The 57,671-nt window shown below is 55.2% G+C and carries 48 protein-coding genes, 1 pseudogene and 1 riboswitch (2 of these 50 running past the window's edge); of the genes and pseudogenes, 29 read left to right on the top strand and 20 right to left on the bottom strand.

Translation table 11 applies throughout. The features are described from left to right. From ACQE3Z_RS09190 to hldE, 3 genes are all read left to right on the top strand, one after another. Positions 1-1,300, top strand: the 3' portion of a protein-coding gene (locus ACQE3Z_RS09190) for an inorganic triphosphatase (RefSeq protein WP_426973477.1). The gene continues 5 nt to the left of window position 1, outside the view; only the last 1,300 of its 1,305 coding nucleotides appear in the window; the start codon falls outside the window, past its left edge; it ends in the stop codon at positions 1,298-1,300. A gap of 19 nt (positions 1,301-1,319) precedes the next feature. Continuing rightward, complete coding sequence (gene glnE, locus ACQE3Z_RS09195) at positions 1,320-4,178, top strand: bifunctional [glutamate--ammonia ligase]-adenylyl-L-tyrosine phosphorylase/[glutamate--ammonia-ligase] adenylyltransferase (protein WP_426973479.1); 2,859 nt, start codon at positions 1,320-1,322, stop codon at positions 4,176-4,178. A gap of 86 nt (positions 4,179-4,264) precedes the next feature. Beyond that, a complete protein-coding gene (gene hldE, locus ACQE3Z_RS09200) occupies positions 4,265-5,686 on the top strand; it encodes a bifunctional D-glycero-beta-D-manno-heptose-7-phosphate kinase/D-glycero-beta-D-manno-heptose 1-phosphate adenylyltransferase HldE (protein ID WP_426973480.1) in 1,422 nt (473 codons plus the stop codon). A 53-nt stretch (positions 5,687-5,739) separates the two neighbouring features. Here the strand turns inward: hldE and ubiK are convergent, their stop codons facing one another. Further along, positions 5,740-6,216: a ubiquinone biosynthesis accessory factor UbiK gene (gene ubiK, locus ACQE3Z_RS09205; protein WP_426973482.1), complete on the bottom strand. Its 477-nt coding sequence runs from the start codon at positions 6,214-6,216 to the stop codon at positions 5,740-5,742. A gap of 146 nt (positions 6,217-6,362) precedes the next feature. Next, positions 6,363-6,514, top strand: a riboswitch (FMN riboswitch). Positions 6,515-6,610: 96 nt separating this feature from the next. Between ubiK and ribB the strand changes: the two genes are divergently transcribed. Continuing rightward, positions 6,611-7,267: a 3,4-dihydroxy-2-butanone-4-phosphate synthase gene (ribB, locus tag ACQE3Z_RS09210; RefSeq protein ID WP_250650902.1), complete on the top strand. Its 657-nt coding sequence runs from the start codon at positions 6,611-6,613 to the stop codon at positions 7,265-7,267. A gap of 51 nt (positions 7,268-7,318) precedes the next feature. Here ribB and ACQE3Z_RS09215 read toward each other — a convergent pair whose 3' ends face one another. The 5 genes from ACQE3Z_RS09215 to tolC all read right to left on the bottom strand — a co-directional run bounded on the left by ACQE3Z_RS09215 (position 7,319) and on the right by tolC (position 12,327). Further along, positions 7,319-7,702 (bottom strand): cell wall hydrolase, encoded by a 384-nt coding sequence (locus ACQE3Z_RS09215; RefSeq protein WP_426973484.1) that lies wholly within the window; start codon positions 7,700-7,702, stop codon positions 7,319-7,321. A 142-nt stretch (positions 7,703-7,844) separates the two neighbouring features. Beyond that, on the bottom strand, positions 7,845-8,612 hold the full coding sequence (gene zupT, locus ACQE3Z_RS09220) for a zinc transporter ZupT (protein WP_426973485.1): 768 nt from the start codon (positions 8,610-8,612) through the stop codon (positions 7,845-7,847). Between the two features lie 210 nt (positions 8,613-8,822). After that, positions 8,823-9,983 (bottom strand): glutathionylspermidine synthase family protein, encoded by a 1,161-nt coding sequence (locus ACQE3Z_RS09225; protein WP_426973486.1) that lies wholly within the window; start codon positions 9,981-9,983, stop codon positions 8,823-8,825. 8 nt (positions 9,984-9,991) lie between these two features. Continuing rightward, positions 9,992-10,651 (bottom strand): DUF1190 family protein, encoded by a 660-nt coding sequence (locus ACQE3Z_RS09230; RefSeq protein ID WP_085070042.1) that lies wholly within the window; start codon positions 10,649-10,651, stop codon positions 9,992-9,994. A 197-nt stretch (positions 10,652-10,848) separates the two neighbouring features. Next, a complete protein-coding gene (tolC, locus tag ACQE3Z_RS09235) occupies positions 10,849-12,327 on the bottom strand; it encodes an outer membrane channel protein TolC (RefSeq protein ID WP_426973487.1) in 1,479 nt (492 codons plus the stop codon). Between the two features lie 214 nt (positions 12,328-12,541). On the opposite strand from tolC, the gene nudF reads away from it, so the two are divergent. Genes nudF through parE form a run of 5 tightly spaced genes read left to right on the top strand, consistent with a single transcriptional unit; the run spans position 12,542 to position 17,000 of the window. Next, positions 12,542-13,177, top strand: coding sequence for an ADP-ribose diphosphatase (gene nudF, locus ACQE3Z_RS09240; RefSeq protein ID WP_250650896.1), 636 nt, complete (start codon positions 12,542-12,544; stop codon positions 13,175-13,177). Next, entirely contained in the window at positions 13,174-13,599 is a 426-nt protein-coding gene (locus ACQE3Z_RS09245) for a DUF1249 family protein (protein WP_426973488.1), read from the top strand. Before nudF ends, ACQE3Z_RS09245 begins: the two co-directional genes overlap by 4 nt. A gap of 42 nt (positions 13,600-13,641) precedes the next feature. Next, a complete protein-coding gene (gene cpdA / locus ACQE3Z_RS09250) occupies positions 13,642-14,469 on the top strand; it encodes a 3',5'-cyclic-AMP phosphodiesterase (protein WP_426973489.1) in 828 nt (275 codons plus the stop codon). A 2-nt stretch (positions 14,470-14,471) separates the two neighbouring features. Next, on the top strand, positions 14,472-15,053 hold the full coding sequence (yqiA, locus tag ACQE3Z_RS09255) for an esterase YqiA (protein ID WP_250650893.1): 582 nt from the start codon (positions 14,472-14,474) through the stop codon (positions 15,051-15,053). Positions 15,054-15,104: 51 nt separating this feature from the next. After that, the gene (gene parE / locus ACQE3Z_RS09260) at positions 15,105-17,000 is read left to right on the top strand and encodes a DNA topoisomerase IV subunit B (RefSeq protein ID WP_250650892.1); all 1,896 of its coding nucleotides are present in this window, start codon (positions 15,105-15,107) and stop codon (positions 16,998-17,000) included. A gap of 101 nt (positions 17,001-17,101) precedes the next feature. Here parE and ACQE3Z_RS09265 read toward each other — a convergent pair whose 3' ends face one another. Together ACQE3Z_RS09265 and ACQE3Z_RS09270 are read right to left on the bottom strand one after the other, a co-directional pair. Next, on the bottom strand, positions 17,102-17,437 hold the full coding sequence (locus ACQE3Z_RS09265; protein WP_426973491.1) for a putative quinol monooxygenase: 336 nt from the start codon (positions 17,435-17,437) through the stop codon (positions 17,102-17,104). Positions 17,438-17,471: 34 nt separating this feature from the next. After that, on the bottom strand, positions 17,472-18,053 hold the full coding sequence (locus ACQE3Z_RS09270) for an NAD(P)H-dependent oxidoreductase (protein ID WP_426973492.1): 582 nt from the start codon (positions 18,051-18,053) through the stop codon (positions 17,472-17,474). Between the two features lie 275 nt (positions 18,054-18,328). On the opposite strand from ACQE3Z_RS09270, the gene parC reads away from it, so the two are divergent. The 3 genes from parC to ftsP all read left to right on the top strand — a co-directional run bounded on the left by parC (position 18,329) and on the right by ftsP (position 22,977). Further along, positions 18,329-20,602 (top strand): DNA topoisomerase IV subunit A, encoded by a 2,274-nt coding sequence (gene parC, locus ACQE3Z_RS09275; RefSeq protein ID WP_426973493.1) that lies wholly within the window; start codon positions 18,329-18,331, stop codon positions 20,600-20,602. Positions 20,603-20,715: 113 nt separating this feature from the next. Continuing rightward, positions 20,716-21,453, top strand: a complete 738-nt coding sequence (locus ACQE3Z_RS09280) for a 1-acylglycerol-3-phosphate O-acyltransferase (protein WP_426973495.1) — start codon at positions 20,716-20,718, stop codon at positions 21,451-21,453. Positions 21,454-21,552: 99 nt separating this feature from the next. Further along, positions 21,553-22,977: a cell division protein FtsP gene (ftsP, locus tag ACQE3Z_RS09285; RefSeq protein WP_426973496.1), complete on the top strand. Its 1,425-nt coding sequence runs from the start codon at positions 21,553-21,555 to the stop codon at positions 22,975-22,977. 307 nt (positions 22,978-23,284) lie between these two features. Here ftsP and dkgA read toward each other — a convergent pair whose 3' ends face one another. Further along, the gene (dkgA, locus tag ACQE3Z_RS09290; protein ID WP_426973497.1) at positions 23,285-24,109 is read right to left on the bottom strand and encodes a 2,5-didehydrogluconate reductase DkgA; all 825 of its coding nucleotides are present in this window, start codon (positions 24,107-24,109) and stop codon (positions 23,285-23,287) included. Positions 24,110-24,308: 199 nt separating this feature from the next. On the opposite strand from dkgA, the gene ACQE3Z_RS09295 reads away from it, so the two are divergent. After that, positions 24,309-25,202, top strand: coding sequence for an AraC family transcriptional regulator (locus tag ACQE3Z_RS09295; RefSeq protein WP_250650885.1), 894 nt, complete (start codon positions 24,309-24,311; stop codon positions 25,200-25,202). 22 nt (positions 25,203-25,224) lie between these two features. On the opposite strand, the gene ACQE3Z_RS09300 is transcribed toward ACQE3Z_RS09295, so the two are convergent. The 5 genes from ACQE3Z_RS09300 to ACQE3Z_RS09320 form a co-directional block, all read right to left on the bottom strand. Continuing rightward, the gene (locus ACQE3Z_RS09300; RefSeq protein WP_426973500.1) at positions 25,225-25,884 is read right to left on the bottom strand and encodes a DedA family protein; all 660 of its coding nucleotides are present in this window, start codon (positions 25,882-25,884) and stop codon (positions 25,225-25,227) included. Between the two features lie 124 nt (positions 25,885-26,008). Continuing rightward, on the bottom strand, positions 26,009-27,202 hold the full coding sequence (gene metC, locus ACQE3Z_RS09305) for a cystathionine beta-lyase (RefSeq protein ID WP_426973502.1): 1,194 nt from the start codon (positions 27,200-27,202) through the stop codon (positions 26,009-26,011). A gap of 192 nt (positions 27,203-27,394) precedes the next feature. Continuing rightward, positions 27,395-28,681 carry a TRAP transporter large permease gene (locus tag ACQE3Z_RS09310; protein WP_426973504.1) on the bottom strand — a complete coding sequence of 429 codons (1,287 nt, stop codon included), beginning with the start codon at positions 28,679-28,681 and terminating at the stop codon, positions 27,395-27,397. 13 nt (positions 28,682-28,694) lie between these two features. Continuing rightward, entirely contained in the window at positions 28,695-29,201 is a 507-nt protein-coding gene (locus tag ACQE3Z_RS09315; RefSeq protein ID WP_426973506.1) for a TRAP transporter small permease, read from the bottom strand. Between the two features lie 52 nt (positions 29,202-29,253). Beyond that, on the bottom strand, positions 29,254-30,231 hold the full coding sequence (locus ACQE3Z_RS09320; RefSeq protein WP_426973508.1) for a TRAP transporter substrate-binding protein: 978 nt from the start codon (positions 30,229-30,231) through the stop codon (positions 29,254-29,256). Positions 30,232-30,584: 353 nt separating this feature from the next. Between ACQE3Z_RS09320 and exbB the strand changes: the two genes are divergently transcribed. Both exbB and exbD read left to right on the top strand, forming a co-directional pair. Further along, entirely contained in the window at positions 30,585-31,322 is a 738-nt protein-coding gene (gene exbB, locus ACQE3Z_RS09325) for a tol-pal system-associated acyl-CoA thioesterase (RefSeq protein ID WP_426973744.1), read from the top strand. Between the two features lie 5 nt (positions 31,323-31,327). Continuing rightward, positions 31,328-31,750: a TonB system transport protein ExbD gene (gene exbD / locus ACQE3Z_RS09330; protein ID WP_426973510.1), complete on the top strand. Its 423-nt coding sequence runs from the start codon at positions 31,328-31,330 to the stop codon at positions 31,748-31,750. Positions 31,751-32,073: 323 nt separating this feature from the next. Here the strand turns inward: exbD and ACQE3Z_RS09335 are convergent, their stop codons facing one another. Then, the gene (locus ACQE3Z_RS09335; protein ID WP_426973511.1) at positions 32,074-32,967 is read right to left on the bottom strand and encodes an SDR family oxidoreductase; all 894 of its coding nucleotides are present in this window, start codon (positions 32,965-32,967) and stop codon (positions 32,074-32,076) included. 318 nt (positions 32,968-33,285) lie between these two features. On the opposite strand from ACQE3Z_RS09335, the pseudogene ACQE3Z_RS09340 reads away from it, so the two are divergent. From ACQE3Z_RS09340 to ACQE3Z_RS09355, 4 genes and pseudogenes are all read left to right on the top strand, one after another. After that, a pseudogene (locus tag ACQE3Z_RS09340) lies at positions 33,286-34,601 on the top strand (MFS transporter). Between the two features lie 544 nt (positions 34,602-35,145). Then, a complete protein-coding gene (locus ACQE3Z_RS09345) occupies positions 35,146-37,236 on the top strand; it encodes a putative bifunctional diguanylate cyclase/phosphodiesterase (protein ID WP_426973513.1) in 2,091 nt (696 codons plus the stop codon). Positions 37,237-37,323: 87 nt separating this feature from the next. After that, entirely contained in the window at positions 37,324-38,733 is a 1,410-nt protein-coding gene (locus ACQE3Z_RS09350) for a PLP-dependent aminotransferase family protein (protein WP_426973515.1), read from the top strand. 214 nt (positions 38,734-38,947) lie between these two features. After that, on the top strand, positions 38,948-39,553 hold the full coding sequence (locus tag ACQE3Z_RS09355) for a hypothetical protein (protein ID WP_426973516.1): 606 nt from the start codon (positions 38,948-38,950) through the stop codon (positions 39,551-39,553). Between the two features lie 107 nt (positions 39,554-39,660). Here the strand turns inward: ACQE3Z_RS09355 and ACQE3Z_RS09360 are convergent, their stop codons facing one another. Next, positions 39,661-40,281: a response regulator gene (locus tag ACQE3Z_RS09360; protein WP_426973517.1), complete on the bottom strand. Its 621-nt coding sequence runs from the start codon at positions 40,279-40,281 to the stop codon at positions 39,661-39,663. Positions 40,282-41,130: 849 nt separating this feature from the next. On the opposite strand from ACQE3Z_RS09360, the gene mdcA reads away from it, so the two are divergent. From mdcA to mdcH, 8 genes are all read left to right on the top strand, one after another. Then, complete coding sequence (gene mdcA, locus ACQE3Z_RS09365; protein WP_426973518.1) at positions 41,131-42,786, top strand: malonate decarboxylase subunit alpha; 1,656 nt, start codon at positions 41,131-41,133, stop codon at positions 42,784-42,786. Continuing rightward, complete coding sequence (locus ACQE3Z_RS09370; protein WP_426973520.1) at positions 42,786-43,646, top strand: triphosphoribosyl-dephospho-CoA synthase; 861 nt, start codon at positions 42,786-42,788, stop codon at positions 43,644-43,646. Before mdcA ends, ACQE3Z_RS09370 begins: the two co-directional genes overlap by 1 nt. 7 nt (positions 43,647-43,653) lie before the next feature. Further along, the gene (mdcC, locus tag ACQE3Z_RS09375) at positions 43,654-43,953 is read left to right on the top strand and encodes a malonate decarboxylase acyl carrier protein (protein WP_085070106.1); all 300 of its coding nucleotides are present in this window, start codon (positions 43,654-43,656) and stop codon (positions 43,951-43,953) included. Beyond that, entirely contained in the window at positions 43,946-44,779 is an 834-nt protein-coding gene (locus ACQE3Z_RS09380) for a biotin-independent malonate decarboxylase subunit beta (protein WP_250650875.1), read from the top strand. Before mdcC ends, ACQE3Z_RS09380 begins: the two co-directional genes overlap by 8 nt. Then, on the top strand, positions 44,776-45,576 hold the full coding sequence (gene mdcE, locus ACQE3Z_RS09385; RefSeq protein WP_426973522.1) for a biotin-independent malonate decarboxylase subunit gamma: 801 nt from the start codon (positions 44,776-44,778) through the stop codon (positions 45,574-45,576). Before ACQE3Z_RS09380 ends, mdcE begins: the two co-directional genes overlap by 4 nt. A 127-nt stretch (positions 45,577-45,703) precedes the next feature. Beyond that, on the top strand, positions 45,704-46,663 hold the full coding sequence (locus ACQE3Z_RS09390) for an AEC family transporter (protein WP_250650873.1): 960 nt from the start codon (positions 45,704-45,706) through the stop codon (positions 46,661-46,663). Positions 46,664-46,666: 3 nt separating this feature from the next. Beyond that, complete coding sequence (locus tag ACQE3Z_RS09395; protein WP_426973524.1) at positions 46,667-47,290, top strand: malonate decarboxylase holo-ACP synthase; 624 nt, start codon at positions 46,667-46,669, stop codon at positions 47,288-47,290. Continuing rightward, positions 47,290-48,192 carry a malonate decarboxylase subunit epsilon gene (gene mdcH / locus ACQE3Z_RS09400; protein WP_426973526.1) on the top strand — a complete coding sequence of 301 codons (903 nt, stop codon included), beginning with the start codon at positions 47,290-47,292 and terminating at the stop codon, positions 48,190-48,192. The genes ACQE3Z_RS09395 and mdcH overlap by 1 nt, the downstream gene beginning before the upstream one ends. Here the strand turns inward: mdcH and ACQE3Z_RS09405 are convergent. The 4 genes from ACQE3Z_RS09405 to ACQE3Z_RS09420 all read right to left on the bottom strand — a co-directional run bounded on the left by ACQE3Z_RS09405 (position 48,158) and on the right by ACQE3Z_RS09420 (position 53,252). Then, positions 48,158-49,108 carry a LysR family transcriptional regulator gene (locus tag ACQE3Z_RS09405; RefSeq protein WP_426973527.1) on the bottom strand — a complete coding sequence of 317 codons (951 nt, stop codon included), beginning with the start codon at positions 49,106-49,108 and terminating at the stop codon, positions 48,158-48,160. The two genes, mdcH and ACQE3Z_RS09405, sit on opposite strands and share 35 nt — an antisense overlap. A 155-nt stretch (positions 49,109-49,263) precedes the next feature. Then, a complete protein-coding gene (locus ACQE3Z_RS09410) occupies positions 49,264-50,514 on the bottom strand; it encodes an aromatic amino acid transport family protein (protein ID WP_426973528.1) in 1,251 nt (416 codons plus the stop codon). A gap of 18 nt (positions 50,515-50,532) precedes the next feature. After that, positions 50,533-51,987 (bottom strand): NAD-dependent succinate-semialdehyde dehydrogenase, encoded by a 1,455-nt coding sequence (locus tag ACQE3Z_RS09415; RefSeq protein WP_426973529.1) that lies wholly within the window; start codon positions 51,985-51,987, stop codon positions 50,533-50,535. After that, positions 51,984-53,252: a 4-aminobutyrate--2-oxoglutarate transaminase gene (locus ACQE3Z_RS09420; RefSeq protein WP_426973745.1), complete on the bottom strand. Its 1,269-nt coding sequence runs from the start codon at positions 53,250-53,252 to the stop codon at positions 51,984-51,986. The genes ACQE3Z_RS09415 and ACQE3Z_RS09420 overlap by 4 nt, the downstream gene beginning before the upstream one ends. Before the next feature lie 117 nt (positions 53,253-53,369). Here ACQE3Z_RS09420 and ACQE3Z_RS09425 point away from each other — a divergent pair, with 117 nt between their 5' ends. Together ACQE3Z_RS09425 and ACQE3Z_RS09430 are read left to right on the top strand one after the other, a co-directional pair. Further along, positions 53,370-54,866, top strand: a complete 1,497-nt coding sequence (locus ACQE3Z_RS09425; protein ID WP_426973530.1) for a PLP-dependent aminotransferase family protein — start codon at positions 53,370-53,372, stop codon at positions 54,864-54,866. Positions 54,867-55,069: 203 nt separating this feature from the next. Then, positions 55,070-57,671, top strand: the 5' portion of a protein-coding gene (locus ACQE3Z_RS09430; protein WP_426973531.1) for an EAL domain-containing protein. It continues 236 nt past the right edge of the window; the window shows 2,602 of its 2,838 coding nt (coding positions 1-2,602); it begins with the start codon at positions 55,070-55,072; its stop codon lies off the right edge, out of view.

A 57,671-nucleotide genomic window follows, 5' to 3' on the forward strand; every position in this document is an offset into this window, starting at 1 on the left:
CATTGAAATCGAGTTAAAGTTCATTGCCACGCCGCAGGCGGCGGATCGCCTGGGTAGCCAGCTGGCTGCCTGGCCTCACCAATACAGTGCCCCGTTGGCCTTGACCAACATCTATTATGAAACGCCGGATAACCAGTTAAGGCGCTGGGATATGGGCCTGCGCATCCGCGGCATCGGCGAAAAATATGAAATGACGCTGAAAGCGGCTGGAAAGACAATCGGCGGTCTGCATCAGCGCCCGGAATACAACGTTGAGCTAACCCAACCCGAACTGGATATCGCACGTCTTCCGGCAGAGATCTGGCCCGAAGAGTGCGATCTCAGTGCCTTGCAGCAGCAACTTAAACCGTTGTTTACCACCCATTTCAACCGCGAACGTTGGCTGGTTACCTATGGAAACAGCCAAATTGAGGTCGCTCTCGATCGCGGCGAGGTGAGCGCAGGTGACCTCAGCGAACCGTTACAAGAGATCGAACTGGAGCTGAAACAGGGCGATCTGGCTGATGTGCTGGCGCTGGCCGCTGAGCTGGGTAAGGCTGAAGGGTTACGGCTCGGCAGCCTGAGCAAAGCGGCGCGCGGCTACTGGCTGGCGCAGGGGAAACCGCAGCAGCCAGTGCGCTCGCTGCCGATCCTGCAGGTGAAACCCAAAGCCACGGTTGAAGAGGGCATGCAGGCAGCATTAACGTTGGCGCTAAAGCAATGGCAGTATCATGAGGAGCTATGGCTGCGCGATGAGCCAGCGGCGCGTGATGCGATTCTGGAAGCGCTGGAAACTGTCCGCCAGGCCTTGTCGCTATTCGGCGCGCTGGTGCCGCGTAAGGCCAGCAATGCGCTGCGTCAAAAACTGACCAGTCTGATTGAAACGCTGGAAAATGAGCAGCCAACAGCGCAAGCCTTTTGTTACCGCCCGCAATGGCTGGATGCCCAATTGACTTTTTCCGGCTGGTTGATTAACGCCGGCTGGCGTCCCTTTATTGAGCCGAAAAACGCCGCGCGCCTTCAGGGTTCTTTTAAGCGCTTCGCTGATATTATGCTGGGACGCGTGACAGCCGATCTGAAAGAAACCTTCATCACGATCCGCCAGCATAACGAGTATCTGGATAAACTGGCGCGTCTGTCGCGCCAGATGCTGGCCGTTCGCCTGCTGGCAGGGGCTTACCCGCAGCATGAGGTAGAAAACTGGCTACAGCCCTGGCAACAGCTGGCGCAGGCGATTCATGCAGATCGCTATCACGAACTGGATATGCTGTGCCGCCAGGCGCTGAGACAGCCCGCATTTTGGCTTAACGGCAACGTCTGATTATTTTCAGGGAGAAGCTATGCTGCCAACCTTAACCGGACCGCTGCCCGAGCTGCTGCAGCAACAGGCAGAGAAAACGGCGGAGCGGCTGGAACGCCCGCTGACCTCACTCACTTTGCAACAGCAGGCGGTGCTGGCCTTCAGCGATTTTATCGTGGATAGCCTGCAACAGCATCCGGAGTGGTGGCAGCAGCTAACGCAGCAGCCCCCGCAGCCGGATGAATGGCAACACTATGCCGACTGGCTCAATGAGCAGTTGCAAACGGTAACGGATGAAGCAGCGCTAATGCGCCAGCTACGTCTGTTCCGACGCTGGATGATGGTCCGTATCGCCTGGATGCAGACCACGGGGGAAAGCGCTACGGAAGCCACGCTTCAACAGTTAAGCGTACTGGCTGAAACGCTGATTGTTGCCGCGCGAGACTGGCTGTGGCAGGCCTGCTGCAAAGATTTCGGCACCCCATGCAACGCGGCGGGTGAACCGCAGCCGCTGCTGATTTTGGGCATGGGGAAATTGGGCGGCGGCGAGCTGAATTTCTCTTCCGATATCGATCTGATTTTTGTCTGGCCGGAAAATGGATCGACCCGTGGCGGACGGCGTGAGCTGGACAACGCACAATTTTTTACCCGTCTGGGCCAGCGCTTAATTAAAGTGCTCGATCAGCCCACGGCGGATGGCTTTGTTTATCGGGTCGATATGCGGCTGCGGCCTTTCGGCGACAGTGGACCGCTGGTGCTTAGCTTCGCGGCGCTGGAGGATTATTACCAGGAACAGGGACGCGACTGGGAACGTTATGCGATGGTGAAGGCGCGGCTGATGGGCAACAGTGAGGATCGCTGGAGCCAGGAGCTGCAGCAGATGCTGCGGCCTTTTATCTATCGCCGCTACATCGATTTCAGCGTTATTCAGTCGTTGCGTAATATGAAAGGCATGATTGCCCGTGAAGTGCGTCGACGCGGCCTGAAAGACAATATCAAACTGGGAGCCGGTGGAATTCGGGAAAGCGAGTTTATCGTACAGGTATTCCAGCTGATTCGCGGCGGACGTGAGCGCACGCTTCAACAACGTTCGCTACTGCCAACGCTTTGCGCCATTGAAGAACTGCATCTATTGACGCAGCCGCAGGTTAGCGCGCTACGTGAAGCCTATCTGTTTTTACGCCGCTTAGAGAACCTGTTACAGAGCATCGCCGATGAGCAAACGCAAACGCTGCCGACAGATGCGTTAAATCAGGCGCGGCTTGCCTGGGCAATGGGCTTTGAATCCTGGACGGCGTTGCATCAGGCGCTGGAAGAGCAGATGGCGCAGGTGCGGCTTATTTTTAATGAGCTGATCGGTGAGGATACGCCGGACAGTGCGGAAGAAAGTGAAAACCAGGGCATGACCGAGCTTTGGCTTGATAAGCTCGAGCAAAGCGATCTGGAAGCTTTGCTGGCCCATCTTGATGAGCCTGGCCGCCAGCATCTTTCACGCACGCTGAATGCGTTTCGTCAGGATGTGGATAAACGCACTATTGGCCCGCGTGGCCGCCTGGCGCTCGATCAGTTGATGCCGCGTTTGCTGCATGAAGTTTGCGCCCGTGCCGATGCGGATATGACTCTGCAGCGGTTGATTCCATTGCTGCTGGGCGTGGTGACGCGAACCACCTATCTTGAATTGCTGACAGAGTCGCCTGGCGCGCTCAAGCAGCTTATCCGGTTGTGCGCCGCCTCGCCAATGATTGCCAGCAAACTGGCTCGCTATCCGCTTCTGCTGGATGAACTGCTCGATCCCGCCACGCTTTATCAGCCCACCGCAACGGATGCCTATCGTGATGAGCTGCGGCAGTATCTGCTGCGTATCCCGGAAGATGATGAAGAGCAGCAACTGGAAGCGCTGCGTCAGTTTAAACAGGTACAGCATCTGCGTATTGCCGCAGCGGATATAGCTGGAACGCTGCCGGTAATGAAAGTAAGCGATCACCTGACCTGGCTGGCCGAGGCGATTATTCAGGCGGTCGTACAGCAGGCGTGGAATATGATGGAGCAGCGCTACGGACGCCCCTCACATTTACAACAGGGCGATCGCGGCTTCGCCGTGGTTGGTTACGGCAAGCTGGGCGGCTGGGAACTGGGCTACAGCTCCGATCTTGATCTGGTGTTTTTGCATGACTGTCCGGCTGATGCGGTTACCGATGGCGAACGCGCTATTGATGGTCGCCAGTTTTACTTACGTCTGGCGCAGCGGATCATGCATCTTTTCAGTACCCGCACCGCATCCGGAATATTGTATGAAGTGGATGCGCGTCTGCGGCCTTCCGGCTCGGCTGGCATGCTGGTAAGCACGCTGGACGCGTTTGAAGAGTATCAGCGTAACGATGCCTGGACGTGGGAGCATCAGGCGCTGGTCAGGGCCCGAATCGTCTATGGCGAACCGGGACTAAGCCAGCGCTTTGAGACAATCCGCCGGGAAACGCTCTGTTTACCGCGCGATGCCGCAACGTTACAAACCGAAGTACGCGAAATGCGTGAAAAAATGTATGCTCACCTGAGTCATAAGCACAAAGGCCGATGGGACATTAAAGCGGATGAGGGCGGCATTACTGATATTGAATTTATTACACAATATCTGGTGCTGCGCTATGCGGCGCAGGAGCCTAAGCTGACCGGATGGTCTGATAATGTACGCATCCTGGAACTGCTGGCGCGGCATAACAAAGTAACGCCACAGGAAGCGCAAGCGCTTACCCTGGCTTACGTTACGTTGCGTGATGAGCTGCATCATCTGGCGCTGCAGGAGCAGGCGGGGCACGTCGCGATGGAATCTTTTATGCGCGAGCGGCAGACGGTTCAGGAGAGCTGGCAGCGCTGGCTGCAAACCTTGCCAGCTGAGAGCTGAAAGAGGCGCCACTGGCGGCGCAGCGTTTTAACCGAGCTGTGTTATTATCGCGCGCAATATTTTTACTGCAGTCTGGAGTCTCTGTAATGAAAGTGACACTGCCCGAATTTAACCGTGCAGAAGTGCTGGTCGTCGGCGATGTGATGCTGGATCGCTACTGGTATGGTCCTACCAGCCGTATTTCACCGGAAGCGCCGGTGCCGGTAGTGAAAGTGGACAACGTCGAAGAGCGTCCTGGCGGGGCGGCTAACGTAGCGATGAACATCGCCGCGCTGGGCGCGTCGTCGCGTCTTATCGGCCTGACGGGCATTGATGATGCCGCCCGTGCTCTGGGCGTCAGCCTGCAAAACGTCAATGTAAAATGCGATTTTGTGGCGCTGCCAACGCATCCTACTATTACCAAACTGCGTGTTCTTTCCCGGAACCAGCAGCTAATTCGCCTTGATTTTGAAGAGGGATTTGCCGATATCGATCCTGAGCCGCTTCATCAGCGTATTGCTGCGGCGCTGCCACGTTCCGGGGCGCTGGTGCTCTCCGATTACGCTAAAGGGGCGCTGGCCAGCGTGCAGCAGATGATCCAGCTGGCGCGTGCGGCAAACGTGCCGGTGCTGGTGGATCCCAAAGGCACCGATTTTGAACGCTACCGTGGCGCGACGCTGCTGACGCCGAACCTCTCTGAGTTCGAAGCCGTGGTGGGTAAATGTCAGAATGAGGCGCAGATTGTTGAGCGCGGCATGCAGCTGGTGGCGGACTATGAGCTGTCGGCGCTACTGGTAACCCGCTCTGAAAACGGCATGACGCTGTTACAGCCGGGCAAAGCCCCGCTGCATTTACCAACGCAGGCGCAGGAAGTTTATGATGTGACCGGCGCAGGCGATACCGTGATTGGCGTGCTGGCCGCCTCGCTGGCGTCAGGTGACGATCTTGAGGCCGCCTGTTTCCTGGCTAACGCTGCGGCTGGTGTGGTGGTAGGCAAATTGGGTACCTCAACCGTATCGCCCGTTGAGCTGGAAAACGCCATTCATGCACGTCCGGAAAGCGGCTTCGGTATTATGAATGAAGCCCAGCTCAGAGAAGCGGTTGCGTTGGCTCGTCAGCGCGGTGAAAAAGTGGTTATGACCAACGGCGTATTTGACATTCTGCATGCCGGTCACGTCTCCTATTTATCAAATGCGCGTAAGCTGGGCGATCGGCTGATTGTGGCGGTTAACAGCGATGCGTCGACCCGACGCCTGAAAGGCGACAGCCGCCCGGTCAATCCGCTGGAAAATCGCATGATTGTGCTGGGAGCACTGGAGTCGGTCGACTGGGTAGTCTCTTTTGAAGAGGATACGCCGCAACGGCTGATTGCGGGCATTCTGCCCGATCTGCTGGTGAAAGGCGGCGACTATAAGCCAGAAGAGATCGCCGGTAGCGAAGAGGTTTGGGCTAACGGAGGCGAAGTACGCGTGCTGAACTTTGAGGACGGTATTTCAACTACCAATATCATTAAGCGGATTCGTTCCTGAACACGGGCAACAAACAGAACGGCAGGCTAAGAAAGTTTAACCTGCCGGGCTTATTAGCTTTTCGGATCTTCCGTTTTAACCACATCCTCTGACACAGGCGTTGCGGCGGTTGATGTCGGTGTTGCTGCAGGCGTTGCAGCTGATGCCGGCGTTGCAGCAGGGGAAGTTGGCGGCGCAGTAACGGTATTTGTCTGCGTTGCCGGTGTGGAGAACGTATTAGCTGCCGTTGACGGTGTGGCCTGTGCAGGCGTGACCGAAGCGCTGGACGTGGCTGGCGTTGAAGCATTCCCGCTCTGGCTTTCCAGCGCAGCCAGGCGCTGCTCCAGCACCGCCAGCTTTTCACGGGTACGTAGCAGTACCTGCGTCTGCACATCAAACTCTTCGCGGTTTACCAGATCCATACGCGTCAGCTGCGCCTGCAGGACCTGGCGGATTTTCTTCTCAACGTCATCGCCAAATTCGCGAATACCTTTCGGCATTGCTTCATGTACCTGACGAGCAAGTTGTTCAATTTTTTTCGGGTCAATCATGGCCGTTTCCTGGTCGCAACAAAGTTAACTTAAGTGTAATCCCTGTCTGGAAAAGGATAAACCTAAAATGGCATTTGCCTGCACAGCATAAGCATATGCTGCTATTGTGCGTTGCCGGAGAAGATGTTTGGCGCTATAGTAAATTCGCTTATTCTCAGGGCGGGGCGAAATTCCCCACCGGCGGTAAATCAGCATTCGCTGAAAGCCCGCGAGCGCTTCCCGTTTTGCGACGGAAAGGTCAGCAGATCCGGTGTAATTCCGGGGCCGACGGTTAAAGTCCGGATGGGAGAGGATAACGGTTCTGCCGAGCCCAGGCTCGCCGCGCGTTATTTTTATGCACTCCTCAAGCACGCCCTGATTCTGGTAACCACAATATTGATAAGGTTTATTTACCATGAATCAGACGCTACTTTCTGAATTTGGCACGCCGGAACAGCGTGTAGAACGCGCCATCGCCGCTTTGCGCGAAGGGCGCGGTGTAATGGTGCTGGATGACGAAAATCGTGAAAATGAAGCTGACATGATTTTCGCCGCTGAAACCATGACCGTTGAGCAAATGGCTTTAACCATTCGTCACGGCAGCGGCATTGTCTGCCTGTGCATCACTGAGCAGCAACGCCAGCAGCTGGATCTGCCGATGATGGTAGAGAACAATACCAGCTCTTTTGGCACCGGCTTTACCGTTACCATCGAGGCTGCTCAGGGCGTAACCACCGGCGTTTCTGCCCAGGATCGCCTGACCACCATCCGTACCGCTATCGCCGATAATGCCCGACCCAGCGATTTAAATCGTCCGGGCCATGTCTTCCCTCTGCGCGCGCGCGACGGCGGCGTATTGACCCGTGGCGGTCATACTGAGGCGACGATCGATTTGGTTTCACTGGCAGGGTTTAAACCGGCCGGCGTGCTGTGTGAGCTGACCAACGACGATGGCACCATGGCTCATGCGCCAGAGGCTATTGTCTTCGCCAAACAGCATAATATGCCACTGGTAACGATTGAAGATCTGATCGCTTATCGACGCAATCAGGAAACGCGTCAGGCAAGCTAAAATGCGCTGCTGCTGATAACAATAAAAAAGCCGGGATAATCCCGGCTTTTTTTATCGCTTTGCATAGAAGATATGATTGCCAATGGCTGCCGTTTGCGCGAATGCGCTGCTCCAGGCGGGCGTTACCGTTTGATTATGATAGTAGGTTGCGCCATTAGTCACATCAGAAAGCTCGCCGTTAACAATCTGGTGAGCTATCTGTTGTGCCCGCTGCCAGCTTTTATCTTCTTTGGCTGGATAGCTGAACGCGTTATTTTTTAAGTGAGTCCATGAAAACTGTTTTGGTGCGTAAACAACCGGACAGATTTGCGTAACGTCCCAGTTAGCCCGATTCATCGTTACCGATGCGACGGCTATTTGTCCTTTTAGCGGTTCCCCGCGTGCTTCGTGATATATATTCATAGCCAGACAAAGAATGGCACCCTGAACCAGCATAGTAATTCCGTCATTAACCAGAGATGACGGGAGTTTACGAAGCGGTAAAAAGTAAAAACAGCAGACAGGTCTTGAAAATCCCCTGTTTGCGATAAGTTATTGATATATAGATGCCTGTATGAATATTTTCAGATAAATAGCATTAGCCAATCCCGCTGCTTTGTAGCAATGTCAGGCTAAAACCCATCACCGTCATGCCGCATAAAACGCCATAGCTTGGGTTACTGTGTGGATCAATATCACGCGCCAGCGGCATGAGTTCATCAACAGAAAGCGCAACCATAATACCGGCCACGGCAGCCATAATTGCCGCAATCAACACCGGTGAAATCGCCGGGCCGAGCAGCAAGAATGCCAGTACGCCGCCAAGAATTTCCGCCATACCGGAAATACAGGCCCAGAAGAGGGCGCGCGCTTTCGAACCGGTGGCGGCATACATGGGACCGGCAACCGCCAGACCTTCCGGAATATTGTGAATGGCTACCGCTAAGGCAATGCCCAGCCCCAGTTCTAAATCACTGCTGGCAGTAACAAAAGTAGCAATCCCCTCAGGGAAGTTATGTAAACTGATCCCCAGCGTCAGTAAAATCGCCGTACGTCGCAGGCTGCGTGGCGGCTGGTTAGGCACCATTAAATCCTGCGGATGCTGATGGGGCAGCAGGCGATCGAGAGCAAAGTAACCGAGCAGGCCCAGCAGAAACATTCCGTAGCCTAATAGCGGCGACATACCTGGCGTATGCAGGGCGGCAGGCAGCATTTCCATCAGAGAAATTAACAACATAATGCCTGCGGCAAATCCCAGCGCAAATGCCAGCATACGGTTGGATGGTTTCTGGCCTATTACGCCTAAAAACGCGCCGACAAAAGTCGCAGCGCCAGCCAAAATAGTCAGAAGTAACGGAACCGACATTACAGACCCTCGAATGATAATAATTCTTATTAAGACTATTTAAATTTAGACAAAAAGCGAGAGGGGATTAGGTAAAGTTTTGTCTGACTGACGCTCAAAAAATTTGAATGTTGATTAAAGGAAATCGTTATGGGTGTGCTGAGCATGTTATCCGTACAGGTAGAGTAAACCCGAAGAGTAATAAGAGCAGCCGTGGGCTGCCCGTTTCCGTTAATAGATAAAAGCGTGCGGATAGAAACGCGACAGATCCTGCGTGATTAACGCTCGATCCTCACGTACACCAATACCCGCTGCCTGATCGTCCACCAGCCAGCTGCCGATCAACGCGTAGCTGTCGCCAAACTGCGCCAGCGGATGGAACTGCTGCACGATCATGCCTTCTTCGCCATAAGGACCATCAACGCGTGCGATTTCCTGTCCTTTTTCCACAATACGGATATTCGCGCCTTCACGAGAAAACAGCGGCTTCACCACATATTTTTCCATGGCGGGCACATTGTCTTCAGCAAAGTAGGCTGGCAGCAGGTTAGGGTGATTGGGGAACATCTGCCAGAGCATAGGCAGCAGCGCTTTATTCGAAAGAATGCTCTTCCAGGCTGGTTCCAGCCAGCGCACGCCAGCATCATTCAGCTTGGTTGAGAAGATCTCGCGCAGCATAAATTCCCACGGATAGAGCTTAAACAGGTTACTGATGACCTGATCGTTGAGATCGGTAAACTGACCCCGCTCGCCCAGCCCAATATCATCAATAAACAAGAATTCGCTCGGCAATCCCGCCTCGCTGGCGCAATCCTGCAGATACTGTACCGTGCCGCGATCTTCAATGCTGTCCCGATAGCAGGTAAAGTGCAGCAGACTAAAACCATGCTGCTGATGCAGTGCGGCGAAACGCGCAATCAATTTTTCCTGCAGGCTGTTGAACTGATCGCTGCCTGCCGGCAAATTGCCCGCTTTCAGCTGATCTTCCAGCCAGAGCCACTGAAAGAAAGCGGCTTCATACAGCGATGTTGGCGTATCGGCATTGTTTTCTAATAGCATGGCGTCGCCGCTGCCGTCCCAGGCCAAATCGAGACGTGAATAGAGCGAAGGCTGCGACGTTTTCCACGAAGTGCGAACAAAATCCCACGTATGTTTAGGAATACGGAATTTAGCCAGCAGCTCTTCGCTGTTAACCACTTTATCCACCACCTGCAAACACATCTGATGCAGTTCAGCGGTGGTTTCTTCCAGATAATCAACCTGCGCCAACGTAAACTGGTAATAAGCATCCTCGCACCAGTACGGCTCGTCATACATGGTATGAAAACCAAAGCCGTATTCGGTGGCGCGGGCGCGCCAGTCAGGACGTTCGGCAATAGCAATACGTTTCATAGGGCGCGTTAGCCCCCCAGCGAGCGGTTGCTGGTGCCGGTCGCGCTGCTGCGCTGCATGCTGGTCTGCTTCGCTACGGTCTCACCAAAGCCGCCGCGCGTAACGGTGCTGGTGGTGGCCGGTTTCGGCGCCAGCGCCGTTTTCGGCACGGTCATGGTGCGGCCTGGCGTCGCGGTGCCATAGTTTCGGCCGCTGGCGTCAACGAACTTACCGTTCATCGGGCTGGCGGGATTTTTCGAGCTAAACAGCGGCTGCGCGGCAAACCCTGCGCCGCCGCCCATCATGCGGCCCATCATATAACCTGCCATCAACGGCATCCAGAAACTGCCGCTTTGATGCGCTTCTGCATTGGTGCCAGCCTGAGCCGGAGCCTGCTGGCACTGAGCTTCACCAAATTCGGCTACGCAATCTTCACGCGAGGCATATTTAGGCGCGGTTTTTTCCGCCTCTTTCAGCGCGTTATTGTAAGCGGTGGTGCACTGTTCGCTCTGGCCCGGATTGGCTTTAGTACAGTCGTCGGCGTTTTGATAAAGCGAAACCGTTTCGTCTGCTTGTTCACAGCCGGCCAGCATAAAAACGGCGGTGACAGCCAACGCCACCGGCGTCAGGTGACGAGCGCGCCAACTCTTACGGAAAGCGTCGCGATTGATATTTTTTGTCCGTTTCATGGGGATAGTCCTCTGCCCAAAGGTAGCGCAAAGGATAGGTGAAACCGGTCTAAAAATGAAGCAACACACAGCGCTGTGTCTGTATATTTACTTAGCTATACGTTCAAATGCGAGAAAGGATTAAAAGCGGAAGGAAACAGCTGCAAACGCGGTGTTACGGCCACGAAATTCATGAACTTCGTGGCCTGGTTTTTAACTTAATGGCTAAACGGATTACCGTTCTGACGCGCTGCGGCAGGACGCGCTGCAGCAGCGGCGTTGGTGCCGCTCTGGCTGGCTGCTGCCTGCATCCCGGTTCCCCGATCGGCGGCTGCATCCTGCTGTGCATTTTCTGGCGCTACCGTTTCAGGCGACGTTGGAATTTCTTTGCCCAGGCTGGCATTAAGCTCAGACAGATCCTGTTCGTTCAGCGTACCCAGCGCAGATTTGATGTTCAGCTGATTGATCAGGTAATCGTAACGGGCATCAGAAAGCTGCTGTTTGGCGTTGTACAGCGTCGTGGTGGCATTCAGCACGTCAACAATAGTACGTGTACCAACCTGATAGCCCGCTTCCATCGCATCCAGAGAGCTTTGAGCGGAAACCACTGCCTGCTTGTAAGCTTCAATGCTGCTGATAGAGGCGTTCACGTTATTAAAGGAGGAGCGCACGGTTTGTACCGTAGAGCGATGCGCACTTTCCAGCTGCTCGCTGGCGCTGACGAAGGCGTACTGCGCCTGTTTCACCTGCGAAGTCACCGCGCCGCCGCTATACAACGGTAGATTAAAGCTCAGGCCAACCTGATTACTGCCGGTGATATTGTCGTTTTGTGTGGCGCGGCTGCCGCCATATTTATTGTTGGACAGGCCGGTAGAAGCATTTAAACCCAGCGTCGGCATATGTCCCGATTCACTATAGCGGATCTGCTCACGCGCCAGATCCTGCGACAGGCGTGCGGATAACAGGCTCAGGTTACGGCTTTCCGCCTCTTTCAGCAGCACGCTGACCGGCTGCGGCTTATTCGTACGGAAACGATCGATATTCAGCGAGGCCAGAGTTGGATAGTAGTTGCCCGTCACCTGACGCAGGGTTTCTACCGCGTTATCCAGCTCGTTGCGTGCCGAAACTTCATTCGCCAGCACGTTGTCATACTGCGCACGGGCGTTTTGTACGTCAGTGATAGCGACCAGCCCCACATTAAAGCGCTGCGTGGTCTGATCAAGCTGACGATAAATAGACTGTTTCTGCGCTTCAATATAGGAAAGCGCATCGATTGCGCGCAGTACATTGAAATAGGCCGTTGCCGTGTTCAGCATCAGATTCTGCTGTGCCGTCTGATAGGTAACGTCCTGCACGCCCGCTGTTTTTTCCTGGATTGTCAGCAAACGCCATTTACCCATATCAAAGAGGATTTGCGTTAACTGCAAAGATCCGCTGGTGGTATTGGAATGAGTATCACGCGCGTCGCGGTAGCCGCTGTTATAGGTATAATCAACGCCAAGCCCTAACTGAGGCAGCAACGGACTACGGGCTTCGTTAATCTTTTCAAATGCCGCATCACGGTCCGCCGCAGAGCTGCGCAAATCAGGGTTAGTCAGACGAGCCTGTTGGTAAATCTGCAGCAGGTTCTCCGCCTGACTCGCCACGCTGAAGCCGCCCAGGCTCAGGCCAATAAGTAAAGAGAGCAGTTTCTTCATTTGCATTCCTTGTAGTGCAGCAAAGTTGCTATGGTAGCGCTGACATAAGCTAAAAAATATGCGCTGATTCTAGCAGAGTGTGCCAGAGTGGTAAGTTGGCTGAACGTGCCATCTTCCGTTAATTTACGTAAATAATTCAGAAAGAACCACCCTTGCGGACGGCGTCTGGTTGAAACCGTTTACCGCATCCCCCACTGTAAAGGACACTGGTTTTATGGTTAAAAACACAAAATCCCCTGTGACTTTCAGCAAAAAAGATGTAGAAATTATTGCACGCGAGCCACTGTATGAAGGTTTTTTTTCTTTAGTTCGCTATCGCTTCCGTCACCGCCTGTTTAACGGTGAAATGAGCAAAGAAGTCGTGCGCGAAGTTTTTGAGCGCGGACATGCCGCAGTCCTGCTACCCTATGATCCCCAGCGTGATGAAGTAGTGCTGATCGAACAGATCCGCATTCCCGCTTATGATACCAGCTCAACGCCCTGGCTACTGGAATTAGTGGCCGGCATTATTGAGCCTGGCGAAAACGTTGAGCAGGTCGTGCGTCGCGAGGCGATGGAAGAAGCGGGTCTGACGGTTAAACGCGTAGAGCCAGTGATTAACTACCTGGCCAGTCCGGGCGGTACCAGCGAGCGCCTGTCGGTGCTGGTGGGAGAAGTGGATGCCAGCGTGGCGCAAGGATGCCACGGTCTGGAGGAAGAGAATGAGGATATTCTTGTTCATGTGGTAAGCCGCGAACAGGCTTACCGCTGGGTGGAAGAGGGGAAAATTGATAACGCGGCCTCCGTCATCGCCCTGCAATGGCTGATGCTGCACTATGAGAAATTGCGAAAAGAGTGGAATCCAACATGATCAAGCGCTACGTCCCTGATTTTCCCGAAATGATGCGGTTGAGCGAAACCAACTTCGCCCAGTTGCGTCGTCTGCTGCCGCGTGATGACGAAGCGGGGGCCTCGGTGACCTATCAGGTAAACGGCGCCAGCTACAGCATTACCATTAGTGAATCTACGCGCTACACCACACTGGTTGAGATTCGTCAGACCGCGCCTGCCGTTAGCTACTGGAGTCTGCCTTCAATGTCTGTCAGGCTATATCACGATGCGATGGTTGCTGAAGTGTGTTCAACGCAGCAGATCTATCGTTTCAAAGCGCGTTATGATTACCCAAATAAAAAATTGCACCAGCGTGATGAAAAGCATCAAATCAACCAGTTTCTTGCAGACTGGCTGCGTTATTGTCTGTCGCACGGAGCCATGGCCGTCCCGGCCTGGTAAGCCGCAATAACCTTGATATGGCGTGGAGATTAAGGACATTTTTTGGATAGCCTGCTAAAACTTCCTGTGGTGAGTGGGGCCAATATCAGGATATTACAAATCACGGATACCCACCTTTTTTCAGGCAAAAATGAAACGCTGCTGGGCGTTAATACCTGGGCCAGTTTTAATGCGGTGCTGGAAGCCATTGAGGCCGAGCAGCAGCCGATCGACCTGATCATCGCCACCGGCGATCTGGCGCAGGATCACTCGCCTGAAGCCTATCAGCACTTTGCTGAGGGTATCGCGCGCCTGCCTGCTCCTTGCGTCTGGCTGCCGGGCAATCACGATTTTCAGCCCACTATGTACGATACGCTGGCACAATCAGGCATTGCTGAAGCGAAGCAGGTGTTGCTGGGCGAGCACTGGCAACTGGTGCTGCTCGACAGCCAGGTCGCAGGCGTGCCGCACGGTATGCTCAGCGACTATCAGCTTGAATGGCTGGATAAAACCCTGGCGCAGACGCCTGAACGCCATACGCTGGTGCTGCTGCATCACCATCCGCTGCCGTCGGGCTGCACCTGGCTGGATCAGCATAGCCTGCGGAATTCGCACGCTCTTGATGCCGTTCTTCAGCACTGGCCGCTGGCAAAGACACTGATTTGCGGCCATATTCATCAGGAGATGGATGTGGAGTGGCATGGCAGGCGCCTGTTAGCCACGCCTTCAACCTGCGTGCAGTTCAAGCCGCACTGCACCAACTTTACCATTGATGCCGTCGCGCCGGGCTGGCGCTGGCTGGAGCTGGGCGACAGCGGCGTGGTGCAAACGCAGGTTCAGCGTCTCTCAACGCGCGCTTTTACGCCCGATCTCGATTCCGAAGGTTACTAAGCATGGCGACGCTGCTCTATCTGCATGGGTTTAATAGCTCTCCCGCTTCAGCGAAAGCGACGCAGCTGCAACGCTGGCTGACAATGCATCATCCGCAGATAACCATGCTGGTGCCGCAGCTGCCTGCCTTTCCGGGCGAGGCGGCGCAGATGCTGGAAGAGATGGTGATGGCGCGCGCCGGCGAACCGCTGGGTATTGTTGGCTCATCGCTTGGTGGTTATTACGCCACCTGGCTGTCGCAGTGTTTTACCTTACCGGCAGTGGTGATCAACCCGGCGGTGCGTCCTTACGAGCTATTGCTCAATTATCTTGGTGCCAACGAGAATCCATACACCGGTCAAAAATATGTGTTAGAGTCTCGCCACATTTACGATCTGAAGGTCATGCAGATTGACCCGCTTGAGTCGCCAGATTTGCTTTGGCTACTGCAGCAGACGGGTGATGAGGTGCTCGATTATCGTCAGGCACTGGATTACTACCAGGCCTGTCGCCAGACGGTCGAAGAGGGCGGTAATCACGCCTTCACTGGATTCGAACGCTTTTTCCCTTCGATTCTTGACTTTATCGGTCTGAATCGCGCCTGATGCCGCAGGATCGTATAACTCTTTTTTCACCCACCAATTCAGAACGATACGATGACTCAATCCAGCTATAACGCTAAAGACATTGAGGTACTCAGCGGCCTCGAACCCGTTCGTCGTCGTCCGGGAATGTACACCGATACCTCGCGCCCTAACCATCTGGGTCAGGAAGTTATCGATAACAGTGTTGATGAAGCGTTGGCCGGCCATGCAAAACGCGTGGAAGTAATCCTACACGCCGATCAGTCACTGGAAGTGATCGATGACGGACGCGGTATGCCGGTTGATATTCACCCGGAAGAGGGCGTTCCGGCGGTTGAGCTGATCTTCTGCCGCCTGCATGCCGGCGGCAAATTCTCCAACAAAAACTACCAGTTTTCCGGTGGTCTGCACGGCGTCGGGATTTCCGTGGTTAATGCCCTGTCGACACGTGTCGAAGTCACGGTACGACGCAACGGCGAAGTGTACGAAATGGCCTTTGAAAACGGCGATAAAGTACAGGAACTGACCGTTACCGGTACGGTCGCTAAGCGCAATACCGGGACGCGCGTGCATTTCTGGCCCGACGGCAGTTTCTTTGACAGTCCGCGCTTCTCTGTTTCGCGTCTGTCGCATCTGCTGAAAGCGAAAGCGGTGCTTTGCCCTGGCGTTGAGATCGTTTTCAAAGATAAGGTCAATAATACCGAGCAGAGCTGGTGCTATCAGGATGGCCTCACCGATTATCTGAGCGAGGCGGTAAACGGCCTGATTACGCTACCGGAAGCGCCGTTTGTCGGCAGTTTTTCGGGCGATGTCGAAGCGGTGGACTGGGCGTTGCTGTGGCTGCCGGAAGGCGGCGAGCTATTAACGGAAAGCTATGTCAACCTGATCCCCACCATGCAGGGCGGCACGCACGTTAACGGTTTGCGTCAGGGACTGCTTGATGCGATGCGCGATTTTTGCGAATACCGCAATATTCTGCCGCGCGGCGTGAAGCTGTCGGCGGAAGATATCTGGGATCGCTGCGCTTACGTGCTATCAGTGAAAATGCAGGATCCGCAATTTGCTGGTCAGACCAAAGAGCGCCTCTCTTCACGTCAGTGCGCTGCGTTTGTCTCCGGCGTGGTTAAGGATGCTTTCAGCCTGTGGCTGAACCAGAACGTGCAGGCGGCAGAGCAGCTGGCAGAGCTGGCGATCTCCAGCGCCCAGCGCCGTATGCGCGCCGCCAAAAAAGTGGTGCGTAAAAAACTGACCAGCGGCCCGGCGTTGCCTGGTAAGCTGGCCGACTGTACCGCGCAGGATTTGAGTAAAACCGAGCTGTTTCTGGTGGAAGGGGATTCCGCAGGCGGATCCGCCAAGCAGGCGCGCGATCGCGAATATCAGGCGATTATGCCGCTGAAAGGGAAGATCCTGAATACCTGGGAAGTCTCCTCGGATGAAGTGTTAGCCTCACAGGAAGTGCATGATATCTCTGTTGCCATCGGTATCGATCCGGACAGCGAAGATCTCACCCAATTGCGCTACGGCAAAATCTGTATCCTTGCGGATGCGGACTCCGACGGCCTGCATATCGCCACGCTGCTGTGCGCGCTGTTTGTTAAACACTTCCGCTCGCTGGTGAAAGGCGGCCACGTTTATGTGGCTATGCCGCCGCTATACCGCATCGATTTGGGTAAAGAGGTGTGGTACGCGCTGGATGAGGAAGAGAAGGATGGCATTCTCGAACAGCTGAAGCGTAAAAAGGGCAAGCCAAACGTCCAGCGCTTTAAAGGGTTGGGCGAAATGAACCCGATGCAGCTGCGCGAAACCACGCTCGATCCCAATACGCGTCGCCTGGTTCAGCTTACGATAGATGAAGAGGACATTGAACAGACGCTGGCGATGATGGATATGCTGCTGGCGAAAAAGCGTTCTGAAGATCGTCGTAACTGGCTGCAGGAGAAAGGCGATAAGGCAGAGATCGAAGTGTAACTTCGCGCTGTTCACTGCTGCCAGCCGGCGATAAAAACCCGCCCGGGCATCTTGCGATGGCCGGGCGGTTTTCATTTGGGCTGGGCTATTTTATATCCTGCTTACAGAACGTCAGGCTCTGTCACAGCGCCCGCCGGTTTTTCCATCACAAAGATCTTCACATCCAGTACATCGTCTTTAATACGTTCGCGATGGGCTTCCATATGCGCCTGCTGCTGATGCTGCTCCAGATGGCGCAGCGACTCCCAATATTCCAGCATAAAAATGGAGTTGGGCAGATTCTGCTTCCACGGCACCTGCGCCTGATGATCGACCAGCGCCTGATATTTACGACAGCCTTCTTCCCCTAAAACGATCGGCGTCAGATCATCAATGGCCGCCAGTACCGCTTCCCGACGGCCCGGCTTAACGCAAATTTCAGCTACAACTGTCAGCATAATAGATCCCTGGTAAGTGTTTCAGAGCTTTAAGTTAAGCAAAGATCTTAGCGAGGTGCTCACGATAGCGTTCAATATCACGCGGCACGTCAGGTTGTTTGATCACGTCATTACAGATAAAGGTCGGCAGGCCTTCCATCCCCAGGAACTGGTTAGCCTTATGGAAATGGAGGTAAAGCCCGTCCACGCCAACGCCTTCAAAGAACTGCTGCGGATCGATAAAGGCTTCCAGCGGCGCGTTCCAGGTTAACGACAGCATATATTTCTTGCCCTGCAGCAAGCCGCCGGAACCATATTTTTTGCTGGCGTCAGAGCGGGTGCGGCCATCGCTGGCATAAAGCGAACCATGACCTTCGGTAAAGACTTCATCGATATATTTTTTCAGGATCCACGGCTCGCCCATCCACCAGCCCGGCATCTGATAAATCACCACATCATTAGCAAGGTACTTCTGCACTTCCTGCTGAATATCGTAGCCATCATCAATGCGCGTTACCTGCACTTCGTGGCCCTGATCGCGTAAGAAGGTCTCTGCCACTTCAGTCATGGTATGGTTCAGTTCCCCCCTGGAATGGGCAAATTCTTTACCCGCATCAAGAATCAAAATCTTGCTCATTATCGTTGTCGCTCCGTTGAAATTTCTGGAGCCAGTTTACGTGCGGCACAGGCAAAGAAAAATGTACGATTGATCATAACACTTTTGCGTATAGCGCAATAATCCGCAAAGAATGTGAAACAAAATTGGCTGAATCCCGCTGGCGGTTCGCGGTCCAGAATGCGCTGTTGCAGCCGCGACTAAACTGTGACATCGCCGCATCAGATAAGGTACTATCCTCGCCAAACAGATCGCCACGCGGCGCGCTGATGCCCGCCGCAACGTGAGGAATCATAATGAGTGACTTGACGCAGGATGGTGCAGAGCGTCTTGCCCTGCATAAATTTACTGAGAATGCGTACCTGAACTATTCCATGTACGTCATCATGGACAGGGCGCTTCCCTATATTGGCGATGGCCTGAAGCCGGTGCAGCGCCGTATCGTCTATGCGATGTCGGAGCTGGGCCTGAACGCCAGCGCAAAATTCAAAAAATCGGCGCGTACCGTGGGTGACGTGCTGGGTAAATACCATCCGCACGGCGACAGCGCCTGTTACGAAGCGATGGTATTGATGGCACAACCGTTCTCCTATCGCTATCCGCTGGTGGATGGACAGGGTAACTGGGGTGCGCCGGATGACCCGAAATCCTTCGCCGCCATGCGTTACACCGAATCACGCCTGTCGCGCTACGCTGAAGTACTCCTGGGCGAGCTGGGGCAGGGCACGGTTGATTTTGTGCCTAACTTCGACGGCACGTTAAACGAGCCGAAAATGCTGCCGGCGCGTCTGCCAAATATTCTGCTGAACGGCACCACCGGCATTGCCGTGGGAATGGCGACCGATATTCCGCCGCATAACCTGCGTGAAGTGGCGCAGGCCACCATTGCGCTGATTGATAATCCCAAAACCAGTCTCGACGATCTGCTGGATATCGTACAGGGCCCCGATTTTCCGACCGAAGCGGAGATTATCACGCCACGCGCCGAGATCCGTAAGATCTACCAGAACGGGCGCGGATCGGTACGCCAGCGTGCGGTATGGAAAAAAGAAGATGGCGAAGTGGTGATCACCGCGCTGCCGCATCAGGTTTCCGGCGCGCGCGTGCTGGAGCAGATCGCCGCGCAGATGCGCAATAAAAAGCTGCCGATGGTCGAGGATCTGCGTGATGAGTCCGATCACGAGAACCCAACGCGTCTGGTGCTGGTGCCGCGCTCAAACCGTGTCGATCTTGAGCAGGTTATGAACCATCTGTTTGCTACCACCGATCTGGAAAAAAGCTACCGCATCAACCTGAACATGATCGGGCTGGATAACCGTCCGGCGGTGAAAAACCTGCTGGAGATCCTCAGCGAATGGCTGGTGTTCCGACGCGATACGGTACGCCGCCGTCTGCAGTATCGCCTTGATAAAGTGATGAAACGGCTGCATATCCTTGAAGGTCTGCTGGTCGCTTTCCTTAATATTGACGAAGTGATCGAGATCATCCGCAGCGAAGATCAGCCGAAGCCGGTGCTGATGTCGCGTTTCGATATCAGTGAAACCCAGGCGGAAGCGATCCTTGAATTAAAGCTGCGCCATCTGGCGAAGCTGGAAGAGATGAAAATTCGCGGCGAGCAGAGCGAGCTGGAAAAAGAGCGCGATCAGCTCCAGGCCACGCTGGCTTCAGAACGCCGTATGAATACGCTGTTGAAGAAAGAACTGCAGGCCGATAGCGAAGCCTATGGCGATGAACGCCGTTCGCCGCTGCATGAGCGTGAAGAGGCGAAAGCGATCAGTGAGAACGAGCTGGTGCCTTCTGAACCGGTTACCGTTGTGCTGTCGCAAATGGGCTGGGTACGCAGTGCCAAAGGGCATGACATCGATCCTGCTGGACTAAGCTATAAGGCTGGCGACAGCTATCTGGCCGCCGCCCGTGGTAAAAGCAATCAGCCGGTGGCCTTTATCGATTCCACTGGCCGCAGCTATACGTTGGATCCCTCTACGCTGCCTTCAGCGCGCAGCCAGGGCGAGCCGCTCACCGGCAAGCTCACGCCGCCGCCGGGCGCGGTAATGGAACAGGTGCTGATGGAGGCGGACGATCAGCGACTGCTGATGGCCTCTGATGCGGGTTATGGTTTTGTCTGCACCTTTGCCGATCTGGTATCACGCAACCGCGCCGGTAAAGCGCTGCTGACGCTGCCGGAAAACGCCAAAGTAATGACGCCGATGGCGATTTACAGCGATGACGATATGCTGCTGGCGATCACTGCGGCTGGCCGTATGCTGATGTTCCCGGTAGGCGATCTGCCGCAGCTGTCCAAAGGCAAGGGGAATAAGATCATCTCTATTCCGTCGGCGCAGGCCAGCAGCGGCGAAGACCGTCTTGCCTGGCTCTACCTGTTACCACCAGGCAGCGCCATCACGCTCTATGTCGGCAAACGTAAGCTGACGCTGCGTCCGGAAGAGCTACAGAAATTCCGCGCCGAGCGCGGGCGTCGCGGCACGCTGCTGCCGCGTGGCCTGCAGCGTATCGACCGCGTTGAGGTGGATGCGCCGGCTCGCGTCGTTTCGGACGATAGCGAAGCCTGATAGCGCAGGGAAACCGGAGGCGACGCCCGTTAATCATGCGGCGCTCCGGTGTAATACCGGTGTGTTTTCATATAAAGCCGGTATACTTAGGCGGGAGCCACAATGAGGTCGTTATGCTGCTAATTTTACGTGTCTTTTTGGTTGTTATTTATTCAATTCTGGTTTGTGTATTTGGCTGCATCTGGTGCCTGTTTTCTCCGCGTAATCCGCGCCATGTCGCCACGTTTGGCCATCTGTTTGGCGCGCTGGCGCCGCTGTTTGGCGTCAAGGTTGAGATGCGTAAGCCTGAAGGGGCTGAAAATTACGGCAATGCAATCTACATTGCCAACCATCAGAACAACTACGACATGATTACCGCGGCGAATATCGTGCAGCCATCTACAGTTACCGTAGGCAAAAAAAGTCTGCTCTGGATCCCTTTCTTTGGCCTGCTTTACTGGCTGACGGGGAACCTGCTGATTGACCGCGATAATCGCGCCAGGGCGCATACCACCATTGGCAAGGTGGTGAATGAGTTTAAAAGAAAGCGCATCTCTTTTTGGATGTTCCCGGAAGGGACCCGCAGTCGTGGACGCGGGCTGTTGCCGTTTAAAACCGGTGCTTTCCATGCCGCCGTTGCCGCAGGCGTACCGATTATCCCGATTGTGGTCTCGACAACGCATAACAAGATTAAACTCAACCGCTGGAAAAACGGCCTGGTGATTATCGAAATGCTGCCACCGGTAGATGTTGCCGCCTTTGAGAAAGAGTCGGTGCGTAAGCTGGCTACACACTGTCGTGAACTGATGCAGGCCAAGCTTAACGAGCTGGATGCTGAAGTTGCCGAGCGGGAAGCCAGCGGCAAGATATAATTCATACGGGCCACAGCCGTGGCCCCACAGCAATTCCTGAACAACAATAAAAAACGGACCGCGTCAGCCAGGCACCGCGCGCACCGCTATGGAGTCGTTATGTCTTTCAGTCGACGTCAATTTCTACAGGCTTCGGGCATAGCCCTGTGCGCGGGCGCGTTGCCAGTTAGCGCGCGAGCAGCAGGCAATGAAACGCCATTACCGATCCCGCCGCTGCTGGAATCACGCCGGGGGCAGCCGCTGTTTCTTACGGCGCAGCGCAGCCACTGGTCTTTTTCCGGCGATAATAACAAGGTGCCGGTATGGGGTATCAATGGTCTCTATCTGGGGCCAACGGTGCGCGTCTGGAGCGGTGATGACGTTAAGCTGATTTACAATAATCGGCTAAATGAGCCGGTCGCGATGAGCGTCAGCGGCCTGCTGGTGCCGGGCGCGCTGAGCGGCGGAGCGCCGCGGATGATATCGCCGGGCGTGGACTGGGCACCGGTGCTGCCGGTGCGCCAGCGCGCCGCCACCTGCTGGTATCATGCCAGCACGCCGAACCGGATGGCACAGCATGTCTATAACGGTCTGGCGGGCATGTGGCTGATTGAGGACGAGGTGAGCAAATCGCTCCCTATTCCCAAACACTACGGCGTGGATGATTTTCCGCTGATTATTCAGGACAAACGCCTCGATAACTTTGGCGCGCCGGTCTATAACCCACCGGAAAACGGCGGGCTGATGGGCGATACGCTGCTGGTTAACGGCGTCCAGAACCCATTTGTTGAAGTATCGCGCGGCTGGGTGCGTCTGCGGTTGCTGAACGCCTCTAACGCCCGCCGTTATGAGATGGTCCTCAGTGATAATCGTCCTTTCCATGTGATTGCCAGCGATCAGGGCTTTTTGCCAGCGCCGGTGGCGGTGCAACAGCTTTCACTGGCACCCGGTGAGCGACGTGAAGTGCTGCTGGATATGTCGCAGGGTGAGGAAGTTTCCATCACCGCAGGCGTGGCGGCGGGCGTTATGGATCGGTTGCGCGGCCTGTTTGAACCCTCCAGTATTTTAACCTCCACGCTGATTTTAACCCTGCGGCCTACCGGCCTGTTGCCGCTGGTAACGGATAATCTGCCTATGCGTCTGCTGGCCGATCAACTGCTCGACGGTACGCCGATTCGCACCCGAGAACTGCGTCTGGGCGATGCGCAGCCGGGTATTAACGGCGCGCTGTGGGATATGTCGCGTATTGATATTCAGGCGCAGCAGGGCAGCTACGAACGCTGGATCGTCCATGCCGATACGCCGCAGGCGTTCCATATTCAGGGCGTAACCTTCTTAGTGAAAAGCGTCAATGGCGCGCAGCCGTTCGGCGAAGATCGCGGCTGGAAAGATACCGTTTGGGTGGATGGCGAAGTAGAACTGCTGGTGGCTTATAATCAGCCTTCGTCTGAACATTTCCCGTTTGTGTATTACAGCCAGACGCTGGAGATGGCGGATCGCGGTACGGCGGGGCAGCTGCTGGTGCAGCCGAGTCAGGTTGGCTAAGCGCATATCTGCATAGCCTGTTGGATTTTAAAAGCGCGTTAAGAAGCACTCAGCACTACAGGTGAACGCCCTCTAAAGCGATGCCTGAAGCCAAAGTGCAGGGAGACCAGGCAGAAGAGTAAAGCGTCCCGCGCCAGGGAGGGCGCGGGCCGAGCTGTCAGGGATGACGTTGTTTGCGTCTTTACGATCGGTCCGGTCTCCCTGCGGGAGCGCCAGACCTAACCGCGATTTTCATTAGACCCAACCGCGATTTTTATCAGAATCAACTGCGACTGTCAGCGGCAGCGAGTCGCTAAATCAATCATCCTCAATTCAGCTCATCCGGGTGTGGCCCCAGACGCGTACCGCGATCCATTTTCGCAATCTCGCTGATCTCTGTTTTCTCCAGGCGGAAATCAAACACGTGGAAGTTTTCCTCAATGCGCGATGGCGTTACGGATTTCGGAATAACTACCAGACCGCAATCCAGATGCCAGCGGATCACAACCTGCGCTGGCGTCTTGCCATATTTCTTCGCCAGCTGCTTAATCACCTCCTGATCGAACACGCCTTTGCCGCCCTGTGCCAGCGGGCTCCAGGATTCGGTTTGGATCTGGTGCATGGCATTCCATGCATGCAGCTCGCGCTGCTGAAGCAGCGGATGCAGCTCTATCTGATTCACTACCGGCGTAACGCCCGTCTCATCAATTAACCGCTTCAGGTGCTTCTCCTGAAAATTACAGACGCCAATGCTTTTCGCCAGCCCTTGCTGCTGCAGCGCGATCATTCCTTGCCAGGCCTCGACATAATCATCCTTCCCGGGGCAAGGCCAGTGCATCAGATAGAGATCGACATACTCCAGCTGTAATTTTTGCAGGCTGCTTTCCATCGCCTGCTGCCAGTTCAACTGATCCTCATTCCACAGTTTTGTCGTCACGAAAATATCTTCACGCGCCACATCCGTTTGTTGCAGCGCCTGACCTATCCCTTCCTCATTTTTATAAATGGCGGCGGTATCGATAGAACGATAACCCACTTCAAGCGCCTTCAGCGCCGCATCGCGCGCTTCCTCTACGCTGGCCTGCCAGACGCCGAGTCCCAGCTGCGGCATCATATTGCCGTCACGCAGTTTAATAATTGGTTGGTCTGCCATAACTTCTCCTTAATGGTGAGTTGGACCCGATAACGCTTAAGTTTAGTCGAGATATGCTGTAACGGCAGAGCCGTCCGGGACGTGGTAAAAAGTCCAATGCTCATTTCTGCCGGAAACTTGCCTGTTTCTCCAGGCCGCTGGAGAATTCTGCTGGCCAGGGGCAAACTTGCTGAAAGGTCAACTGACGTGAGTAGAGAAGATGGATCGGGAAGCGATCTGCGCCGGCCTGGCGCAAAAAGTGATTCAGCTGCGTAAAGCCGAACGCGCTGCCTTGCCTGAACTGCCAGAGGTGCAGCTGCTTTATGCTGATAATACCCTGGGCCGCACGCCGGTCATGTACCGGCCTGGCATTGTTATTCTGTTTCAGGGCAAAAAAGTCGGCTATATCGGTACTACCACCTTTAACTACGATGCCAGCAAATATCTGATGCTGACCGTTCCGTTGCCGTTTGAATGCGAAACTTTCGCCACGCCGGAACATCCGCTGGCAGGCATTATGCTGCATGTGGATATGCCAAAGCTGCAGGATTTGCTCATCGAACTTAATAATGACGAAAGCTTCCAGCCTAAGCCGTTAAACCAGGGGATCCACTCAGCCCTGCTCTCAGAAGAGCTGCTGTGTGCGACCGAACGGCTACTGGATGTAATGCAAAAAGATCGCGATGCGCGCGTGCTCGGGCCGCAAATCGTGCGGGAAATCCTCTATTACGTTCTGACCGGTCCCTGCGGCGGTGCGCTACTGTCGCTGGTTAGCCGCCATACCCAGTTCAGCCAGATAGCGCGAGCGCTGAGGCGTATTGAAAGCTGCTATACCGACAGCCTTAGCGTTGAGCTGCTGGCGGCAGAAGTGAACATGAGCGTTTCGGCGTTTCATCATAACTTTAAGGCGGTAACCAGCACCTCGCCGCTACAATATCTGAAAACTTATCGGCTGCATCAGGCGCGCAACATGATGTTGCAGGAGGGCTTAAAAGCCAGCGCGGCGGCAATGAAAGTGGGTTATGAAAGCGCTTCGCAGTTCTCGCGCGAATTTAAGCGCTACTTCGGCGTCACGCCGGGCGAAGAGATCACAAGAATGCGGCTGGCAGGCTAACCGGCCCGCCAGCCGCTAATGCTCAGGCGCGCTGACGGCGCTTTTTCCAGATAAGCGCAACGCTGCCTGCCAGACCCAAAAACAGCAGGGCGACGGGCAAAATAATCAGAATCGCCATCACCTGATCTTCATGACGCTTAATAAAGGGCACCTGACTGATACCGTAGCCGAAAGCGGTAACCATCGTCACCCACAGCAGGCCGCTCAACCAATTAAACAGCTGAAAGCGCCCATTTTGCAGGCCAGAGATGCCCGCCATGGTGGGCAACAGCGTACGTACAAAGGCCAGAAAACGGCCAACCAGCAACGCCATCAGGCCGTGGCGGTTAAACAGATGCCAGGCGCGTTGATGATATTGCGCGGGCAGATGCATCAGCCAGCTTTTCACCAGTCGGGTATTACCCAGCCAGCGACCCTGCAAATAGCTTAGCCAACAGCCGAGACTGGCGGCAGTGGTCAGAATGACCAGCGTAGGGATAAAATCCATCACCCCTTTGGCAATCATCGCGCCCGCCAGCAGCAGCAGGCTGTCGCCCGGCAGGAAAGAGGCGGGCAACAGGCCATTTTCCAGAAACAGCGTAAGAAACATAATGCCGTAAACGATCCAAACCACATCTGGATTGGCCAGCGCGGCAAAATCCTGATGCCAGAGCGCCTGAACAATCTCATGTATCACACCCATGTGCTTCCTCGTTGACTGTGGTAATCGTTTAATTGTAACTGCAAAGGGACACCCGTCTTCTGCCGAAGCATGACAAAGGGCAACCCGTTAAGTATCCGTTTAAGGTTAACGTGATGTTTACCGCTTATGGTTGGGCGATGCGCGCGAAACCGGCGGCTAAATCGTCAATCAGATCGTCGAGATGCTCCAGGCCGATATGCAACCGCACCAGGGTCCCGCTAAAATCCACGCCGTTCACCGGACGAATCGCCGCCAGTTCTTCTGGCTGATTGGCCAGGATCAGTGACTCGAATCCGCCCCAGGAGTACGCCATGCTGAAGTGATGGAAACCATCGAGGAATTCTGCCAGCTTTTCATCGCTCAGTTTTTGCGCCAGCACAAAAGAAAACAGACCACTGCTGCCGCTAAAATCGCGTTTCCAGGCTTGATGGCCAGGACACTGCGGCAACGCCGGATGATTAACGCGCGCCACTTCCGGGCGTGTCGACAGCCATTCAGCTACCGCCAGCGCGCTTTCTTGATGCTGGCGTAGGCGCACCGCCAGCGTACGCAGGCCGCGACTGGTAACATACGCGGTATCCGCATCCACCATTTGCCCCATCAGATAGGAATTTTCACGCAGGCGATCCCAGCAGCGCGCATTGCTGACGGCGGTGCCGATCATCGCATCAGAATGACCCACCAGATATTTGGTGCCTGCCTGAATAGAGATATCCACGCCGTGATCCAGCGGACGGAACAGCAAACCGGCAGCCCAGGTATTATCCAGCATAATAATCGCATCGGGCGCTTTGCTGCGTACCGCCTGCACAATAGCGGGCACATCCTGCACTTCCATAGTGATCGAAGCGGGCGATTCGAGGAAAACCACTTTGGTATGAGGCTGCACCATATCGGCGATATCAGCACCGGCAAGATGATCGAAATAGCGTGTCGTCACACCCAGTTTAGCGAGAAGCTTATTGCAGAAATCCTGGGTAGGCTCATAAACCGAACCGGCCATCAGGACCTCGTCGCCCGCTTCGACAAATGCCAGTATCGCATTGGATACCGCTGCCGCTCCGCAAGGATAAAGCGCACAGCCCGCGCCGCCCTCCAGCTCACACATTGCCTCCTGGAGCGAGAAATGCGTTAAGGTGCCACGGCGGCCATAAAACAGTTCGCCCTGCGCACGCCCGGCGGTGGCGCGTTTTTTATCGGCAACGGTAGCAAATACCAGCGAAGAGGCGCGTTGAATAACGCTGTTAACGGAGCCCTGCGTGTAACGTGGTTGTCGTCCTGCGCTAATCAGTGCGGTTTCAATATTTTTTTTCGACATGCTGCCAGCGGTCCTGCCTTACCTGTAGTGAGGCGTTAACTTACCACGTTTAGCGGGTCGGGGTTGAGAGCGAATTGCCACTATCAGACAGTAGCCAGAGAGAGAAAGGCTGACGACAATCCTTCATCGTCAGCCGGGCATTATTCTTGTCACCGCTACGGCAAAAAAACGTTGCGGCAAAACAAGCGCGCGTTACATCACACCCATCATATGCGGCAGCCACAGAGAAATGGCCGGGACATAGGTTATCAGCAGCAGCACGACAAACAGCACGCAGTAAAACGGTAGCATTGCCTTTACCACCTGCTCCATTTTCTGCTTGCCGACCGCGCTGGCGACAAACAGCACCGAACCCACCGGCGGCGTAATCAGACCGATCCCGAGATTAATCATCATAATCATACCAAAATGCACCGGATCAATGCCCAACGCGGAGGTCACGGGCAGCAGCACCGGCGTCAGGATAAGAATAATCGGTGCCATATCCATCAGCGTACCAATCACCAGCAGCAACAGATTAATGCACATCAAAATGACATATTTATTATCGGAAATGCTGGTGAAAAAATCGGTAATTAGCTGTGGCAGTTGCATAAAAGTCATTACCGCGCCGAAGCCGGAAGCAAAGGCAATCAGCACCATGACAATGGTGACGGTTTTAATGGTGCGAAACAGCAGGATATGTAACTGGCTCCATTTAAAGTCACGGTAGATAAACATGGTGACGAAAAAGGCCCACACGCAGGCGATGGCCGCTGATTCCGACGCGGTAAAAATACCGGATAGAATGCCGCCGAGGATAATCACCACGGTAAACAGGCCCCAAAAAGCGTCAAGAAAGATTTTTATAGCCTGAGGGAAGGGGATTCGTTCACCGCGCGGATAGCCGCGTTTACGCGCAAAGCCAAGGCACATCACCATCAGACATAATCCCAGCAGCAAACCGGGCACGATACCGGCGACAAACAGTGAAGAGATAGTCACTACGCCGCCGGTGGCCAGCGAGTAGATCACTGAATTGTGGCTGGGCGGGGTCAGTATTGCCTGCACGGAACCGCTGGCAGTGACCGCAGCGGCAAAGTCACGCGGATAGCCTTTCTCTTCCATTTGCGGGATCATTACCGAGCCGATGGAAGCGGTATCCGCCACCGAAGAGCCGGAAATCGCGCCAAAAAAGGTTGAGGCAACGATATTCACTAACGACAGCCCGCCGCGGATAAAGCCGACAAAAATATAGGCAAAGTTAACCAGCCGTCGGGCGATGCCGCCTTCAGCCATAATCGCCCCCGCCAGGATAAAAAACGGGATGGTCAGCAAAGAGAATTTATTAACGCCATTAGTAATCTGGATAACGACCGCCTCCAGCGGCAGATCGATCCACCACGCGCCAATAAAAGCGCTGAGTCCGACGGCAAAAGCGACCGGAAAGCCCATCAGCAACAGGATCATCAGACTGCCAATTAAGATCAGTGCGTCCATTATAAGCTCCGAATCAGTGGGTGCCGCCAAGGCTGACCAGCGGGCGCTCGGACTGATCGCCGCACAGCAGGCGTTCAATCACAAACAGAATAGTCAGCAGTGCGCCGACCGGAATGGGCAGATACATCTGACCAAAGGTGATAGCGGGCAGCGAAGCCTGAGGCTGATACCACATCGCTTCGCACAGGGCATAGCTGGCCTGAAAAATAACCAGGCAGGCGACCAGCATGAGCAGATTACTGAGCAGCGTCGCTATTTTTTGCCCGTGCGCTGAAAGACGATCGGTCACCATTGTTACGCTAATATGGGTGCCTGCCCGAAATCCTACCGGCGCGCCAATAAAGGTGAAAATAATCATGCAAACAATGGCGACCGGCTCTGGCCATGAGAGGGAATCGTTCATTACATAGCGGGCAAAAATGCCGATGGGGATCACGGTCACCATTAATAATAAAGAAACGGCGGCAATCATCATGCACAGCAGGTAGACCGCATCCATCAAACGTGAATATGCAGACATAGTGTGTTACCTGATTAGCAGCGCCACGAGGAGACGTGGCGCAAGGAAAAGGTTATTTCACCGCAGCGATTTGCTGCATTAGATCCTGGTAGTCTTTACCGTATTGATCGCGGACCGGCTGCGTCGCCTTCATAAATCCGTCGCGATCGATCTGCTGGAAGGTCACGCCGGCCGCTTTCATTTTATCCAGCGATTGCTGGTTATATTCAGCCCACAGCTTACGCTCATCTTCCTGTGCTTCTTTGCCCAGCTTGCGCAACAGGGCCTGATCCTCAGCTGAAAGTTTGTCCCAGCTGCGTTTAGAGAACAGGATCATTTCCGGCTGGATAAAGTGCCCGGTCAGGGTGTAATACTTCGCCACCGGCAGATAGTTATGAGCGACAAAGGTGGGCGGGTTATTTTCCGTGCCGTCCACCACGCCAGTTTGCATCGCGCTGAATACTTCGCTGACGCCCATCGCTACCGGGTTAGCGCCCATCGCCTTCAGCGTTGCCAGCGAAATGGCGCTATTCTGTACGCGGATCTTCATCCCTTTCAGATCCTCCGGCTTCGTTACCGGATCTTTGGTGATCATGTTGCGTACGCCCGCGTCGGTCCAGCCAAGGAACACCATGCGCGAGCGGGGATTCTGCTCAAACTTTTCCACAATCGCTTTGCCGGGTTCGCCGTCCAACACCTGGTGCATATGATTTTCATCACGGAAAATATAGGGCAGCGTCAACACGCCGGTTTCCGGTGCGATAGTCGAGACCGGTGCCAGCGAGACGCGGATCATATCTATCGCGCCGAGCTGCACCTGCTGCAGCGTTTGCTCTTCATCGCCCAGCGTACCGCCAGCATAAATTCGCATTTCCAGCCGACCATTGGTTGCCTGCTTCAGCTTTTCCCCCATATGTTCAAGTGCAACAACGGTGGGATAACCGGCAGGCTGGACTTCCGCTACCTTCAGTACCTTTGCCGAGGCGACTGTAGAAGCAAACAGCGCGGTGGATGCCAGCGACAATGCCAGCAACAGTTTTTTCATTTTCATATGATGTTCTCCTGCGCTTAAAGGGAGCCCGGTTTCTGGTCTGAAAGAGGGGAGAGTAAAGGTCAGAGGCCAGCAGGGCTGATTCACTATAAATAAATTGCGCAGGTGAAAAATTGGCGCAGATGAATTGGATGAATCCCATCACATAATTAAAACGATGTTTTAATAAATTTATACGCAGCGTCACAATTTAAAAACTAACCGCTTACATCATTCCGCCACACCGCCCGGGAAACCACAAAAGCGCGAGAAATGTTTGTAAATAGTAATGAGAACTAGTATCAATTCGCTTTTGTTTTGGTATGATCCGGAACTGTTTGAATGACTCATCTTAAGGTTGGAGAAATAGCGTGGTGACCAATGAACTGATGCAGACGGATCTCTCTGTCTGGGGCATGTATGAACATGCGGACATCGTAGTAAAAACGGTAATGATTGGGTTGCTTATGGCGTCCGTTGTCACCTGGACCATCTTCTTCGGCAAATTCACTGAACTGACCTCAGCGCGTCGGCGTCTGAAACAGGAACAGCAGACGCTGGCGGAAGCGCGTTCGCTGCGTCAGGCAGCCGAGCTCAGCGACAGTTTTCATGCACGCAGCCAGAGCGCGCTGCTGCTACAGGAAGCGCAGAATGAACTGGAGCTTTCAGCTGGTTCAGATGATAACGAAGGCATCAAAGAGCGCACCGGTTTCCGCCTGGAACGACGCGTTGCGGCTATCAGCCGTCACGCCGGTCGCGGCAACGGCTTCCTGGCGACTATCGGCTCTGTAGCACCCTTTATCGGCCTGTTCGGCACCGTCTGGGGCATCATGAACAGCTTTATCGGCATCGCTCAAACGCAAACTACCAACCTGGCGGTTGTCGCGCCGGGCATCGCTGAAGCGCTGCTGGCAACGGCTATCGGCCTGATTGCCGCTATCCCGGCGGTAGTCATCTACAATATCTTTGCGCGCATGATCGCCAGCTACAAAGCGGGCCTGGGCGATGTCGCGGCGCAGGTTCTGCTGCTGCAAAGCCGCGATCTTGACCTGGCGCGCAGCAAAAACGACGCGCAGCCGGTACAGAGTGCGCATAAACTGCGGGTAGGTTAAGCGTTATGGCGATGCGGTTAAATGACGACTTAGACAGTAACGGCGAAATGCACGAAATCAACGTGACGCCGTTTATCGACGTGATGTTGGTGCTGCTGATTATTTTCATGGTAGCCGCGCCGCTGGCCACGGTAGATGTGCGGGTTAACCTGCCCGCCTCGACCAGCGCGCCGCAGCCGCGTCCCGAAAAGCCGGTTTATCTTTCAATTAAGGCAGATAAACAGATGTATATCGGCAATGAAGCAGTGACCAAAGATAAATTAATTGAGATGCTAAATGCACAGACCGAAGGCAAAAAAGATACCACTATCTTTTTCCAGGCCGATAAGTCTGTGGATTATGAAACGCTGATGAGCGCCATGGATGCATTACGCGGCGCAGGCTATCTCAAGATTGGTCTGATGGGCATGGAAACCGCGCAAAAGTAACCGACCGGGGCAGTATGCCCCGGTAAACACCTTCTGTTTTTTGTCCCGCTTGTTTGTTACGCGCATGAATAGCGCCAAGCTTTCAACCCACTGCACTTTAAACCCGCCTGCACCAACGTCGCTGTAAAATAAGCCAAAACCTTCAAAGAAAGGAAACTATTATGGCTATGGTTATGGCTATGGCTATGGCTATGGCTATGGTGACTCTACGCGCAAATATGAGACCAAAGGGTTGTTGGCGCATAAAAAATGCCGCAGCGTTATCCGCTGCGGCACTCTCGCTACGCTGGAGATAAACCTCCAGAGCACAGGCCAATCAAATCTTAGCCCAGATGTTCACCACCGGTCACGCCATGCACTTCCGCCGTCACATAGCTGGATTCCTGCGAGGCCAGGTAGACATAAACGCCTGCCAGCTCGGCTGGCTGACCAGCTCGCTTCATCGGCGTCTGCTTACCAAACTCCGGCAGTTTCTCCTGCGGCTGACCGCCGGCGATCTGCAATGCGGTCCAGATGGGGCCTGGCGCTACGCTGTTAACGCGAATGCCTTTCTCTGCAACCTGCTTCGCCAGCGCGCGGGTATAGGCAAGGATTGCCGCCTTGGTGGAAGCGTAGTCCAGCAGATGCGGGCTTGGCTGGTAAGCCTGAATGGATGACGTGGTAATAATTGAGGCGCCTTCCGGCAGTAGCGGAATAGCGGCCTGGGTGATCCAGAACAGAGAGAACACGTTGGTCTCATAGGTTTTACGGAACTGCTCAGTGGTCAGCTCAGCAATCTGTTCAACCGCCACCTGTTTACCCGCTACCAGCGCCAGGATATCCAGCCCGCCCAGTTCTTCATGCGCCTGCGTGACCAGCTGTTTACAAAACGCCTCTTCACTGATATCGCCCGGAATCAGCACAACTTTGCGGCCCGCCTCGCGGATATAGTTGGCCACTTCTTCTGCGTCACGCTGTTCAGCGGGCAGGTAGTTAATCGCCACATCCGCACCTTCACGGGCATAGGCAATAGCGGCGGCACGGCCAATACCGGAATCAGCGCCGGTTACCAGCGCCTTGCGTCCTTCGAGGCGCTGGCTGCCACGGTAGCTTTGCTCTCCGCAGTCCGGCACCGGCTGCATATCCTGCTGGATGCCAGGTGCGGGCTGGCGCTGTTTCGGGTATTCACCGCTGTAATACTGGGTGAGAGGATTCTGCATTTTATTCTGGTCTGCCATGTTTCCTCCTGATGTATTCAAAGAAAATTCACTGTTAAGGCTAGGAGAAACCCACGGGTTGTCGAGTCCTGTAACTGCTCATACCAGTCAAGTCACTGTCAGCAATAGAAAAAAGCGTGAAGAAAAAATGCGAGAAAATATTAATAAATATGAATAATCCCCATCAAAAAGTGCATTTTCCAGCGAAAAATAATCCCTACGTCGCTTTGTTAAATAATGGTTACTAAAGCGATCGTTTTGTAAACTGAAATGGTGATTATCATCACATTATGCGGACAGGAATCGGGCTACAACGGGAAAAAACACAAGGAAGCCAGTATGAAGTCAGCTAAAAATTTACAAAACTCGCGCCGCAGCGCCGCTAAAACCATCTTCAGCGTCACCAGCGGCAATTTTCTCGAAATGTATGATTTTATGGTATTCGGCTATTATGCCAGCGCAATCGCCAAAACCTTCTTTCCAGGCAATAATCCATTCGCCTCGCTAATGTTGACGCTAATGACCTTTGGCGCAGGTTTTCTGATGCGTCCGCTGGGCGCAATTGTATTGGGTGCGTATATCGATCATCACGGAAGGCGTAAAGGTTTGCTGCTTACGCTGGGGCTGATGGCGCTGGGCACGCTCACTATCGCCTGCGTACCGGGCTACGCCACGCTCGGCGTCGCCGCGCCGATTCTGATCCTGCTGGGACGTTTATTGCAGGGGTTCTCCGCCGGCGTCGAGCTGGGCGGAGTTTCTGTTTATCTGAGTGAAGTCGCTCCCAAAGGACGTAAAGGTTTTTATGTTAGCTGGCAGTCCGGCAGCCAGCAGATCGCGGTGATCTTTGCCGCGCTGCTTGGCCTGCTGCTGAACCATCTGCTGGCGCCGCAGGAGGTCACCGAATGGGGCTGGCGTATCCCGTTTGTGGTGGGCTGCCTGATTGTTCCGTTTCTGTTATGGATCCGTCGTATGCTGGAAGAAACTGAAGCCTTTAGTCAGCGTAAGCAGCATCCTTCAATGCGCGCGATTATGCGTACGGTTGCCAGTAACTGGGCGTTGGTGTTGGCAGGGTGGTAACCACTACCGTGATGTTTTACATGATCACCGCTTTCACCCCGACCTTCGGCAAAACCGTGTTGATGATGAGCGATAAACAGAGCTTTCTCGTTACGCTGTGTATCGGGCTCTCCAACTTGATCTGGCTGCCGCTAATGGGGGCCTTATCCGATCGCGTTGGTCGTCGTCCGTTATTAATTACCTTTACCCTGTTAATAATAGCGACCGCCTGGCCTGTGCTGCACTGGCTGGTGGGATCACCCTCTTTTAGCCATCTGCTGGAGGCGGAGCTGTGGCTCTCTTTCCTTTATGCCAGCTATAACGGCGCGATGGTGGTCTACCTGGCCGAAGTCATGCCTGCCGAAGTGCGTGCCAGTGGCTTCTCGCTGGCCTACAGCCTGGCGACTGCGCTGTTTGGCGGCTTTACGCCAGCGATTTCCAGCTATCTTATTCATGCGACTGGCGACAAAGCGATGCCCGGCGTCTGGTTAACCATCGCTGCGGTCTGTGGTTTGCTGGGCACTTTGCTTATCAGGCGTTTGCTGAAGCAGTATCAAAGGCGTCAGGGTGGCGTTGTCACGGCCTCTACGGCAAGCTAATGATAGACTTAATCAATAAATGACTTTTACTGTATAACCCGCTCTGGCAAAGCGGGTACCAGAAAATGGAAATTTTAATACTATATATTTATTAAGCCGCAACACGTTAGGGACCTGGACTTATTTAAGGTCAACCCGCCGATCCCCCTCAGTGATATCTATCCGAAAATGTTTAACAGTATTATTTTCTTTTTTGGCATGAGAAAATCGCCTTCTTACAGGCTAACCTGATTAATCTGGCACTAAAACAAGTTGTTATAAAGCCTTATTGCTGGCAGGGAAATAAGCAATCAGTCCTGAAGTCCGTCGGTACCAGGGGTTGTTTGCTAAATAAACTAAAACAATTTTTATATATTTTTCGTTTATCGTTGAACAATGTCCGCCGCTGGCAGGATGTAGTTTCCGGCAATCTCTTTTATTCATCAAGAGAGTGATAAGTATTGGGTCTGGTATGCCGATAACTTATCCAATGCAAACCGTGTAACGCTTGCTGTTGCTTTTTTAACTTTGCGCCTGCTGCAGGCATTAACTGGCGGATAAGTCTATGTTGATAACGTCTTACGATACGGTAATGGTTATCGTATCGATAATCGTGGCTTTTCTGGCTTCCTATACTGCGCTGGATATGGCAGGCCGGGTAGTAAACAGCACCGGCAGAGCAGCTCAGGCCTGGCTGCTTGGCGGTGGATTTGCCATGGGTATTGGCATCTGGGCGATGCATTTTATCGGTATGCTGGCAATGAAGATGCCGATGATGATGAGCTACAACGGCCCGCTGACGCTACTGTCGATGATTATTGCTGTCGCCGCCTCGCTGTTTGCACTGTGGATCGTCTGCTACGGTGAACTGCGCTGGCCGCGTTTAAGCTATGGCGCATTGATTCTGGGCAGCGGCGTGGCAGCGATGCATTACACCGGTATGGCCGCGCTGATGCTTGAGCCGGAGATTATCTGGAAATGGGGCTGGGTGCTTGTTTCGGTGGTTATCGCCTTGCTGGCATCAGGCACTGCGCTGTGGCTGGCGTTCCGGCTGCGTAAAGGGGCAGGCCGTCTGGCGCTGCTGCGCGCGGGCGCGGCGATAGTCATGGGGTTTGCTATTGCCGGTATGCACTATACCGGCATGGTCGCCGCCAGTTTCCCCACCCAAAGCCATATGATGCACCAGGGCGTAGACAGCGACTGGCTGGCGATTCTGGTGGCGGTGGTCTCGCTCTCTATTCTCGGTATTACGCTATTGGTTTCGATGCTTGATGCGCGCATGCAGGCGCGTACGTCAATGCTCGCCTCATCCCTGGCGGAAGCCAACCGCGAGCTGGCGCAACTGGCATTGCAGGATAATCTGACGCGCCTGCCGAACCGTATTCTGCTGGAGGATCGTCTCGATCAGGCGATCAATAAAGCGACGCGGGAACATAGCCGTTTTGCGCTGATGTTTATGGATCTTGATGGCTTTAAGGCGGTCAATGACGCATTTGGACATCATATCGGTGACAGTCTGCTGGTAGCGGTGACGGAACGTATGACCACCAGTATCAACGGGCATTACACGCTGGCGCGGCTGGGCGGCGATGAATTTGTGCTGCTGATGGAAATCGAAGAGCCAAACGAAGCTGCGGTTACCGCAGATGCGCTGGTCAAGTTGATAGGGAAACCCTTTAACATCTCACGCTATGAACTTAATGTTTCGGTCAGTATCGGCATTGCGGTTTATCCGGGAGATGGCGTTGATGAACGTGAACTGATGTTTAACGCCGATGCTGCCATGTATCACACCAAAAACAACGGGCGCAACGGCTATTATTTCTTCCAGCCTTCAATGAACACCATTGCGCAAAATCAGCTTCAGCTGATCAACGATCTGTGGCTGGCGCTGGATAAAAGTGAGCTGCGGCTGTTCTATCAGCCGAAATATACCGCACCAAGCGGCCCGATTGTGGGCTTTGAGGCGCTGCTGCGCTGGCAACATCCGCAGCATGGCCTGCTGCCGCCGGATACTTTCCTGCCGCTGGCGGAAAAGAGCGGCCTGATTATTGGCGTAGGTAACTGGGTAATTAATGAAGCCTGCCGACAGCTACATGAATGGCATAAACAGGGGCATAAAAACTGGTCCGTAGCGGTTAACCTGTCGGCGTTGCAATTTGAACAGAATAGCCTGGTTGATACCGTCATGACGGCGCTGGAAAAACATCATATCCCGCCGCATCTTCTAACGCTGGAGGTCACTGAAACCACCGCGATGCGCAATCCTGATGAGAGCGTGCGCATTCTCACGGCGCTAACCGATCTCGGGGTGAATGCTTCGATCGATGACTTCGGTACCGGCTATTCCAGCCTGCTCTATCTGAAACGTCTGCCTGCCAGCGAACTGAAAATCGATCGGGCCTTTGTAAACGAACTCAGCGAAGACAGCGGAGATGCCACCATTGTCTCTGCAATTGTGGCGCTGGCGCAGTCGCTTAACCTCAAAGTGGTGGCGGAAGGGGTAGAGACGCCGGAGCAGCAGGCCTTTTTAACCCATCTTGGCTGTAACAGCTTACAAGGCTATCTGTTGGGAAAACCGATCCCTCCTGAGCGTATCCATGAGCTGAAAGAATTTATCAAAACTCAGGAGAACGAGTCAGCTGAAATTGCCTGATAGAGAAAAAGGGCGGCTGGGATATCCGCTGTACCCGGGAAAAACTATAATAGTTGCCCTTTAGCCTTCCGGGACCTGTAACAGTTTATGGCAAAGTATCTTCAGCTAGTGGAGCAAATCCAGGCGCAAATAGATGCCGAAATCTGGCTGCCGGGCGAAAAGCTCCCTTCGCTGCGCGATCAGGTTAGCCAGAGCGGCATGAGCCTGATGACGGTGATGCATGCTTATCAGGTGCTGGAGAGCCAGGGCAGCATCGTTTCACGACCGCAGTCCGGCTATTATGTTGCGCCGCGCGCTGAATTTCTCAGCCAGCCGGTTAACCATCAAAAGGTGCAACTGGCAGAGGCGGTTGATATAAATTCCTTTATTTTCGATGTGTTACAAGCCTGCCGCGATCCACTGATTATCCCGTTCGGCTCCGCCTTTCCCGATCCGGAGCTTTTTCCGCAGCGCCAGCTAATGCGCGCCCTGAATCATGTTTCTCATCGTCTGACGCCGGGCGACGCCATTAATAATCTGCCACCCGGCAACGAAGCGCTGCGTAAAACGCTGGCTCGTCGCTACGCTCAACAGGGGATTGCCGTTTCGCCGGATGAAATTGTGATTACTAACGGAGCAATGGAGTCGCTAAGCCTGAGTTTGCAGGCGGTCACCGAGCCAGGCGACTGGGTGGTGGTAGAAAATCCAACGTTTTACGGCGCGCTACAGGCTATTGAACGTCTAAAGCTAAAAGCCGTGGCCATCGCCACCGATCCTCAGCACGGCATGGATTTAAACGAGCTTGAGCAGGCGTTAAAACGCTGGCCGATCAAAGCCTGCTGGCTGATGACCAATCAGCAGAATCCGGTAGGGTTTACCCTGAGCCGGGAGAAAAAAAAGGCGCTGGTTGCGCTGTTGGCAGCGCATCAGGTGGCGCTGATTGAGGATGATGTTTACAGCGAGCTTTACTTTGGTGCCGATAAACCGTTACCGGCTAAAACGTTTGATCGTCAGGGTAACGTACTGCACTGCTCATCCTTTTCCAAAAATCTGGTAGCGGGCTTTCGCGTAGGCTGGGTAGCGGCGGGCAAACAGGCGCAGCGTATTCAGCGGCTGCAGCTAATGAGTACGCTTGCCACCAGCGCGCCGATGCAGCTGGCGCTGGCGAACTACCTGAGTACCCGTAGCTATGACAGTCACTTGCGCAAGCTGCGTCAGGTACTGGAGCAGCGCAAAAATCTGGCCCGGCAGTCGCTCAAGCGCCATCTGCCCTATGGTGCCAAAATCAATGATTCACGCGGCGGCTACTTTTTATGGATTGAACTACCCGGACAGGTAAACGCGACACAACTCTACTATCGCGCGCTGGGACATAACATCAGCATCGCGCCAGGCAGCATGTTTTCCTCAGGACAGCAGTACGCGAACTACTTTCGCTTTAATACTTCCTGGCCGTGGGATAGCGCACAGGAAGCGGCTGTGGCCATCCTGGGAGGGTTGATTGCCGCCATGATGTAACAAGCGTTAGCAAAAAGCTGTAACAGTGGCCTGGCATACTTTAACGCGGCCATGAAAATGCGTAAAAAAATGAATGCACGCCACGCTGGTAGGGTAATTTGACTTAAGTATTGAAATTCAAAGAAATTTATTGGGAATTGGTCGTTATTCCTATTGCAAAGTTATTAACTTTTGCCACAATCAATTAACATTATGACCAACATGGAGGCGTAGTATGTTTCCCTCATCGTGCAGTCTTATGACAATGATGTCATTTGCGGCAGGCACACCTTTTGCGGGGACGTCCAACAACCCGCAGCATCTGATGCTGGCTATGCCTTCAAACGGTATTCCGAATAACCCGTTGCCGTTGATTATCTACCCGCGCGTGGTGCCAAATGATGTTGAGGACATTGCGGCCTGGTTCGAACAGCGGTTTACGGAACACCACTGGCCGCCACGCTGGCGCGCAAATATTTTTCCCTGGACGCATTATCACTCTAACTGTCATGAGCTGTTGGGCGTCAGCGCGGGCTGGGCTGAAGTACTGTTTGGCGGCGAAAGCGGCCGCATGGTAACGCTGCGCATGGGCGATGCGGTACTTATTCCAGCAGGCGTAGGGCATCAGCAGGTTGCAGCCAGCGAAGATTTCTTTACCGTTGGCGCTTATCCGGCAGGCATGGAGCCCGATACGTTGCGTGACGATAGAAGTATCCTGGAGAAATCCCTGAGCACCATTAAACGGGTGCCGTTACCGCAGTTCGATCCGCTAACCGGCGGCGAAGGTGCGGTAACCGATTTTTGGCATCCCGTTGCGCAGCAACAGGCCCATCATAATTAAACCAGAGACGGGGCGGCGACAGGCTGCCCGCTCGGGTTAAATTCATCGCTTTTGACACGCCTGTTTTATTGAAAGAATTAAAGAGATCTCTGTACGCAATTAACCGGTTAAACCAGATAATTTCTTTTAGCGACTTCATTAATATCAACCACGCTTTTTATACCCAGCTTGCGCAATATTTTAATTTTATAGGTGCTGATGGTTTTATTGCTAAGTGAAAGCTGTAAGGCTATTTCTTTATTAGAATATCCGGCAGCCAGTTTCCTGAGTACCGTTAGCTCTCGGCGGGAAAGCGACATTAATTTTTCACTTTCTGAATGCACCGCTTTTACCTCTGTATCTTGCGAGCAGGGATAGAATTTAATACCTTTATCGATGCTGCGAATCGCCTGTAACAGCTGGGTAATATCATGACTTTTACACAAATAGCCATCAACGCCCAGCAGCAGGCAGCGCTGCATATGGAACTTGCTTTCGGAGGCGGTTAATACGATGATTTTTTGCTGTACGTTAATACGCTTCAGGCTTTCAATGACTTGCATACCGTCCCTGCCCGGAATATTGAGATCCATAATCACCAGATCGGGACGATGCAGGCCAACATCCGCAATCACCGAAACGCCATCCTGCGCGATGCCGGCAATGGTATAGCCGTTAGCGCGTAAATACGTCTTAATGCCCGAACAGATAAAAGGGTGGTCATCAACAATAAATACTGTGTTAATCATAATTAATCCTGAGTGATATTATAAAATCCATAAATAATAATATTTATCCATTTGTATTCCTGGCGTAGTCAGTGAAGCAGTATAACTTTCCACCTAATCTATCAATGTGAGAATTGTCTCTAATTAAGCTGCGTTACTGATACGCAACGCGCCGCTATTCTCTGATTTGAATGCAAAACCGGTAGGTTTAATTACTCACAGGGTCTGCTTTCTCACAACTTTTTAAATCCGGCCTCTCATCAAAAAGTAAAAATATGGGAAAGGATTATTTACTGCCAGAGATTGATTGAAGACAAAATTCAGGGAAATAAGTTATTGAATAAAGCTTCTCTGTAAAAACTATTATTAACGACAGCAGGTTTAACAAAAGTTGGATGAAGTAAATATTAGTCCCGTTTTTTTAAATAAAACAGACGGGCCTGGGCATACAGCAGAAAACCAGCGCCTTTTTACGCTTAAAGCGGAACCGCATCACAGGAATGATGAGAGAACTGTACTTAAGTCCGGTGAGTCTGCTGTGTAAACGTTTACGCTGTGTTTTTGTGACCCAGAGCCGTTTAGCGTAATAATTATTTTGTGCGTGTCAGGGAGGGATAAGCCATAGAATCAAGCTTTCTGGCAGCGTAGCGATAAATTAAATCCTTTACTCTTAGCGGTATGGCGCGCTTTTCCCAACGCATAGCAAACTTAAACGCAAGCCAACCCGTTTAAGCTATACCAGATACGAGAGAATTCCATTACTCTCAGGCTAATGTTTTGACGTCAACCTTAATTGATGCTTCAGCCTGTCAGGCGGAAACTTCCTGCTGTCGATTTTAGTTAAATCACTATCAAGCCAGGAGGTTAGCCATGTTGCCTGAAGCATCGGCAGGCCGCGTCTGGGATACGCGTCGTACAGAGAAACAGCGACGCATCGCGTCTCTCTCTATCCCAGGTAAAGTTCTGCCCACTCATGATTTACCCACCGTTCTGGAAAAACTGATTGCCCCCGGCGACCGCGTGGTGCTGGAAGGGAATAACCAGAAACAGGCCGATTTTTTGTCACGTATGCTGGCAGAGGTTAATCCGCAAAAGGTACACGATCTGCATATGATTATGCCGAGCGTCAGCCGCAGCGAGCATCTTGATATTTTTGAAAAGGGCATCGCCCGTAAGCTCGATTTCTCTTTCTCCGGCACGCAAAGCCTGCGCATTTCGCAGCTGCTGGAAGATGGTCAACTGGAAATCGGTGCTATCCACACTTACATCGAACTTTATGCCCGTCTGTATGTTGATCTGGTGCCGAACGTAGCGCTGGTGGCGGGCTTCAAGGCTGACCGCCAGGGCAACCTTTATACCGGTCCCAGCACGGAAGATACGCCCGCGCTGGTCGAGGCCGCCGCTTTCCGTAACGGTATCGTTATCGCTCAGGTCAATGAGCTGGTGGATGACGTTAGCGATCTGCCGCGCGTCGATATTCCCGGATCCTGGATCGATTACGTGGTGGTAGCCGATCAGCCTTTCTTTATAGAGCCGCTGTTTACACGCGATCCGCGCCTGATCAAACAGGAACATATCCTGATGGCAATGATGGCGATCAAGGGCATCTACGCCGAACATCAGGTGCAGTCGCTGAATCACGGTATCGGTTTCAATACCGCCGCCATTGAACTGCTGTTGCCGACCTGGGGCGAACAGTTGGGGCTGAGAGGCAAAATTTGTAAACACTGGACGCTGAACCCGCATCCAACATTGATTCCAGCTATTGAAAGCGGCTGGGTAGAAAGCATTCACAGCTTCGGTAGCGAACTGGGCATGGAAAATTACATTGCCGCGCGTCCCGACATCTTCTTTACCGGCTCGGACGGTTCAATGCGATCCAACCGCGCCATGTGTCAGCTGGCCGGTCAGTATGCGGTGGATATGTTTATCGGCTCAACGCTACAGGTAGACGGCTACGCCAACTCCTCAACCGTAACCCGTGGCCGTCTTTCCGGCTTCGGCGGCGCGCCGAACATGGGTCACGATCCCCATGGCCGTCGCCACGCCACACCGGCCTGGCTGGCAATGATCGACAAGCCCGATCCCATGGTGCGCGGCCGCAAACTGGTGGTGCAGATGGTGGAAACCTTCCAGGCGGGCGGCAAGCCTACTTTCGTCGAGAAGCTGGATGCCGTTGATGTGGCGAAAGCCTCCTCAATGCCGCTGGCACCGGTCATGATTTACGGCGAAGACGTTACTCATGTTCTTACCGAAGAAGGTATCGCTTACCTCTACCGCGCCGAGTCAATGGAAGAACGTCGGGCGATGGTGGCTGCGGTAGCCGGGATTACCGATATCGGTCTGGGCGTTGATGCTCAGCGCGTCGCGAAGCTGCGTCAGGAAGGCAAAATTGCCTGGCCGGAAGATTTAGGGATTCGACGTAGCGAAGCCAACCGTTCTCTGCTGGCCGCAGGTAGCGTGGCGGATCTGGTGGAATGGTCAGGCGGTCTCTATAACCCACCGGCTAAATTCCGGAGCTGGTAATGGCAACCCAACCGCAACTCTCACCGCAGCGTGCCGAAACGCTGGCTTTACGGCTGGCGGAACAGGCCAGGGCCGCTCTGATCGCCGAAGCGCGTTTAACGCCGAAGCCGGGCCTGGTTGACGGGCGCGGCAGCGGGGCGCATCAGGATTTAAATCTGGCGCTGATGGAGCGATCCGCCTGCGCGCTGGAGCGGACTTTTTATGCGCTGGCGCTGCACAGCTGGCTGCGTCCAGCGGATATTGCGCTGCGTCAGCAGGTCGGCGAACTGGGGCGCGCTGGCGAAGCGCAAATGATGGCCGCTACGCAGGGCGTCAATACCCATCGTGGCGCGATCTGGGCGCTGGGACTGTTGGTCAGCGGTGCGGCGATGCTGGATGGCAAAGCTGAGGCCACCGCTATTTGTCAGGCTGCCGCCACGCTGGCACGTCTGCCGGACGATCGCGCGCCGCGCAGCTTCAGCAAAGGGTTGCGGGCAACGCAGCGTTATCGGGTTCCCGGTGCGCGTGAAGAGGCGCAGCAGGCTTTTCCGCATATTTCCCGGCTCGCGCTGCCCCAGCTTCGTCGCAGCCGTGCGGCTGGCGCAGCGGAAGCGGAGGCGCGCATTGACGCTCTGATGGCGATCATGACCTCGCTAAGCGATACCTGCGTGCTGTCACGCGCGGGTCTGACCGGCCTGCAGGCGATGCAGCAGGGCGCACAGCAGGTGCTGGACGCAGGCGGCTGTGCAATGCCCGCCGGACGCCAGGCGCTGGCCCGTCTCGATGCCGCCATGCTGCAGCTCAACGCTTCGCCAGGCGGAGCAGCTGATCTGCTGGCGGCCACGCTGTTTCTCGATGGTATTTGCTTACCTACAGATTGAGGATGTTATGGAACAAATCACACTTTCTTACCCCGCCACTCGCACGCTGTATGGACGTGCGCTGGCTGGCGTTGTGGGCTCCGGTGATATGGAAGCCCTGTTTGTCGCCGATCAAGGCGAAAGACTGGAAGTCAGCATCACCACTTCCATCGTCAATTTTGAAGCGCGCTGGCGGGCGCTGTTTGACCGTCTCAGCACGCTAACTGAACTACCGGCAGGTCAACTGACGATTCATGATTTTGGCGCTACGCCAGGCGTCGCGCGTATTCGTATCGAACAGGTATTTGAGGAGGCGGCCAATGCGTAACGACAGCAGTTTTATTGAGCTGCGGGCGCGTGAACGCGCACGTCTGCTGCTGGATGAAGGGTCTTACCGCGAATTGCTCGATCCGTTCGACGGCGTGATGTCGCCGTGGCTGCCGATGCAGGGCATTGTGCCACAGGCCGATGACGGCATGGTGGTGGCAAAAGGCACCATTGAGGGCAAGCCCACGGTGGTGATCGCCATCGAAGGCACCTTCCAGGGCGGCAGTATGGGGGAAGTCTCCGGCGCGAAAATGGCAGCAGCGTTAGAGCTGGCGGCAGACGATCATCGCCGTGGCGTGCCCACGCAGGCGGTGCTTTGCCTGGAAACGGGTGGGGTACGTTTGCAAGAAGCTAACCTGGGGCTGGCGGCGATCGCGGATATTCATGCGGCAATCGTTGATTTACGCCGCTATACCCCGGTGATCGGCGTTATTGCCGGTACCGTTGGCTGCTTTGGCGGGATGTCGATTGCCGCTGGACTGTGCAGCTCGCTGATTGTTACCCGTGAAGCGCGCCTGGGGCTGAACGGCCCGCAGGTTATCGAACAGGAAGCGGGTATTGATGAATATGACTCGCGCGATCGTCCATTTATCTGGCGCATGACCGGCGGCGAAGCACGCTATCGCAGCGGGCTGGCCGACGTACTGGTCAATGATGGCGTACATGCGGTGAAAGATGCGGTGACTAAAGCACTGGCGCGTGGCGTTCCGGCGCGGCACCGCACCGATAACTATCAGGCCATGCTGGCACGTCTGAACAAGGTGGATACCACTCAGCAGCCGGAAAGCGAACAAATTCAACAATTTTTTGCGGGGGATGCGTTATGAAAACCAACAGTCGTGGCGAGATTTGGCTAACGCTGCTGAGTCAGGACGCGCCGCGTTTAGGCGGTCTCTGTCCGTCGGTCCAGGCGGCGGATGCCGAGCTGGGCGGTGAAAGCGTGCGTTATATCGCCGTGGTACCCGATGAAAACAACCATTTCCCGCGTGCTGCAGGCGGGGAAGTCGGCCTGCTTGAAGGCTGGACGCTGGCGAAGGTGGTGCAGGAAACCATCGCTGCCGATGAACAGGCGGAGCATAAACGCCCCATCGTGGCGGTGATTGATGTGCCGAGCCAGGCCTATGGTCGTCGTGAAGAAGCCTTTGGTATCCATCAGGCGCTGGCAGCCTCGGCGGCGGCCTGGGCGCAGGCGCGTCTGGCGGGCCATCCGGTTATCGGTCTGATCGTTGGCAAAGCGATGTCCGGCGCGTTTCTGGCGCATGGCTACCAGGCAAACCGGCTGATCGCCTTCAACGATCCTGGCGTCATGATCCATGCAATGGGACAGGCATCAGCGGCGCGTATCACGCTGCGCAGCGTAGAAGCGCTGATCGAGCTGGCCTCTACCGTGCCGCCGATGGCCTATGACGTCAAAAATTTCCAGACGCTGGGCATCCTCGATGAAATGCTGAACATTGCCAAACCTGATGCGCCGGGCGAGCAGGAAAAACAGCAGGTGACCGAGTCGCTGATTCGCGCCATCAAAGATGCGCGTGAGGGCGATCGCACGCTGAAGCATCGTCTACGTGGCGACAACCGCTGCAGCTCTGTGCTGGTACGCGAGCGTATGCGCGCAAATTGGTAATCATGTTAAGACAAACCTGCCAGGTCGATAGTGATGGGCACACGCTGCCCATCCAGAAAAATAGCCTGTAAAAATAATAAACCATCGCACCTGTGCTAATTACAACGCTTTGTTATACAGGTGAAATATGACATACATCATTCTCCACGCGCTTGCCCCAATTTTCATCATTATGCTGTTAGGCTTTATGGCCGGTAAGGCAAAAATGGTGGATAACAAGAACGTTGCTTTACTGAATATCTTTGTGATGGATTTTGCACTGCCGGCTGCGCTGTTTAGCGCTACCGTGCAGACGCCCTGGAGCGGCATTGTTGAACAGATGCCGTTGGTGGTGGTGCTGACGCTGGCAATGTGGATCACCTACGCCGCCATCTACTTTATTTGCATTAAGTGGTTCCATAAGTCGCCGCAGGATGCCGCCGTGCTGACGCTGACGGTTGCACTGCCAAACTATGCCGCGCTGGGTCTGCCGATTCTGGGCAGCGTCCTGGGCGAGTCAGGCAGCACGTCGCTTTCGGTTGCGGTCTCAATTGCCTGCGGTTCGGTGCTGATGACGCCGTTCTGTCTGCTGATTCTGGAACGTGAAAAAGCGCGTACGGCAGGTACGGTGCAGGGCTCGTCGCTGACCATGCTACCGGTTTTGATGTGGCGCTCGGTGAAAAAGCCGATCGTCTGGGGTCCGCTGCTGGGCGTGGTGCTATCAGCGCTGGGTATTCATATGCCTGATTTGGTGCTGACGGCAATTAAACCGCTGGGCCTGGCCGCTACCGCCGCCGCGCTGTTCCTGACCGGCTTGATCCTGTCGGCGCGTCAGCTGAAACTGAACGGCGCAGTGGCGCTCTCCAGCATCACTAAACTACTGATTCAACCGCTGATCGCCTGGGCGCTGGTGCTGATGATGGGGTTACAGGGTTCGCTGGCGATTACGGCAATTCTGATGATCGCGCTCTCTGCAGGTTTCTTCGGCGTGGTATTCGGCAACCGGTTTGGCGTGCAGTCTCCCGATGCGGAAGCCGCCTTGCTGATTAGCTCAGTGCTCTGTATCGTCACGCTGCCGCTATTTATCTCTTTAACCGCAGGAATGTAATTTATGTTACCGCGTCCCCACGACCTTATCTGGCTTAACGATCCGCAGGCGCTCACAGGCGAACTGCCTGACTGGGTCGCACAGCAGTGGCAGCCTGCGCTGCCGCTGGTGGTGCGCCGGGACTGGCACCCGGATGGGCTTATCGCCGTGGGGATCCGTGGCATGGGGCGTGAACGGCGTGCCGCCGCCTGGCTTCCTGCCGGAGCCATTGCGCGCCGCGTGACGCCGGAATCGCTGGTGGATCTCCCGCAGCTGCTGCGTTCCCCTTTTGTTTCACAGCCGCCGGTGCAGGCAACGATCCTGCTGGCGCAGCAGTCATGGCCGTGGCAGTGGGGCGTGACCGGCAGTTGCGGTTATGCGTTGGCGACCGATGTGCCGGTATTGCACAGCGGCAGCGATCTCGATCTGCTGATCCGTGCACCGCAGCCGCTGCCGCCAACCGCGTTTCAGCGCTGGCAGCAGCAGGTGACGCGCCTGCTGTGCCGGGCAGATACCCAGGTGGAAACGCCCAACGGCGCTTTTGCCCTTAATGAGTGGCTGCGCGACGGAAGGACGCTGCTAAAAACCAACCGGGGGCCGCGGCTGGTTAGCGATCCCTGGCAGGCAAAAATGGAGGATCCGGACTGATGAAAATTTTGTTTATGTTTCCCGGGCAGGGGCCGCAGCGTGTGGGCATGCTTCAGGGGTTGCCGGATGGCGAGCACCTGTTGCAGGAAGCCAGCGCGGCGCTAAACGAAGATGCCGTTCAGCTGGACAGTGAGCAGGCGCTACGTCATACCCGCGCCGTTCAGCTTTGCCTGCTGATTGCCGGGGTCGCCTGGGCGCGTGAACTGGCGCGCCAGGGGCTGGAGCCAGATATGGTTAGCGGTCTATCCATCGGCGCTTTCCCGGCGGCGGTGGTAGCCGGGGCGCTCGACTTTGCCGATGCGCTGCGGCTGGTGGCGCTGCGCGGTGAACTGATGGAACAGGCTTATCCGTCCGGCTATGGCCTGACGGCGATCACCGGCCTGCGCCAGAGCGAGATTGAACCCTTGCTGGGCGACTGTTACCTGGCGAACATTAATGCAGCTCAGCAAATGGTGATTGCGGGCAGCGAAGCGGCGATGCAGCAGGTAGCGCAACAGGCGGTGGCGCACGGCGCGCAGAAAGTGCACCGGCTGGCGGTGAGCGTGCCCTCGCACTGCGCATTGCTGGACGAACCGGCGCGGCAGCTGGCGCAGGCCTTTACGCAGGTTACCCTGACGCGTCCGCGCTGTGCTTATCTCAGCGGTAGCAGCGCGCGTTTGCTGTGGCAGCCGCCACAGATCGCTGACGATTTGGCAATGAATATGGCGCGCACCGTGCGCTGGCATGAGGCGATGGAAGCGGCCAACGAACGTGACGTGGGGCTGGCGATCGAAATGCCGCCCGGTGCCGTGTTGACCGGACTGGCGCGTGAACCGCTGACGCGCGGCGATGCGCTGTCGCTGGAGCAGGCGGGCGTCGCGCTGGTGCTCAGGCTGGCGACTCAGGCACGCGCTCAGCGTTAGCCAGCACCTCGCGGGCGTACATTCGCCCCTCGGCCACCAGCGCCAGCAGATTGGGATCGTGTTCGCGATTACGATCGAACACGATAGCGATCGACTGGCGCATCTGGTACGGCTCCGCCAGCGGCAGTAGCTGTACGCTGTTTTCATACACCCGCCGCATTCTGCCCGGCACCAGCGCAAAGCCAACGCCTGCCTGCACCAGGCTCAGCATGGAAAAAATATCGTTCACCCGCATCACAATATTGGCATCAAAACCTGCCACGCCGAACGCCTCCTGGAAGCCGTGAAAAGTGGCAAATCCCTCGGCCAGTGAAACAAACTTTTCCTGACGATAATTCCGTAAGTCAGCACTGCCCCCTTCATCCAGCCTGGCCTCGGCAGGGGCGGCGAGATAGATATTATCCTCAAACAGCGGCAGCACCTCATGTCGTCGGGTATCGATCTGGCTGTCATTCACCGACAGTAAAATCGCATCCAGTTCGCCCAGCTGAAGTTTTTCCAGCAGCAGCTGGTTAGATCCCATCGTCAGATCCAGCTCCAGTTCAGGGCGGCGCAGTTTCATGCCCATAATCAGGCGCGGCACGGTTTCCAGCGTCAGCGAATAGAGGGTGCCGATGCGCATCCGCTTCTGACCCAGTCCGGCCTTCTGCCGCGCGTCGATAATCCCTTTTTCCATGACATCCACCGCCTCCTGCGCATATTCAAGCAGGGTATGGGCGGCGGCCAGCGGCTTCAGGCTGCGGCCCTGATGGATAAACAGCGGACAACGTACATTCTCTTCCAGCGTATGCAGCGCACGGTGCACGCTGACGTTGCTTAAATCCAGCTGTTCGGCGGTACGGGCAATATTGCCGCTGGCCATAAAGGCGATAAAAATTTCCAGTTTGCGAAAGCTAATATCAGCATCAATTTTCATGCGGTGCCTTGTCTGGTCAATAAATCAGTGAAAACCGGAACAGCATAACGTGTTTAACAAGGCGGAATTTTGATTTCCTCAGTGAATGGTTATAGACCACAGACGGCGAAAAAGCCCGAACCGGCGAGCGGATCGGGCAGAGAAGTAGAAAGCAGTTACCAGCCGGAGGGCAGCAGATTAAACAGCGAGGCGATGGCGTAGATCGCGCTGGCGAGATAGAGCAGCACGATAACGCTTTTGATGATCGGATGGGTCAGCCATGCGCGACATTGCCAGCTCGGCTGCACATCGCCCTGTTTTCGGGCGCTTTGTAAAATCAGCATCGGCATAATCGACAGCACCACGCCGCTGAAAACGCCGGCGATATAGAGCGCGTTGACAAAGGATACCAGCCCGCTATAGGCCAGCAGAAACGGCGGAAGCACCACCAGCAGCATCGCCATTAGCCGCTGACGCGCCGCGCTATCCACCTGCCAGTTAAAACGATCGCCGATATTGGTCAGTAAACTGCCGCCCAGCCCCCAGTAAGAGGTAAGCATGGCGAACAGGGCAAAAATATTAGCGGAGAAAAAGGCCCAGTTACCCAGTGCTTCGCCCCAGCTGAGCGTCGCGACCTCAGAGACATTCGCCAAGCCGTTAAGGGCAATAACCGACAGCGGCACCAGCGCCAGCAGAACAAAGGTTATGGCCATGCCGGTAACGATCGCTTTCGGTAGCTGTTCCGGCTTATTACTGAAGCCCCGCGCCATTTCCGGCACGATGTATTGCGCAGAGAAGCAGAAAACCACCACGTTAAATACCGGGATCATATAGAGCCAGTTGCCTTCCAGCAGATGCGCCAGTTGGGTGACCGGCTGCAGAAAGGTGGTGCCAACCAGCAACAGCAGCATCAGCACCATACAGATACAGATCACTTTTTCGCTGCGGCCGATTGCCTTCAGGCCGAGCCAGAGCACGCCCGCTGCGGGCAGGAAAAAGAGCAGACTGCCCAGCGAAGGCGGCAATCCCAGCAGCGACTGCAGCAGCCGTCCGCTGCCGCTCATATAGGCGGTTAGCGCCCCCAGCGAGTTAACACATACGGAAGCGAACATCAGCCAGCTGCCGAGGCGACCCACATAGCGGCGTGCCAGGCCGCTCAGTTGCAGGTGTGCGCGGGTGCGCAGCGTGGCTTCTGCCACGTAAAGCATCGTTACGGTGGTAAACAGACCCACCACCACCAGCCAGAACAGCAGCGGCATAAAGCCCGCCTTACGGGCGGCGTAGGCGATAGAAAGCACGCCCGCGCCGATATTGGTGCCGACAATCATCGCCACGCCTTCCACAAAGCTTAGCGGTTTGGCCTTTACGCCTGTAGCGCGCGCGGTGGCCGTTTTGGCGGATGCGGGCCAGGATGTTTCGTATGACATGGGAACTCCTTAGTGCGCTCAGGCGCCAGGTGAAGAGATGTCCATACAGAGATATTTGCTTTCCAGATATTCATCGATCCCGGCCTGCGAGCCTTCGCGGCCCAGGCCGGAGTGTTTGATGCCGCCGAAAGGAGCGATTTCATTGGAGATCTGCCCGGTATTCACGCCGACCATGCCATACTCCAGCGCCTCGCTGACGCGCCACTGGCGGGAGGCATTTTGCGTAAAGAGATAGGCGGCCAGACCGAATTCAGTGTCGTTCGCCATGGCGATCGCTTCTGCTTCACTATCGAAGCGGAACAGCGCTGCCAGCGGGCCGAAGGTCTCTTCATGCGCCACGCGCATCTGCTGGGTAACATGGGTTAACAGCGTGGGCTGAAAGAAGGTGCCGCCACGCGCGTCGCGACCGCCGCCGAGCCGCAGCGTGGCACCTTTGGAACAGGCATCGTCAATGTGGCTCTGCACTTTGGCAACGGCGGTATCGTCAATCAGCGGCCCCTGCGTTACGCCGGGCTGGCGGCCATCGCCCACCTGCAGTTCACCGATTGCCTGCGCCAGCCGTTCGCTTAATGCCTGATAGATCCCGCTCTGCACGTAAATACGATTGGCGCAGACGCAGGTCTGGCCGCTATTGCGGAATTTACTGAGCATAATGCCCTGTACCGCCTGCTCCAGATCCGCATCGTCAAACACCAGCACCGGCGCGTTGCCGCCCAGCTCCAACGAGAGCTTTTTCACCGTCGGCGCGCACTGCGCCATCAACAGGCGTCCCACCTCCGTCGAGCCGGTAAAGCTCAGCTTGCGTACGCTGTCGCTGGCGCAGAGCGCCTGGCCAACGTTCACCGCGTCACCACAGAGGATCAGCAGCAGATCTGCAGGCAGCCCCGCTTCAGACGCCAGCGTCGCCAGCGCAAATGCGGTCAGCGGCGTCTGTTCGGCCGGCTTAACCAGCATGGAACAGCCAGCGGCCAACGCGGGCGCAACTTTGCGGGTGATCATCGCAGCGGGAAAATTCCACGGCGTAATAGCGGCGCAAACACCCACCGGCTGCTTCAGCACCAGCAGACGCTGTTGCGGCAGTGGAGAGGGCAGAATGGCGCCATCGGTGCGCCGCGCCTGTTCAGCAAACCAGCGAATAAAGGAAGCGGCGTAGCCAATCTCACCTCGCGCCTCGGCCAGCGGTTTGCCCTGTTCGGCGGTCAACAACTGCGCCAGCGGTTCCTGCTGCTGCAGTATTCGTTGATACCAGCCCATCAACAGGTCGGCGCGGGCGGTTGCCGTTTGTTGCTGCCACCGGCGTTGCACCCCAACAGAGCGGGCGATCGCCGCGTTAACCGCTGTCGCATCGTGGGTTTTAACCCAGGCCAGCGGCTCACGCGTTGCCGCATCGGTTACCGCCAGCCAGTTGCCGCTTTGCGGCGTCAGGCTAACGTCAGGATGATCGAGCAGTGCTTTTAGCGGGGCGTTAATCATGCCTGCGCCTCCAGCGCCTGACGCAGCAGCGTCAGCGCACGACGGAAAGTGGTTTCCTCGATGGTTAGCGGATAAAGGAAACGGATGACGTTGCCATGCTGACCGCAGGTCAGCAGCAGCAGCCCCTGCGCCATCGCGTGCTGCTGCACCGAACGCGCCAGTTCGGCATTCGGCTGGCCGTTGGCATCGGCGAAATCAACGGCGACCATGGAACCACGCGCGCGGATTTGCGCCATCGCGGGCAGGGTGCGCTGAGCCTGTTGCAACACCTCTACCAGTTCAGCGCCCAGCTGTGTGGCACGCTGGCACAGCTGCTCTTCATCAATCACGTCGAGAACCGCATGTGCCGCCGCGATGGCCAGCGGGTTACCGGCGTAAGTGCCGCCAAGGCCGCCCGGCGCTGGCGCATCCATGATTTCGGCTCGGCCGGAAACCGCCGATAGCGGCAAACCGCCCGCCAGGCTTTTCGCCATGGTAATCAGATCCGCTTTGACCTCGTAGTGTTCCATGGCGAACAGCTTGCCGGTGCGGGCAAAGCCGCTTTGCACTTCATCGGCAATCAGCAAAATGCCGTGGCGATCGCAGCACTCGCGCAGGCGCTGGAAAAATTCGGCAGGGGCGATATGGAAACCGCCTTCGCCCTGAACCGGCTCCAGCACAATAGCGGCAACATCCTGTGGCGCGATATCCTGGCTGAAAATCGCTTCCAGGCTGGCCATCGCATCGTCAACGCTGATGCCACGCAGTTCAACAGGATAGCGTGCATGGAAGACCGAGGCCGGCATCGGCCCAAAATCCCGCTTATACGGCGCCACTTTGCCGGTCATCGCCATGGTCATAAAGGTCCGGCCATGAAACGCGCCGCCAAAAGTAATAATGCCGTGGCGGCCGGTGCTGGCGCGGGCGATTTTCACCGCGTTTTCTACCGCTTCCGCGCCAGTGGTAAAGAAAGCGGTTTTTGCCGGGCCGTTAACCGGCACCCGCTGGTTCAGGCGTTCCGCCAGCGCCACATAGCTCTCATAAGGAACAATCTGGTAAGCGGTATGAGTAAAATGCGCCAGTTGCTCTGTGACCGCAGCGATCACTTTCGGATGGCGATGACCGGTATTCAGTACCGCAATCCCGGCGGCGAAATCGATATATTCGTTTCCTTCCACATCCCACAGCGTGGCGTTTTCCGCCCGCGCGGCAAACCATGAGCACATAACGCCGACGCCGCGTGGGGTAGCCTGCTGTTTGCGATCGTTCAGTGCCGCATTCTTTATGTCCATAGCGTTACCTCATTGTTATCGTTTGTTTACAAAAGGAGCCTGATCACGTTTATTTAGCGGGGAGCCACTGTCGGTGACGAGAGCCATTTGAGAACAACAGGAGGGAGCCAATTGCACAGCCTGTATGGAGATCACCTTTTGCAGCGTCTGCAGCAGGAGACCGAAGGCGCGCTGCATCAGCGTCTGTTTCGCTGTTTGCGTAGCGCGATCGTTGAAGGCGTATTGCCGCCGCACAGCCGCCTGCCTGCTTCTCGCGATCTGGCGCGCGAGCTGGCGGTATCGCGTAATACGGTGCTTAACGCTTATGAACGTTTGCTGGCTGAAGGGTATGTGCAGGCGCGTACCGGCAGCGGCACCTGGGTAGCCGGTACGCTGCCGGACAGCTGCCTGAATGCAGGCGGTGAGCCGGTCCCGGCCCCGGAAGCGCCGTTTTCACCGGTTAAACTTTCCGCACGTGGTGCGGCGTTGTTGGGCTATGCCAGCGCATCGCCGCATCAGTGGGGCGCTTTTGTGCCTGGCGTCCCGGACGTGACCGCATTTCCACATGCGCAGTTCAGCCGCATTCAGGCGCGCCTGAACCGTCAGCCAGAAGTCAATCGCCTGACCTACAGCAGCGCCGGGGGCTGCGAGGCGTTACGCGCCGCGCTGGCGCACTACCTGCGTGTGGCGAGATCGGTGCGTTGCGAGGCCGATCAGATCCTGATCACCGAAGGGATCCATCAGGCGGTGGATCTGGTGTCGCGGTTGCTGTGCGACAATGGCGATCGGGTGTGGATCGAGGAACCCGGCTATTGGGGAACGCGCAATCTGCTGCGCATTAACGGACTCAAGCCGGTGCCGATGCGGGTGGATGAAGAGGGCATCGTGCCGGTTAACGATCGGCTGGCGCCACGGCTGGTATTTGTTACGCCTTCGCATCAATATCCGCTGGGCGCGCATCTGAGCCTGGCGCGCCGTCGACAACTGCTGGCGCTGGCGCGCCAGCACGGCAGCTGGATCGTGGAAGATGATTACGATAGCGAGTTTCGCTTCTCCGGTCAGCCTTTTCCGGCGTTGCAGGGGCTGGAGCCAGACGCGCCGGTGATTTACATGGGCACCTTCAGTAAAACGCTTTATCCGGCGCTGCGCATTGGCTATCTGGTGGTGCCAAAGGCGCTGGTTCATCCGCTGCGTATTGCGGCAGCAGAGCTTTATCGCGGCGGTCATCTGCTAATCCAGCGGGCGCTGGCAGAATTTATCCGCGAAGGCCATTACGTTGCGCATATTCGGCGGATGCGCCTGCTGTATGGCAAGCGCCGTGCTTTTCTGATCGGCCTGATCCAGCGCTACCTCGGTGAGAGCTTTATCCGGGAATTCAATCATGACGCCGGGCTGCATTTAGTGCTTAACCTGCCCGAGAGATGTGACGATGTAAGCATTGCCGCCAGCGCGCTCCGGCGCGGAGTGACGGTGCGGGCGCTGTCGCAATATTATATGCAAGGCCAGACGCGTCGCGGGCTGCTGCTGGGATTTGCCTGTGTAGAAGAGAAGAATATGCTGCCAGCCTTTAACACGCTGCGCCAAATCCTTACCGAGTATGGAATTACCCACACAGGAAATCTGGCTTAATTCTTTTGTTAAGATTATTTCAACAATAAATAGCTGAAAAATTTGTCAGCCTTGCCGATATGTATGGCAACAGTTTGCCCGATAGCTTTGCTTCGGGAAAATTGATAAATTTTTCTTTAGCGTAGCGCTGGTCAGACAGCGATACTACGTTGCCATCGCCAACCCACCCAGATCTCTTATTTGGGCAGCCATCGGGCAACAGGATGAACGAGAATCCAGATACACTTTATCGGCTACTGGTGCAAAGCGTAATCGATTACGCGATCTACATGATCAAACCCGACGGCACCATTGCCAACTGGAACACGGGCGCTAAGCATATTAAAGGCTATTTGCCGGAAGATATCATCGGTAAAAACATCGCCATTTTTTATGATAAAGCTGAACAGTTAAAAGGGGTTCCGGCCAACAATCTGGTTATTGCCGCCAGCCAGGGGCGGCTGGAGACAGAGGGCTGGCGCTATCGCCACGATGGCAGCGCGTTCTGGGCACACGTAGTGATCGATGCCATTTATGCTGACGATCGCACGCTGATGGGATTTGCGGTGATCACCCGCGATTGTACCCAACAGCAGGCGCAGCTTAGCCAGCAGCGCGAGCAGCAGGAAAGATTCCGTCTGCTGGTTGAGGGCGTTACGGATTACGCTATCTATATGCTTGATATTGATGGGATGGTGGTGAACTGGAACGCTGGCGCTCAGCGTGCCAAGGGCTATACGGCGGATGAGATTGTCGGGAAACATTTCTCCGCTTTCTACAGCCTGCAGGAACGCATGGCCTATATTCCGGAAAAGAATCTTCAGACCGCTTTTCGCACCGGCCGTTTTGAAGATGAAGGCTGGCGCTATCGTAAAGATGGCAGCGCGTTCTGGGCGCATGTGATTATCGACGCCATCCATGATGATAACGGCAAGCTGATCGGCTATACGAAAATCACCCGCGACTGCACCGAGCAGCGTGAGCTACAACGCGAGCGGCGCGCAGAAGAAGAAAAATTCCGGCTGCTGGTGGAAAGCGTCACCGATTACGCCATTTATATGCTGGATCCGGGCGGCCACGTTGTGAACTGGAACACGGGCGCCCAACGTGCCAAAGGCTATACGGCACAGGAGATCCTTGGTCAGCATTTTTCGCTGTTTTACAGTTCGCAGGAGCGTCAGAACAAGACGCCGATGACCAACCTGAATATTGCGTGCACCACAGGCCGCTTTGAGGATCAGGGCTGGCGCTATCGTAAAGATGGCAGCGCGTTCTGGGCGCATGTGGTGATCGACGCCATTCACGACGAAAACGGTAAGCTTATAGGCTACGCCAAAATTACCCGCGATATTACCGAGCGGCGTGAATATGAGCAGCAAATCCTGCGCGCCAAAGATCTGGCGGAAGCGCAGAGTGAACGTATGACCGCCATGTCGCGCTTTCTTGATACCATCATCAGCAGCATTCCTTCCTGCGTGCTGGTAGAAGATGCCGTTTCACGTGAGATCCTGCTGGTAAACCGCAAGACCGAGCAGTTATTTGGCGTTGAGAAAAACAGTATGCAAGGGAAAAAGCCGCATGAGTGTCTGCCGCCGGAGCTGAGCGACTACTTTAACGTGCTGGCGGATGCGGCCTTGCGTAGCGAAAGGATCCATCAAAGCGAACGTCAGCTGATCACCGCAAGCGGCGAGCGCATTCTGCATACCCGGGCGGCCACGGTTCGCGGCGGCGATGCGCGTACCCAATATGTGATGCTGATTGTCGATGATGTCACCGATCAGCGCGCCGCCGATGCACGAATTCATCATATGGCGCATCACGATTATCTGACCAGCCTGCCCAACCGCATTCTGTTTCGTCAGCGGCTAAACGACGCGTTACGTCAGGGCGAGCGGCAAACGGCGGCGCTCTGTCTTGATCTGGATAACTTCAAAAACGTTAACGATGCGCTGGGGCATCAAATGGGTGACGAGCTGCTGCGCGTGATCGCCAAGCGCCTGCGTGCCGTGCTGCGTGAGCAGGATACGCTGGCGCGCATCGGAGGTGATGAGTTTGCCATTGTGCTGCCTGGCCTGAGCAACCAGCAGGAGGCGAGCATGGTAGCGCAGCGATTAATCGAGATAGTGCGTCCGCCAATCAATGTGGATGGACATAATCTGTCGGTGGGGCTGAGCATCGGCATTGCCTTTGCCGATGCCGAGCTGGCTTCACCTGAGCAGCTATTGCGCTGTGCCGATATGGCGCTGTATGAAGCCAAGCGCAACGGACGTAACCGCTATGAATATTTTACTCAGGAGATGGATGTTCAGGCGCGGGCGCGACGCTGCATGGAAAACGATCTGCGCGAGGCGATCACCGAAAATCAGATGCGGCTCTATTATCAGCCGATCACCAACAGCGAACAGCATGCGATTATCGGCTACGAGGCGCTGATGCGCTGGCATCATCCCTCAAAAGGGCTGATTATGCCGGCTGAATTTATTCCGCTGGCGGAAGAGACCGGGCTGATCCATAGCCTGGGCGCATGGGCCCTGTATGAAGCGTGCCATGAGGCAAAAAAATGGGCGGGCGGGCAAACGGTATCGGTTAACCTCTCTCCGGTGCAGTTTAAAAACAGCACGCTGATTTCACTGGTTGAAGGCGCGCTGCGTGAGTCAGGACTGGAGCCATGGCGGCTGGAGGTGGAGATCACCGAGTCGGTACTGCTGAATGATACGCTGGGCAATATTCGTACGTTGCAAAATCTGAAGGCGCTGGGGGTGCTGATTGCGCTGGACGATTTCGGGACCGGCTACTCTTCGTTAAGCTACCTGCGCTCGTTCCCGT

The sequence above is a fragment of the Pantoea sp. FN0307 genome (assembly GCF_050113815.1).
In the GTDB taxonomy this organism is placed as follows: domain Bacteria; phylum Pseudomonadota; class Gammaproteobacteria; order Enterobacterales; family Enterobacteriaceae; genus Mixta; species Mixta alhagi.

What these genes read in the sequence shown, in the direction of transcription:
- glnE (WP_426973479.1), top strand. Translation starts at nt 1,320, where the DNA reads ATGCTGCCAACCTTAACCGGACCGCTGCCCGAGCTGCTGCAGCAACAG.
- hldE (WP_426973480.1), top strand. Translation starts at nt 4,265, where the DNA reads ATGAAAGTGACACTGCCCGAATTTAACCGTGCAGAAGTGCTGGTCGTC.
- ubiK (WP_426973482.1), bottom strand. Translation starts at nt 6,216, where the DNA reads ATGATTGACCCGAAAAAAATTGAACAACTTGCTCGTCAGGTACATGAA.
- ribB (WP_250650902.1), top strand. Translation starts at nt 6,611, where the DNA reads ATGAATCAGACGCTACTTTCTGAATTTGGCACGCCGGAACAGCGTGTA.
- ACQE3Z_RS09215 (WP_426973484.1), bottom strand. Translation starts at nt 7,702, where the DNA reads ATGCTGGTTCAGGGTGCCATTCTTTGTCTGGCTATGAATATATATCAC.
- zupT (WP_426973485.1), bottom strand. Translation starts at nt 8,612, where the DNA reads ATGTCGGTTCCGTTACTTCTGACTATTTTGGCTGGCGCTGCGACTTTT.
- ACQE3Z_RS09225 (WP_426973486.1), bottom strand. Translation starts at nt 9,983, where the DNA reads ATGAAACGTATTGCTATTGCCGAACGTCCTGACTGGCGCGCCCGCGCC.
- ACQE3Z_RS09230 (WP_085070042.1), bottom strand. Translation starts at nt 10,651, where the DNA reads ATGAAACGGACAAAAAATATCAATCGCGACGCTTTCCGTAAGAGTTGG.
- tolC (WP_426973487.1), bottom strand. Translation starts at nt 12,327, where the DNA reads ATGAAGAAACTGCTCTCTTTACTTATTGGCCTGAGCCTGGGCGGCTTC.
- nudF (WP_250650896.1), top strand. Translation starts at nt 12,542, where the DNA reads ATGGTTAAAAACACAAAATCCCCTGTGACTTTCAGCAAAAAAGATGTA.
- ACQE3Z_RS09245 (WP_426973488.1), top strand. Translation starts at nt 13,174, where the DNA reads ATGATCAAGCGCTACGTCCCTGATTTTCCCGAAATGATGCGGTTGAGC.
- yqiA (WP_250650893.1), top strand. Translation starts at nt 14,472, where the DNA reads ATGGCGACGCTGCTCTATCTGCATGGGTTTAATAGCTCTCCCGCTTCA.
- parE (WP_250650892.1), top strand. Translation starts at nt 15,105, where the DNA reads ATGACTCAATCCAGCTATAACGCTAAAGACATTGAGGTACTCAGCGGC.
- ACQE3Z_RS09265 (WP_426973491.1), bottom strand. Translation starts at nt 17,437, where the DNA reads ATGCTGACAGTTGTAGCTGAAATTTGCGTTAAGCCGGGCCGTCGGGAA.
- ACQE3Z_RS09270 (WP_426973492.1), bottom strand. Translation starts at nt 18,053, where the DNA reads ATGAGCAAGATTTTGATTCTTGATGCGGGTAAAGAATTTGCCCATTCC.
- parC (WP_426973493.1), top strand. Translation starts at nt 18,329, where the DNA reads ATGAGTGACTTGACGCAGGATGGTGCAGAGCGTCTTGCCCTGCATAAA.
- ACQE3Z_RS09280 (WP_426973495.1), top strand. Translation starts at nt 20,716, where the DNA reads ATGCTGCTAATTTTACGTGTCTTTTTGGTTGTTATTTATTCAATTCTG.
- ftsP (WP_426973496.1), top strand. Translation starts at nt 21,553, where the DNA reads ATGTCTTTCAGTCGACGTCAATTTCTACAGGCTTCGGGCATAGCCCTG.
- dkgA (WP_426973497.1), bottom strand. Translation starts at nt 24,109, where the DNA reads ATGGCAGACCAACCAATTATTAAACTGCGTGACGGCAATATGATGCCG.
- ACQE3Z_RS09295 (WP_250650885.1), top strand. Translation starts at nt 24,309, where the DNA reads ATGGATCGGGAAGCGATCTGCGCCGGCCTGGCGCAAAAAGTGATTCAG.
- ACQE3Z_RS09300 (WP_426973500.1), bottom strand. Translation starts at nt 25,884, where the DNA reads ATGGGTGTGATACATGAGATTGTTCAGGCGCTCTGGCATCAGGATTTT.
- metC (WP_426973502.1), bottom strand. Translation starts at nt 27,202, where the DNA reads ATGTCGAAAAAAAATATTGAAACCGCACTGATTAGCGCAGGACGACAA.
- ACQE3Z_RS09310 (WP_426973504.1), bottom strand. Translation starts at nt 28,681, where the DNA reads ATGGACGCACTGATCTTAATTGGCAGTCTGATGATCCTGTTGCTGATG.
- ACQE3Z_RS09315 (WP_426973506.1), bottom strand. Translation starts at nt 29,201, where the DNA reads ATGTCTGCATATTCACGTTTGATGGATGCGGTCTACCTGCTGTGCATG.
- ACQE3Z_RS09320 (WP_426973508.1), bottom strand. Translation starts at nt 30,231, where the DNA reads ATGAAAATGAAAAAACTGTTGCTGGCATTGTCGCTGGCATCCACCGCG.
- exbD (WP_426973510.1), top strand. Translation starts at nt 31,328, where the DNA reads ATGGCGATGCGGTTAAATGACGACTTAGACAGTAACGGCGAAATGCAC.
- ACQE3Z_RS09335 (WP_426973511.1), bottom strand. Translation starts at nt 32,967, where the DNA reads ATGGCAGACCAGAATAAAATGCAGAATCCTCTCACCCAGTATTACAGC.
- ACQE3Z_RS09345 (WP_426973513.1), top strand. Translation starts at nt 35,146, where the DNA reads ATGTTGATAACGTCTTACGATACGGTAATGGTTATCGTATCGATAATC.
- ACQE3Z_RS09350 (WP_426973515.1), top strand. Translation starts at nt 37,324, where the DNA reads ATGGCAAAGTATCTTCAGCTAGTGGAGCAAATCCAGGCGCAAATAGAT.
- ACQE3Z_RS09355 (WP_426973516.1), top strand. Translation starts at nt 38,948, where the DNA reads ATGTTTCCCTCATCGTGCAGTCTTATGACAATGATGTCATTTGCGGCA.
- ACQE3Z_RS09360 (WP_426973517.1), bottom strand. Translation starts at nt 40,281, where the DNA reads ATGATTAACACAGTATTTATTGTTGATGACCACCCTTTTATCTGTTCG.
- mdcA (WP_426973518.1), top strand. Translation starts at nt 41,131, where the DNA reads ATGTTGCCTGAAGCATCGGCAGGCCGCGTCTGGGATACGCGTCGTACA.
- ACQE3Z_RS09370 (WP_426973520.1), top strand. Translation starts at nt 42,786, where the DNA reads ATGGCAACCCAACCGCAACTCTCACCGCAGCGTGCCGAAACGCTGGCT.
- mdcC (WP_085070106.1), top strand. Translation starts at nt 43,654, where the DNA reads ATGGAACAAATCACACTTTCTTACCCCGCCACTCGCACGCTGTATGGA.
- ACQE3Z_RS09380 (WP_250650875.1), top strand. Translation starts at nt 43,946, where the DNA reads ATGCGTAACGACAGCAGTTTTATTGAGCTGCGGGCGCGTGAACGCGCA.
- mdcE (WP_426973522.1), top strand. Translation starts at nt 44,776, where the DNA reads ATGAAAACCAACAGTCGTGGCGAGATTTGGCTAACGCTGCTGAGTCAG.
- ACQE3Z_RS09390 (WP_250650873.1), top strand. Translation starts at nt 45,704, where the DNA reads ATGACATACATCATTCTCCACGCGCTTGCCCCAATTTTCATCATTATG.
- ACQE3Z_RS09395 (WP_426973524.1), top strand. Translation starts at nt 46,667, where the DNA reads ATGTTACCGCGTCCCCACGACCTTATCTGGCTTAACGATCCGCAGGCG.
- mdcH (WP_426973526.1), top strand. Translation starts at nt 47,290, where the DNA reads ATGAAAATTTTGTTTATGTTTCCCGGGCAGGGGCCGCAGCGTGTGGGC.
- ACQE3Z_RS09405 (WP_426973527.1), bottom strand. Translation starts at nt 49,108, where the DNA reads ATGAAAATTGATGCTGATATTAGCTTTCGCAAACTGGAAATTTTTATC.
- ACQE3Z_RS09410 (WP_426973528.1), bottom strand. Translation starts at nt 50,514, where the DNA reads ATGTCATACGAAACATCCTGGCCCGCATCCGCCAAAACGGCCACCGCG.
- ACQE3Z_RS09415 (WP_426973529.1), bottom strand. Translation starts at nt 51,987, where the DNA reads ATGATTAACGCCCCGCTAAAAGCACTGCTCGATCATCCTGACGTTAGC.